Origin of the sequence: Ochrobactrum sp. P6BSIII (assembly GCF_014138065.1) — a bacterium.
Lineage (GTDB): Bacteria > Pseudomonadota > Alphaproteobacteria > Rhizobiales > Rhizobiaceae > Brucella.
On record NZ_JACGXB010000010.1, the window covers coordinates 1 to 57,671 of the forward strand.

The following is a 57,671-nucleotide window of genomic DNA, read 5'->3' on the forward strand; positions in this document are numbered from 1 at the left end:
CCTGCCAACACTAAGTCAACCGCTTTCACCAGAACTCAAGGACGAAGCAACCTGCCGCTAGCAGCGTCGCCGCCCTCGTTGTGGCGCTATATAGGCCCCCAGCTCTCAAACTGTCAACGCCTATATCAATAAAAATCCGGTTTTCTTTTCCACAGGGAGTAAGTCAGAAATTTACTCCTTATTCATCAATCTGAACAGGTGATTCTGACGCGGAAGCCCAGCCCATTCGCTCGGCGACATCATCTGCAAGCGCCCGCATCCGTCGACCGATCTCCTTAATCACTTCGGGACGAGCCTCTGCCGCCATCATAGAGAGGGCAATACCAGCGCTAGGGCGGTGCGGCTGTTCATAGATTGCAGCGCCGATACAGAACATGCCTTCGCGCAACTGGCCGTCATCAAGGGAGTACCCCTTCTCTTTTACACCAGCCATCTCGACTTCGAGTGCTTTCAGCGAAGCGACACTCGCCGGTGTGGCGAGATCCGGCCAATGTTCCGGAAGATGGCGCGCCCGCTCCTCATCCGGCATTGCCGCGAGCATCGCCTTGCCTGTCGCCGTAAAGACTGCGGGAACACGCATGCCGATGCGGAACGTAATCCCGAGCGGCGCTGTCGAATTGCGGCAAGACAGATAGATGACATCCGGACCGTCCAGATGTGAAAGCGTCAGCGTATAGGCGCCAAGCCCCTCTGCCTGCGCGACCGCCTCATGAAACACCTCGACAATATCGCTACCCGCCAGAAAGACATTGGCCCAGCGCACCGACTGCGGCCCCATGGAAAAGCTGCCGTCATTATTGAACTTGAGAAGCTTCAGATGAACCAGTGTCTGGCAAAGCCCATGCACGCTGCTTTTGGGTAGCCCGGCCTGACGCGCAATATCGGATAGTTTCAGTGCCCCGCCCATGCCGTCACCGGCCTTGGCGATAAGATCCAGTATCTGTGCCGCGCGCATGACGGCGGGAACCAGTTTGAGGGAACCTGCCTCGTCAGTCATCGTTTCATTCCTATGCTTGCCCGCCATCTGCCCGACAGATCATCGGCTGACCGGTTGACTTTGGTCGGCATGATCTGTTTAATTCAGTATATCGAAGAGTGTTCAATATACTGAACAATCAATCAATGCAAGACTGGGACGGAACATCAGACATGATCACCTTGAAAGACCCTTCGCTGCTTCAATCGAAATGCCTGGTCGACGGTCGCTGGATCGACGCGGCTGACGGCAAGACCATCAATGTGACCAACCCGGCTGATGGCTCGGTGGTCGGCACTGTCCCGTCGCTGTCGGTGGACACGATCAAGAACGCCATCGACGCTTCCGCCAAGGCGCTTCCCGTCTGGGCCGCGAAGACCGCCAAGGAACGCGCTGGCATTTTGCGCAAATGGTTCGACCTTATTGTCGCCAATGCCGATGATATTGCACTGATCATGACGTCGGAACAGGGTAAGCCTCTGGCCGAAGCCCGCGGTGAAGTGCTCTATGCCGCGTCTTTCATTGAATGGTTCGCGGAAGAAGCCAAGCGCGTCTATGGCGACACCATCCCTGCCCCGCAGGTTGGTCAGCGTCTGACGGTCATCCGCCAGCCGGTCGGCGTCACCGCTGCAATCACACCATGGAACTTCCCTGCGGCCATGATCACCCGCAAGGCTGCACCGGCGCTTGCCGCTGGCTGCACGATGATCGTGCGCCCCGCCGATCTGACCCCGCTGACGGCGCTGGCGCTTGGCGTTCTGGCTGAAAAGGCAGGCATTCCTGCTGGTGTCCTTCAAATCGTGACCGGCAAGGCGCGCGATATCGGCGCCGAACTGACCAGCAATGATATTGTGCGTAAGCTCTCCTTCACCGGCTCGACCGAAGTTGGCCGCCTGCTGATGGCGCAGTGCGCACCAACAATCAAAAGAGTATCGCTGGAACTCGGCGGCAATGCGCCGTTCATCGTCTTTGACGACGCCGATCTCGACGCCGCTGTGGAAGGCGCGATGATTTCCAAATATCGCAATGCCGGTCAGACCTGCGTTTGCGCCAACCGCATTTATGTTCAGCGCGGTGTTTATGACAAGTTCGCCGAAAAGCTCGCTGAAAAGGTCAAGGCGCTGAAGGTCGGCAACGGCACGGAACCGGGCGTGGCCATCGGCCCGATGATCGAGGAAAAGGCGATCACCAAGGTGAAGGCGCATATTGAAGATGCTGTTTCGAAGGGCGCAAAGCTCATCACCGGCGGCAAGGAGCTGGGCGGCCTGTTCTTCGAGCCGGGCGTTCTGACCGGCGTCACGTCGGACATGGCCGTCGCGCAGGAAGAAACATTCGGCCCGCTCGCGCCGCTCTTCGCCTTCGACACGGAAGAAGAAGTGCTGGCCATGGCCAATGATACGATCTTCGGTCTCGCCGCTTACTTCTATACAGAGAACTTCAGCCGTGCGATCCGTGTCGGCGAAGGCCTCGAATATGGCATGGTCGGCCACAATACCGGCCTGATCTCCAACGAGGTCGCTCCATTCGGCGGCGTCAAGCAATCGGGCCTCGGCCGCGAAGGCTCGAAATACGGCATCGAGGAATATCTCGAAACCAAATATATCTGCAGCGCCTACAAGCGCTGATTGTTGCAATGTAATGAATGAGACGGCGCGCATTGTTCGCGCCGTCTTTTTTATTTATAGACGGTGCAATCGCAACGACGGCTATCCGCCGCACATTATCCGGACAATCCATGCTGCGCCGCCTTTACGACTGGACGATCTCACTTGCCTCCCGAAAATCAGCCGAATGGTGGCTGGCCATCATCGCTTTCGTGGAAAGTTCGGTTTTCCTTGTCCCGGCAGATGTTCTGTTTCTGCCAATGGCACTGGCCCGTCCGGAGCGCGCCTGGCGCTATGCCTTTATCGCCACCGTTTCATCGGTGCTTGGCGGTATTGCGGGCTGGTATCTCGGCTATCACGCCTATGAACAGATCGCCAAGCCGGTACTCGAAATGTATGGCAAGCTCGACACGTTCGAGCAGCTGCGCGGCACGACCAGCGCCGACGCCATTTTGCTGATGCTCATCACATCGGGCCTTGCCCATCTGCCGCCGATCAAGGTGGTGACGATCCTGTCCGGCGCGGCGGGCGTCAATATCTGGCTGTTCATCGCATCGGCAATCGTTGCACGCGGCGCGCGCTTCTTTTTTCTGGCCTGGCTGCTGCGCCACTATGGCGAGCCGATCCGCCATTTCATCGAAAAGCGCCTTGGCCTGATCGCCAGCGCCGTTGCAGTCCTGCTCATAGCCCTGTTTTTTGCTGTGAAATATCTTCACGCCTGATCCGGCTGCCTCACGCCGGTCAAAATAAATTGCTTGGAAACAAGCCTCTATCTTAGTTTAGCTGCATATAAAGAGCTGCGTCAGGAAATTTCAGATGGCATTTGCACTCAATAATCCGGTTGGCAAGGTTCAGGCCTGGACCGCTGGCATCATGACGGTCGGTCTGGCCGCAACCGTCGGCACCGCCCTTGGCTTCGAGCACCTAGCGGGCTTCATGCCATGTAAGCTCTGCCTTGAAGAGCGCACACCTTATTATATCGGCGTCCCGGTTCTGGCTGCAGCCTGGCTTTCCTACGGATTGAAATGGCCGCCGATCCTGACGCGCGGCCTGATCCTGATCGGTGCGCTTTTGATGACCTATGGTCTGGCGCTGGCCGCCTATCACACGGGCGTTGAGCTGAAATACTGGCCCGGCCCGACCGATTGCAGCGCGGCGACCATGAAGGTCACGCTGGATGCGGGCAATCTCTTGGGTGATCTCAACACACATCCGCCTGCATGCGACAGCGCACCCGGCTTTTTCCTCGGTCTGTCCTTTGCCGGATGGAATGTTGTCGCAAGCCTGTTCTTTGCAGCCATCGGCTACTACGGCGCTTTTGCGAAGAGTGGGAAGTAAGGGAAGATTCTGAGGGGGCTTAGGTCTTCTTTTTTCGCATAATGTTGTCGCAAGATTGCTACGCGGTTTTGCGCAACATGCGTCAAGGCTCCAGTTCGACATCCCAATATAGAAAATCGAGCCAGCTATCGTGCAGATGGTTGGGCGGGAAAAGACGACCATTATTGTGCAGATCCTGCACGGTCGGCATGACCGGCTTCTGGCGCGGCCACATATGCGCAGCGGCAGGCATTAGACCGCCCTTGCGCAAATTGCATGGTGAGCATGCGGCGACCACATTTTCCCACGTCGTCTCGCCGCCATGGCAACGCGGGGTGACGTGATCGAAGGTCAGGTCATGCGGAGAACCGCAATACTGACACTCAAACCGATCACGCAAAAAGAGGTTGAAGCGCGTAAACGCCGGATAGCGCGGCGGCTTCACATAATCCTTCAGGCAGATCACACTCGGAACTCGCATGGAGAAAGACGGCGAGGAAACGATCTGATCGTATTCCGCGACGATATTCACGCGTTCGAGAAAGACCGCCTTGATCGCATCCTGCCATGACCAGAGCGATAAGGGATAATAACTGAGCGGACGATAATCCGCATTGAGGACCAGAGCGGGCAAGCCACTCGTCGAGACGGTCCGGGGTGAGACTGCAATGGTCAAGGACGCACCTCCTTCAGAGCAACTCCGAGAAAGGGCGAAACGACGACTTTCCAAGCGGAATTGCGCTCTTCATCGGAGCGCCGCGCGTCCATTGTGGGCGCAACAACGACGCTCCAAGACCGCGAAGGCGGAACTGCAATCAGCAGAAAATCAAGCTTCTGCGAATCGAAATACCGTCATCAGCTGATGCGGATAATGTAAGCCCGACGTGACAGGATTGTGAAGCGGAAACGCATTTATGCCACCGGAAACACGCAACATTTACAGAAGCATCTACAAAAGTGGGGTCGCCTCGCGCCCCTTGATCGCCGCGTAATAGGCCCAGAACAATCGCGCCGCCACGCCGCGCCAGGGTGCCCAGTCTTCCGCCAGTAGCCGCAACGCTTTAGCGTCCGGACGCGTTTCATGCGCGAAGGCATGACCAACAGCCGCTTGCAGCGCCACATCGCCCGCCGGAAACACGTCGGGATGACCGGCTGCAAACAGCAGATAGACTTCCGCCGTCCACGGCCCGATGCCCTTTATCGCGGTTAGCGCGGCAATGGCTTCCTCCGCAGGTAGGTCACAAAGCCCGTGCAAATCAAGCCCGTCATCCGCCAGCGCCTGCGAGACAGCCAGAAGCGTCCTTTGCTTGGGCCGCGACAGGCTGGCAAACCGCCATGCCTCCTCGCCGCCATCGATATAGGCCTGCGGCGTCAGTGGATCGATCGCCTGTTTCAACCGCGCCCAGATGGCCGCAGCGCTTGCGGTTGAAACCTGCTGTGCCACGATAATGGAAGCAAGACTTTCAAAGCCGGGCTGTGAGCGGCGCAGCGGCACGGCATGGGCGCGGCTGCGTATATCGGCCAGCCGCACATCGGCAAGCACCAGCGCTTCGAGGCCGGCCTCTATATCGTCCAATGTATCGATGCGCTGCATGCTGTGGCCTTTCATTTCAATCACCGACAAAGTACCAATGTGCATCAATGACAATCAATAAGAACCGGCAACTGCCACAATCATGACCAGACCCGTCTTTCGCTTCGCACCAAGCCCCAATGGCCAATTGCACCTCGGCCATGCCTATTCAGCCCTTCTCAATGCACACACGGCGAACGAAAACGACGGTCGCTTTCTGCTGCGCATGGAAGATATCGACACCGCGCGCTGCACGCCGGAGCTTGAACAGGGCATTTACGACGATCTGCACTGGCTTGGCCTTTCATGGGAAGAGCCCGTGCGCCGCCAGTCGGAACATTTTGGTGAATATCGCAATGCGCTGACAAAACTGGCCGACAAGGGCCTCGTTTATCCAGCCTTTCTCAGCCGTGGCGAAGTGCGCGAGCGGATCGGTGAAGCCCACGCCAAGGGCAAGGACTGGCCGTCCGATCCCGACGGGACGCCGCTTTATCCAAGCGGCGAGCGCAACCTCTCCGAAAAGGAGCGGCTGGAACGGATCGTCTCGGGCGTTGCCTATGCCTGGCGTCTTGATATGGAAAAAGCTCTGGCCGCTGCGGGCGGGCCACTGTTCTGGGAAGAAAGCGGCACCGGGCCGGATGGCGAAACGGGGCGCATTGCCGCCGACCCCGCCAAATGGGGTGACGTGATTATCGCGCGCAAGGACACGCCGACCAGCTACCATCTTTCCGTGGTGGTGGACGATGCCCTGCAAGGCGTTACCCACGTCGTGCGCGGCAGCGATCTTTTCCATGCGACCGCCGTGCATCGTCTCCTGCAAAAGCTCCTCGACCTGCCGGAACCGCTTTATCACCACCACCATCTGGTGTTGGGTGATGACGGGCTCAAACTGTCGAAAAGCCGCAAGGATACCGCTCTTGCATCCCTGCGCGAACAGGGTTCCACCCCGAACGATATTCGCGACATGTTGAAACTGGAGCGGTGATTTTCGCCCCAGCGTCACAAATGATGTGCCCGCGCACCGATTGACGAAAGCGCGCCAAAGCGGTTCAAAGGCAACAGGATAGCTGGTGTTAAAAGCGCTGGCGATAGTTGTGTTTATTCTGAAGGAGGCCAAGCCATGAGCAATTACGTCGAAATCGAAGGTTTGCGTGTTGCCCCGGAACTCGTGGAGTTTCTGGCCAAAGAGGCCGCTCCCGGCACCGGTGTGGATCCGGACACGTTCTGGAAAGGCTTTGCCGCCATCGTTCGCGATCTTGCCCCGAAGAACCGGGCGCTTCTGAAAAAGCGCGACGACATGCAGGCGAAGATCGACAGCTGGTACAAGGAAAACCGCGACAAAGGTTATAGCCAGGCGGATTACCAGCAGTTCCTCAAGGATATCGGTTACCTTCTGCCGGAAGGCGGCGAGTTCACTGTTTCGACCGCCAATGTCGATCCGGAAATCACCCATATTGCCGGTCCGCAGCTCGTCGTGCCGGTCATGAACGCACGCTATGCGCTTAACGCCGCCAATGCACGTTGGGGTTCGCTTTATGATGCGCTTTACGGCACCGATGCGATTTCCGATGCCGATGGCGCGGAAAAGGGCAAAGGCTACAATCCGAAGCGCGGCGAGAAGGTTATCGCTTGGGCGAAGAACTTCCTCGATGAAAGCGCGCCGCTTGCCTCCGGCAAATGGGCGGAAGTCGCTGGTCTTTCCATCAAGGATGGCAAGCTCGACATCAAGCGCACCGATGGCTCCGTCACAGCTCTCAAAGACCCAAGCCAGTTCAAGGGCTATAATGGCGACGCCGCCAACCCGACCAATGTGCTGCTGGCCAAGAACAACATGCATGTCGATATCGTCGTCAATGCCGATCATCCGATCGGCAAGACCGATCCGGCGCATATTGCCGACATGGTTCTGGAATCGGCCATCAGCACGATTCAGGATTGCGAAGATTCGATTGCCGCCGTCGATGCCGAAGACAAGGTTGCGGTCTATCGCAACTGGCTCGGCCTGATGAACGGCAAGCTGGAAGACACGTTCGAAAAGAACGGCAAGCAGATGACGCGCCGCCTCAATGGCGACCGCAGCTATCACGGGGCTGACGGTTCCGACCTGACGCTCAAGGGCCGCTCGCTGATGCTGGTTCGCAATGTCGGCCACCTCATGACCAATCCGGCCATTCTCGACACTGACGGCAATGAAGTGCCGGAAGGCATCATGGATGCGGCCTTTACCAGCCTGATCGCCCTGCACGATATCGGCCCCAATGGCCGTCACATGAATTCGCGCGAAGGCTCGGTCTATATCGTGAAGCCGAAGATGCACGGCCCGGAAGAAGTGGCTTTCGCCAATGAAATCTTCACCCGGACCGAAGAACTGCTCAGCATGCAGCCCAACACGCTCAAGATGGGCGTGATGGACGAGGAACGCCGCACGACCATCAATCTCAAGGAAGCCATTCGCGCCGCCAAGGATCGCGTTGTGTTCATCAATACCGGCTTCCTCGACCGCACCGGCGACGAGATCCATACCTCCATGGAAGCTGGCCCGATGATCCGCAAGGGCGACATGAAGCAGGCCGTGTGGATCGGCGCTTATGAGCAGTGGAATGTCGATATCGGTCTCGAATGCGGCCTTTCCGGCCACGCGCAGATCGGCAAGGGCATGTGGGCCATGCCTGACCTGATGGCGGCAATGCTGGAGCAGAAGATCGCTCATCCAAAGGCAGGTGCGAACACCGCATGGGTGCCGTCGCCAACCGCCGCAACGCTGCACGCCACCCACTATCATCAGGTGGACGTTGCCGCTGTTCAGGCAAAGCTCAAGAGCCGCCCGCGCGCCAAGCTCGACGATATTCTGTCGGTGCCGGTCGCCAGCCGTCCGAACTGGACGCCGGAAGATATCCAGAAGGAAATCGACAACAACGCACAGGGCATTCTGGGCTATGTCGTGCGCTGGGTTGATCAGGGCGTCGGCTGCTCGAAGGTGCCAGACATCAACAATGTCGGCCTGATGGAAGACCGTGCGACGCTGCGCATTTCCGCACAGCACCTCGCCAACTGGCTCTACCATGGCGTTGTCACCGAAGCGCAGGTCATGGAAACCATGAAGCGCATGGCCGCTGTCGTCGACAAGCAGAATGAAGGCGATGCGCTCTATCGCCCGATGGCTGCCAACTTCGACAAGTCCATTGCCTTCCAGGCTGCCTGCGACCTCGTCTTTAAGGGCCGCGAACAGCCGAACGGTTATACCGAGCCGGTCCTGCATCGCCGCCGTTTGGAGCTGAAGGCACAGGGCTGATTCCACTATCGTGGAAATAGAGTGACAGCGGCGGGAGAAATCCCGCCGTTTTCGTATGCGAAATCGCTTGACTCCACTATAATAGACATTATTTCTAACATAATGGAAAACGCAATCGAACAACTCGACAACGCCATTGGCGAGAACCTGCGCCGCCTGCGTCTGGCGCAAGGCATGACGCTGGATGCGCTGGGCGATGCTTCCGGTGTGAGCCGGGCCATGATCTCGCGGATCGAGCGTGGCGAGACAAGCCCGACGGCCCAGCTTCTGGCGCGCATTTGCGCCGCCCTGGGCACGTCGCTTTCAGCCTTTTTCGGTGATGCGGAAGCTCCGCCCTCGCCCTACCTTCCGCATGATCGCCAGCCCGTCTGGCGCGATCCCGACACCGGCTATGTGCGCCGGTCGGTTTCTCCCCCCGGCACCGGCTCGAATGTCGACATGATCGAGGTCGAGTTTCCAGCTGGCGGCAAGGTCACTTTCGCACCCCAGACCGCCAATGCTGGCATCACGCAGCATATGTGGCTCTTTGCCGGTGAGATGGAAATGACCGTTGGCGACACGCATTACAGCCTGAAGCCCGGCGACTGCCTTTATATGCCGATCATGGCTGGCATCACCTTTCACAATCCGGGCTCCATTCCCGCGCGCTACGCCATTGTGCTCGAACGCCGTGGCAGCCTTTGAAAGACCGACCAATGATTCACGTTCTCAACGCGGAAGAAGCGAAGCGAGCCATCCCCGCGCTCGCCGAAATCCTGGCGGATTGCGTTATGGGTGGCGCATCGGTCGGGTTCATGGCCCCGTGCGGGCCGCAGGATTTTACGCCTTACTGGACCCGTATCGCCCGCGAAGCCGAGAACGGCGATACGCTGCTCATCGTTGCTGAACATGAAGGCGAGATCGTCGGTACGGTTCAGCTTGGTCTCTCCCAAATGCCCAATCAGCCGCATCGCGCTGACCTGAAAAAGCTGCTCGTCCACCGCAAGGCGCGCGGCCTCGGCCTTGCCCGCAAACTGCTGGAACAGGCTGAACTGCAAGCTCGCAGCCGAGGCAAAACACTCATCTGCCTCGACACAGTCACCGGCAGCCCCGCCGAAGCGATCTATACGCATCTTGACTGGCAGCCTGTCGGCATCATTCCGAATTACGCGCTTTTCCCCGATGGTAGCCCCTGCGCCACCACGATCTTTTACAAAGGCATCTGAAATGACCCTCTCCATCCGCCATGCGACGGCAGCCGACCTTCCGACGCTCCTCGCCATCTATAATGATGCAGTCGAAAACACGCTCGCCATCTGGAATGAAACGCTCGTTGATCTGGAAAATCGGCGCCTATGGCTCGAAGGCCGTAATCGCGACGGGTTCCCGGTGCTGGTGGCCGAGCGCGACGGCAAAGTCGTCGGCTATGCCAGCTATGGTCCTTTCCGGCCTTTTGAAGGCTTCCGCCATTCATCCGAACTGTCGGTTTATGTAGCAAGCGATGCGCGGGGCGGCGGCATTGGTCGCGCCTTGCTGGCCGAGCTGGTGGAAGAAGCGCGCCGCCGCAAGGTGCATGTGCTGGTGGCTGGCATTGAAGCGGGCAATGCGGCGTCCATCGCGCTGCACAGATCGCAAGGTTTTGAGGATTGCGGCACCTTGAAACAAGTCGGCCAGAAATTCGGCCGCTGGCTCGATCTGACCTTCATGCAGAAGATTCTCTGATCTATTCAATATAGAACAATAGAAAACGCAGCGGGTTATTGCGCTGCTGCGTTCTTTTTGTTTATACAAGCGCATTCGCAAGGACCCGGTGAAAGCCCGGGTGGCTCTTCTGGCCGCCTATCCGCCAGACAACGCAACAACATCCCCCATTTTTACAATCGGCCATGTTGAATCGGACGGCTCTCAACGCCCGTCTTCTATTTGCGGAAAATTCAATGACACGTCTTGCTGCCTACCGCCGCGAGTGGTTCTCCAATATTCGCGGCGATATTCTTTCCGGCATCGTCGTAGCACTTGCCCTTATTCCGGAAGCCATCGGCTTTTCGGTCATCGCCGGGGTCGATCCGAAGATCGGCCTTTTCGCTTCCTTCGCCATTGCCTGCGTCTCCGCCTTTACCGGCGGTCGCCCCGGCATGATTTCAGCGGCCACGGCTGCAACTGCCGTGGTGATGGTCTCACTCGTCAAGGAATACGGGCTGCAATATCTCTTTGCCGCCACCATTCTGATGGGCTTCCTGCAAATCCTTGCAGGTTTCCTGAAACTCGGACGCCTGATGCGCTTCGTATCGCGGTCGGTCATCACCGGCTTCGTCAATGCCTTGGCGATCCTTATTTTCATGGCGCAGCTACCGGAACTGATCCATGTGCCGGTCCAGACCTATTGGATGATCGCGGGCGGCCTTGCCATCATCTATCTGTTCCCGCGCCTGACCAAGGCGATCCCTTCGCCGCTGGTTGCCATTGCCGTTCTCACCGCACTGGCCTGGTGGAGCGGGATGGATCTTCGCACCGTGGGCGATCTTGGTGAATTGCCATCCGCATTGCCGGTCTTTGCCCTGCCCCAAGTGCCGCTGACGCTCGAAACCTTGCAGATCATTTTGCCCTATTCGATCACGCTCGCAGCGGTCGGCTTGCTCGAATCGCTGATGACCGCCCAGATTGTCGACGACATGACCGACACGACCAGCAACAAAAGCCAGGAATGCATCGGTCAGGGCACGAGCAATATCGCCTCGGCGCTGATTGGCGGCATGGGCGGCTGCGCGATGATCGGGCAATCGGTGATCAATGTTTCGTCCGGTGGACGCGGCAGGCTTTCGACCTTCGTGGCAGGCGCCTTCCTGCTGTTCCTGATTCTCGTTCTCGACGATCTCGTGCGCATCATTCCGATGGCGGCACTGGTGGCCGTGATGATCATGGTATCCATCGGCACATTCTCGTGGCGGTCGATCCTCGATCTGCGCCGCAACCCGCCTTCCTCGTCCTTCGTCATGCTGGCAACGGTTGTGACCGTCGTTTCAACGCATGATCTGGCGAAAGGCGTGCTTGTCGGCGTTCTGCTATCCGGCGTGTTCTTCGCGGGCAAGGTCGCCAAGATGTTCCGCGTCACCGAGACCGAAAACAGCGACGGCAGCGAACGCATCTATACTGTTCAAGGCCAGATTTTCTTCGCTTCGGCGCAGAATTTCATCGCCGCGTTCGATTTCTCCAAGCCTGCCAAGAAGGTCACCATCGATGTCAGCCATGCGCATCTGTGGGACATCACTTCGGTTGGCGCACTGGACAAGGTTGTTCTGAAATATCGCGCCAGCGGCACCGATGTGTCGGTGATCGGCTTTAACGAAGCCAGCGCCGACATGGTGGACCGCTTTGCTGTCCACGACAAGGAACTGGGTGCCGCCAAACTGGCGACGCACTAAACATAAAAAGAAAGGGCCGCAACAGCGGCCCTTTCTTTAGCTCGTATGCGGTACGGCGTCTCCGACCGGCAAATCCTCGAGGCCAATGGCGCCTTCCACCCGATCGCTGCGCGCCATCAGATAAAGACCTAATCCGCAAGTCAGCACCGCGATGAACACCAGATACCAGGCATGCGCCATCGGGTTGACCGCCAGAAACGATGTTACGACCACAGGCGTCAGGCCGCCGAACACCGCATAGGAAACGTTGTAGGAAAAGGACAGGCCCGAGAACCGAACCGGAGCCGGGAAGGCGCGCACCATGACATAGGGCACCGCGCCAACCATACCGACGGAAAGCCCCATGACCGCATATAGCGCAAACAGCACCGGCAGAGACGTGCCAGCAAAGCTGTAGAAAACGAAGGTGGCGACGCCGAAGAACACACCGGCCACCGCAAAGAAGCGTCCACTGCCGATGCGGTCGACAATCGATCCGGCAGCCACCGTGCCAAACATCAGGAAAAGCGTGCCGAAGCTGGTCGCGGCAAGTGATTGCAATGGGCTATAGCCGTAAAGCTTTTGCAGGAAGGTTGCGGTCATCAGCGTGGTCACGACGATACCGGCTGACAGAATCCAGGTCAGAAGCACGGAAATGATGACGCCATGCATATGTTCGCGCAGCACCGTCTTGAGCGGCAGCTTGTCTTTCAGCAAATGGCTGTTCTTCATTTCGGTAAAGATCGGCGTTTCAGCCAACCAGCGCCGCAGATAAACCGCGAGCAGGCCAAAAATACCGCCGATGAAGAACGGAATGCGCCATGCGTAACCGGCAAGTTCCTCCGGGGTGAAAATCCAGTTGATGGCCGTTGCGATCAGCGAGCCGATCATGATGCCAAGCGTCAGGCCGGAACAGAGGAAGCCACAGGCCATCCCGACCCGATTGGCAGGCACATGCTCCGCCACAAAGGTCCACGCGCCGGGAACTTCGCCGCCAATGGCCGCGCCCTGCAACATGCGAAAAACGATCAGCAGGATCGGCGCGCCGACACCCAGCGTCGCATAGGTGGGCAGGCAGGCCATGGCCAATGTCGAGATCGACATCAGAAACACCGAAAAGGCGAAAACCCGCTTGCGACCGAACTTGTCGCCGAAATGCGCCAGCACGATACCGCCGACCGGACGCACCAGATAGCCGGCTGCGAAAATGCCGAAAGTCTGGATCATGACCAGCCAATCCGGCATATCCGGCGGAAAAAACAGATGGCCGATCACACTGGCGAAGAATACGAAGATGATGAAATCATAGAACTCCAGCGCGCCGCCGAGGGCCGAAAGGCCAAGGGTGCGGAAATCCTGTCCATTAAGCGGACGGGGGCTATTGCCTTGCGCGTGTGTGTTCATCGATGCCATCGATCCTGTTCTTTCTGGCTTTTTCGTCTTGCCGTTGCTTGCAATCCCCCGCTTTTACGGGGCCGAAATGTAATGCGCCAAACAGGACTGCATCGCAAGACTTGACTTTCAGCATGCTGATTATAAATTTAGAATAATTCTAAACTGATGGATTTGATTATGCTGAGTCGATTTTTCCGCAACGGTCGCCGCCCGTTCGATTCGCTTTCCGAACAGGAAATACTGGCGCTTGCCATCTCCTCGGAAGAGGATGATGCCCGCATCTATCTCGCCTATGCCGATGGCCTGCGCGAAGAATTCCCGCAATCGGCCAAGATTTTCGAACAGATGGCGGAAGAAGAGCACGGGCACCGCGATGCGCTGATCGAGCGGCACCGGGCGCGGTTTGGTGACCATATTCCGCTCATTCGCCGCGAACATGTCAGCGGCTATTACGACCGCAAGCCCGACTGGCTGGTGCGACCGCTGGGTATCGACAAGGTGCGCGACGCGGCGTCTGAAATGGAAGATCAGGCCTATCGTTTCTATGTCGAGGCGGCAAAGCACGTTACCGACGCGGGCACGCGCAAGCTTCTGGGCGATCTGGCGCTTCAGGAAAAGCAGCACGAGGTCAAAGCCGAATCGCTGGAACATGAACTCACGCCTGAAAGCGTGCAGGACGAGGAACGCGCACTTGAGCGCAAGCAGTTCATCCTCACCTATGTCCAGCCCGGTCTTGCGGGCCTGATGGACGGCTCGGTCTCGACCCTTGCGCCGATCTTCGCTGCCGCCTTTGCCACGCAGGATACCTGGCAGACGTTTCTCGTCGGCCTGTCAGCATCGGTTGGTGCGGGTATTTCGATGGGCTTCACCGAAGCCATTCATGACGATGGCAAGCTGTCGGGCCGCGGATCGCCGGTCAAACGCGGTCTGTCCTGCGGTATCATGACGGCACTCGGCGGCCTCGGCCACGCCTTGCCCTATCTGATCACAGATTTCTGGACAGCTACATCTCTGGCGGTCGTTATCGTGTTCTTTGAACTCTGGGCCATCGCCTTCATCCAGAACCGTTTCATGGAAACACCATTCTTCCGCTCGGTCCTGCAAGTTGTGCTGGGTGGCGCATTGGTTCTGGCAGCGGGTATTCTGATCGGCAACGCCTAGAGCGGTTCCAGTTAAAGCGGAATCGTGGAACCGCTCTATCTATTTGTTTCTACGCATTGTCCTACGCAAAACCGCTACGCACTTTTGCTGGAAATGCTTTAGACCGTAGCAACACCTTGCGGGGGCGACATCGCCCCCTCAAAGCGGTCAATGGCGATGCGGCCCTGCCGGGAGACAGTGACAAAGCTGTTTGCCGGCACAGCCATCCAGTTGCCGGCTTCGCCATCCAGCGGTTCCGACACCACACAAATGCCGGACGACGCGCCAAGCGTCGCGGTATAAAGCGTAGGCGCAAAGGCGTCAGTGGCATAGCGGATTGCATAAAGCTGATTGCCGTCTGAAAATGCAGCGGTCAGCCGCAGAAATGGCGGCACATCGGCCTTCCCGGCCTCGTCGACAATCGTGGTGACCATGCGCTTCATCGCCTGAACCGGATCACTGTCGAGACCGAATTCCAGCATCAGCAGAAAGATCAGTTCGGAATCGGTTGCGCCATGCTTCTGCGCATAGACATGATCGCTCAGATGCGCCTCCAGCCTGCGGCGCAGACGGTCGAAATTGCCGATCTGCCCGTTATGCATGAAGCTCCAGCGCCCGGAAACAAAGGGGTGGCAATTGGAGCGGCTGGTCAGCCCGCCTGTCGAGGCGCGCACATGCGCAAGAAAAAGGCGCGACCGGATTTGTCGCGCCAGGCTACCCAAATTCTGATCGGACCATGCGGGCAGAATATCCCGATACAGCCCCGGCTCGGTGCGATGCCCATACCAGGCGACACCGAAACCGTCGCCATTGGTGCGTGTTTTGGCTTCATGCGCATCGTGGCTTTGCGCCACGAGCGAATGACAGGGAGACGAAATAATGTCTTCCAGATAGGTCTCAGGTCCGAGATAGGCTGCCCAACGGCACATGTGCGATCCGATGCTTAAAAGCCAGTCTTAACGACCTCTGTTATGCGTCCGCTCATAGAGCTGACGAACAATGGTGCTTGCAGTCTTTTCGAACAAAAATGGCAAAAATGCATGGATCAGAGCAGCAAATGCTGCTCCGAACAGCTTGAATGAAAACCGCGATGCAAAAGCCATATGCTCGAAATAGGTCTCATCGACCGATGAGGGATGGTCGGTGAAAATGCGGGTAATACGCGTGGTCATTGCAAATGCTCCCGTTTGATTGAGAAATTCTTTCTCTTTTGCCCAGCGCTAAAGCGCCCTTCTGGAAAATCATTTTAGCAAGAATGAGAAAGATGAAATCTCAAAATATTCTTGAAATCCGCAATTAATTGGGACAATCATCCCACTATGATGGCTTCACTGGACGAGATAGACCGCAAAATATTGGGAGAACTGCAGATTGACGGCACGCTGTCTGTTGATTCTCTGTCGGAACGCGTCAACCTTTCGCGCAATGCCTGCTGGCGGAGGGTGAAGCGCATGGAGGAAGAGGGCATCATCAAGGCGCGTGTCGCGCTGGTGGATGCCGAGATGGTGGGCTGCGGCCTGTCCGTTTTCATTCTGGTGCGCACATCCAGCCACGATCCGCAATGGCTGTCGAAGTTCCGCAACGCCACGGCGCGTTTTCCGGAAATCGTCGGCGTCTATCGCATGACCGGCGATCTGGATTATGTGCTGAAGGCGCGTGTCGCCGACGTGAAGGCCTATGACCGGCTTTACCAGCAGCTGATCGCCAGCGTTCCACTGTCGGATGTTTCAGCGTCCTTCGTGATGGAGGAAATCAAGGAAACCACCGCCGTTCCGCTCGATATGCGCTAAAACCGTTGCTTCTCCCGTCAGCATGCCTACATGGCAAAATGCGCGCATTCTCGTTGACAGCGCATTGACGGAAGGAACCCTCATGAAAAGATTTGACGGAAAGCGGGTGCTCGTCACGGGCGGAACGAGTGGTATGGGGCTGGCTGGCGCCCGCCGCATCATTGCGGAAGGCGGCACGACCGTCATCACGGGACTGAATGACGAACGCCTCGCATCGGTCGCGCAGGAACTGGGCGACAAGGCGCAAGTGTTGAAAAACGATGCTGCCGATCCGGCCTCGGCAGAAGCGCTGGCTGCCGCCATTCGCTTGAAGGGCGGACTGGACGGTCTGTGGCTGAATGCAGCCTTCGCAACCATTGGCGCTCCGGAACAGATCACGGCAGCAGCCTTCGATGAAATGATGGCCGCCAATGTGCGAGGGCCAGTTCTCCAGCTTGCAAGCCTGTCCGATCTTCTCAATCCCGGTTGTTCGGTGGTTCTGACCTCCTCCAGCTCCACATATGAAGGCGCTGCGGCGACGAGCCTTTATGCAGCCACCAAGGGCGCAGTTGTCGCCATGGCGCGATCCTGGGCTTCGGCGCTGGCCCCGCGCGGCATCCGGGTCAATGTTCTGGTGCCCGGCCCCATCGAAACCAACTTCCGGCATTTTCTGCCCGAGGAAGCCCGCACCGGTTTCGAACGTTTCGTGCTGGATCAGGTGCCGCTCGGTCGCGCTGGCACCGCCGACGAGGCAGCGGCAGTGGCGCTGTTTTTGCTTTCCAACGACGCATCCTATGTGACGGGCAGTCAATATGCTGTGGATGGCGGCCTCATCATGCACTGACGGGAAGCACTCCATCCGGTAAAAACATGATCCTGTGCCGTACTATCATTGCAAAACGCCAAATAGGCGGTACACCTTTGATCTGTTTTCACGTATGAGCGTCGCCAATTTGAATCCCCGCAGGAAAGGCTCCCTCATGACCGCAGCATCCGCTCAAGCACCAACGCTCGGTATCATTCGCCTCGAACATGCGAATGGCCTTGATCTCCCCGCCTATGAAACCTCCGGTTCCGCAGGCATGGACTTGCGCGCGGCCGTTGCCGAAGACCGGCAGATCGTGCTGTTGCCCGGACGCCGGACGCTGGTGCCGACCGGCCTGATCTTCGAAATCCCGGAAGGCTATGAAGTGCAGATTCGCCCGCGCTCCGGCCTCGCCTTCAAAAACGGCATCACCTGCCTCAACACGCCGGGAACCATCGATTCCGATTATCGCGGCGAAGTGAAGGTGCTGCTGGTCAATCTGGGTGACGACGATTTCCGCATCGAACGCGGCATGCGCATCGCACAGGCGGTCTTTGCGCCGGTGGTGCAGCCGAAGATCGAGGAACGCGCCGAAGTGACCGAGACCGCACGCGGCGCTGGCGGCTTCGGCTCGACCGGCACGGCCTGATCGGGCAGAATCGCTTTAATGAAAAGCCGGGCTTCATGCCCGGCTTTTTTTGTCTGGGGTTTACTGTGTCAGCACTGCCTGTTGGCAGAGCACACCCGTAACCTGCACGTCGGCTTGGCCCAGCTTGACACCGAGGAGGTCCAGAAGACCAAAGAGCAGATTATCGAGAAGTGCTGAAACCGGCGATAGCAAGGTGCCAAGCAGGCTAACGATTGCAGTCGCATCAACGTTCAACACCAGAACATTGAGCTCTGCATGCATGTTGCTGATGAGCGCCGATGTGAGGGAGGACACCAGTTTTGATGAAGAAACCGTCTTTACTTTTTTGCTTGCGATATCGCTGGCGCTAAAGGTCAGAATCCGTTGCTGATCATCACCCAGTGGAATTTCGGCTGACGCCGTGACACCCGCAAGATAGACTTTCAGCCCCAACAAATTGAGACCAAGGACTTGCGCAATCTGTTTTTTGCTCACTGACGGCTTCTTACTAAAGTCGTTCATATCTATATTGAGATCACCAAGATAAATGCCGGCTATGCCAGTTTTAACGCCGATCCCAACAGTCGCGTTTTGAGGGCCTGCAGGGCAGCTCACACTTTTCAGTTCCCCTTCAGCCGAGGCAATATCAATGTAGATTGGCAGTTCTATATTGGCGAGCGTGTTCAACCCGAGGGCACCATCTCCAATCGCTACAACGAGCTTTATTCTTATCTGCGCCGTGCGCACGAGAGACCCCAAAGCACCGACCCGGAAAAATGGCGTTTTCTGAGCCGGTTCGCCTATGGCAATTTCGAGGGTCACTTTTACCAATCCCAGGAGATTGATAGGTGTGGAGATCGTTGCCTGGTGCTTCCCTCCCAACATCACGCCTGCTGAAATCATCTGCAACACATTGGCTGTGATGCTATAATTTCCCCCCGATCCGATACTCGCATTTGCAAGCGACCCTAGCCCCAGCAGTTTCCCTACCGGCAATTTGGTGGCAAGTGCGGCTGCGTCTTTTCCCAAAACGTTGAGTGCCGCCTTGGCCGTCGCATTGTTGGTCACGACATCCGCCATCACCTTTGCCAGCACGCCCACCGACACATTTGTATTCAACAGCTGATCGTAAGTCCCGGCGGTCAAACCGACCTGGGGAGCAAGCTTGTCGAGAAAGCCAAGCAGGTTGATATCGGTAGCGGCAAGCGCGTTATAATCCACCAGTTTGAGACTGAGAGACGTGCCCAACAAGCCGCCCAATAATCCATTCAACGCGCTTTCAGTCGTATTGAGGCTCGCCAATCGCGAGCCGATGGAAAAGGCCGCTTCCGCATGCGACGCGGCCATGCCGCTCGCACTCACCGCAGGACGATCCATTAGCGCCTGACCAAAATAGAGGTTGCCGGGCTTTGCCAGCATCACCCGCACGGCATCGGGGTTCGTGCCGCCCGCCACGAAACGCGACCCCACAGCCACCGATTTATCGGCGGTGTAGTTGCCGGTCTCCACCCAGACACGTGTGAGATTGTCCGTCTTGCCCTTGACCACAGACGGGTCATACGTCCCCGTCATCATCACCGGATTGAGCCCATTGGCCAGCAATTGCTTTTTGACGGCATCGCTGGCAGTTCCAATCGCGCTCGCACCACTGATCGCGGCCAGATCGGCCATGTTCTGCAATTGTCGCCGCTCCAGATAGAGCGAGCTTGAATCGATGGTAAGCGCGGCAATTGCCAGAAATATCGGCGTGACAAGGGCCGCCATGGTGGCCAGATTGCCGTTGCGCGCCTGAAGAAAACGTAAGGCCCCCGCCCACATATCATGTTCCCCCGAGCCGGATTGTCGAAGCACGCGTGATCGTTTTGCCGGGTAACGGCAATCCGGTCATCAGATTCCAGATCGGCAGATTGGCCGCGTTATAGCTGATCGTAACCGTGAACTGGCTTGGATCCGACGCCGCATTGTCAATCGTGGTCTGTATCTGCGCCGGATTGATCAGCGAATATTTGGCCGCGTTTTTCTGGATGTAAGTCGCAGCCAGCGTCTGCCGCTCCGTCGCGTCGATCCCCGCAAGTGCCGTGCGTGTTGCGTCCGCAGCAAGTTGCTGCACCGCGTTTGCCGCCCCCAGATAGATGCCGAAGGCGATGACGCCCATCAGCAGCAACAGAAAAACCGGTGCCAATATCGCAAACTCTACTGCCGCAGTTCCCGCTTTATTGCGGGAAAAAAGAACAGTCGTTTTTAAAATATCAGGAAGCCGTATTTTTCTTTTCAATAAGGGGAAAATAATCGTTCTAACTGTGCCCCCGCAGTCCATATGCCCTCCCGTCCAAGAGCAGATAAACTTAGTTGTATATACATGACGAATGAACGCGCTTCATGCACGCGCAATCAACTGTTCACCAGAAGAAATGCGTTCGATTTTATTATCGTAATTACTCATGATATCGCCGTCTACATCATATCAACATAAAATAATTTAATAAAAGCTAAATAGATAGAAGCAGAGAAACCTTATTCAACTCAAGGTAAATTATAACTACAGGTTGCATAAGAAAATAACTAAATAAGCGACAACCCTTGTCTTCCGGCTTCTGCTCCTAACGCCTCCCGCTTCCCGTTCCTGAGCGCGCGCAACGCCGACAATGGCTGGTTGCATGACAAATATTTAAGGTGAAATCTTGAGTGCGAAAGTTTAGACACCGCGAAGCAACAATTTGTTGGGAGGAACATTCGCGCGCACCAGTGATCAAGCGCTGCGGCTTTCATCCCTCAAGGGCGTTTTCAGGGACAAACGAGGACTTCCCGCGCGAGTGGGGATTCAGGGGGTTATCATTGCGCACATCTTCCGCTTCATCCGGTTCTGGCCAGAAGGCTGCATCGCTGCAAAAGCGTGCTTCCGTCAGGCGTCGCCGCTGGTGGCTGTGGCTGCCTGCTGCGGCAATTGCCGCAGGCGCTGGCTGGTATTTCTACGATGCGCGGGCCGCCGTGAACGAAAAGGGCAGCTACCTCGCCGAAACGGTTACGCGTGGTGATATCGAGAACGCAATCACCGCCGTCGGCACACTCAGCGCCCTGCGCAGCATCAATGTCGGCGCACAGGTCTCGGGCCAGCTCAAAGCCGTGAAGGTGGAAATCGGCGATCAGGTCAAGGAAGGCCAGTTCATCGCCGAAATCGATCCCTCTCCTTTCGAAAAGAAAGTCGAGATTGCCAGCGCGCAGCTCGACAATCTGAAAGCCCAGCTTCTCAGCAAGGAAGCCCAGCTTACGCTGAAAAAGCTCAGTGCCGCGCGGCAGAAATCCCTGCTTGCCACCCAGGGCGTGTCCCAATCGACGGTCGATCAGGCCGAAGCAGACCTTTCTATAGCTGATGCCGATGTGAAGGCGCTTGGCGCACAGATTCGCCAGCAGCAGTCGCAATTGGCAAGCGACACCGTTGATCTCGGCTATACCAAGATCAACAGCCCCATGGAGGGCACGGTCGTCGACCAGTCCGCCAAGGAAGGCGAAACGCTGAACGCGTCGCAGACGGCACCGACCGTCGTAACAGTCGCCGATCTCAAGGTCATGACGGTCGAAGCGCAGGTGTCCGAAGCCGATATTTCCAAGCTCAAGCCCGGTATGGAGGTTTATTTCACCCTGCTCGGCCAGCCGGAAAAGCGGTTCGCAGGCAAGCTGCGCCAGATCAAGCCGACACCGGCCACCGAAAACAATGTCGTGCTTTATTATGCACTGTTCGATGTGCCGAATCCGACCGGCGAACTTATGATCAACATGAGCGCGCAGGTCTATTTCGTGATCGATTCGGCCAGGGATGTGCTGCTCGTTCCCACCTCCGCTCTCAGCTTCAAGCGCCGCGATCCATCCGGCAGCCCGGAAGGCCAGCAAGCCGAACGCCAGCAGGGGCAGCGCAAGGGACCAGGCAATGGCGACCGCCCACGTGACGGGCAGCATCGCGGAAAGCCGCAAATCATCGTCAAGGTTGTCGACGCCAGCGGCACACTCACCGAGCGCACAGTTGAAATCGGCGTGCGGAACCGTGTGCAGGCCGAAGTGAAAAGCGGCTTGGAAGAAGGCGACAAGGTCGTCGTCACCAGCGCTTCCAGTGGCGGACCTGCCGGAAGTTCAAACGCACGTGGCGGTCGTCGCCCCGGCGGCATGTCCTTCTTCTGATGGCTGCGCCCATGCAAGACGCGCCCCTCATCCGGCTTGAAAACATCAGCAAGACCTACCACAACGGCGACCTCGCCGTTGAGGTCCTGCATGGTATCAGCCTCGATATCCATGCCGGCGAATTCGTCGCCATCATGGGTGCATCGGGCTCAGGCAAATCCACCCTCATGAATATTCTGGGCTGCCTCGACAGCCCGACCGGCGGGCAATATCTCCTCGACGGCGAGGATGTCTCGACACTCGATGCCGACGCACTGGCTGCCCTGCGCCGCCGCACATTCGGCTTCGTCTTCCAGAGCTACAATCTGATCTCGACATCAACCGCGCAGGAAAATGTCGAGGTTCCGGCGATCTATGCCGGAATGCCCGCTGCCGAACGCCACGAACGTGCAGCCGAATTGTTGAACTCGCTGAAGCTCGGTGATCGTATCGACCACCGCCCCAACCAGCTGTCGGGCGGCCAGCAACAGCGCGTTTCCATCGCGCGCGCCTTGATGAATGGCGGCCGCATCATTCTCGCAGATGAACCGACAGGCGCGCTCGACAGCCAGAGCGGCGAGGATGTGATGGAACTGTTGCGCTCCATGCATCAGCAAGGCCACACCATTATCGTCATCACTCATGCCCGCGAGGTGGCGGAGCGCGCAGACCGGCTGATCGAGATCAAGGACGGCGAAATCCTTTCCGATACGACCAAGCGCGATATTCCCGACCGGCAGGCTCCGCAGCGTTTACAGCAGGCGGGCGACGGACATGCCGCGCGCATAGCCGATATTTCGGAAGCCGTGAAAATGGCCATGCGTGCCTTGCGGGCCAATATTTTCCGCACAGTGCTGACGCTTCTCGGCATCATCATCGGCGTCAGTTCGGTGGTGACGATGCTGGCCATCGGCACCGGCGCGCAAAACTCGATTCTCGACCGCATCAATGCCATGGGCACCGATCTGGTGCTCGTGCGCCCCTCCATGCCAGGCTTTCGCGGGGGCAGTATTGCAACGCTTGTGCCTGCCGATGCGGATGCGATACTCGAACTGCCCAACATCAAATCGGCGGTGCCGGAAGTGACAGGCACGGTCACGCTCAGACGCGGCAATGTCGACTATCAGTCACAGGCCAACGGCACGGTTCCGGCTTTCTCGGAGGCCAAGTCCTGGAAGCTCGCGACGGGCGATTTCATCACCCAGAACGATATGACGTCCTATGCGCCGGTCGCCGTTCTCGGAGCCACAGTGGTCAAGACGCTGTTTCCGGATGGCGGCAACCCGATCGGGCAACATATTCTGATCCAGAAAATCCCGTTCCAGGTCATCGGCACGCTGGAGCCGAAAGGTGCGGGCTTTGGCGGCACCGATCAGGACGATGTGGTTGTCGTTCCGCTTTCGACTGGTAATCTGCGGCTGTTCGGCCAGAAATATGTGCGCACCATCACCGTGCAGGTGAAGGATTCGGATCTGATCAACACAACGCAGGAACAGATTCAGGAATTGCTCGACCAGCGCCATAAGCAGCGCGACACGATGATCACCAACATGTCGTCGGTGCGAGACGATGCGGCGGCCATGGGCAGCACCATGACGCTGTTTCTCGGATCAGTCGCCGCCATCTCGCTTCTGGTCGGCGGCATTGGCGTGATGAACATCATGCTGGTCAGCGTGACGGAGCGCACACGCGAAATCGGCGTGCGCATGGCGACCGGCGCGCGGCGGCGCGATATCCTCCTGCAATTCATCACGGAAGCGCTCACCGTCTCGGCCATTGGCGGCGCTTTCGGCGTGGTCATCGGCCTTGGAGCTGCCGCCATTGCCGGTTGGGCAGGCCTTTCGGTCGGTTACAGCATCGGCCCGGTTCTGCTGGCTTTCGCCTGCGCCTTCGCCACTGGGTTGGTCTTCGGCTTTCTGCCAGCCCGCAAGGCGTCGCGCCTGCTGCCAGCCGTAGCGCTTTCGTCGGAATAGGCCAAAACAAAAAAGCCGGTCTGGAAAAAGAACCAGACCGGCTTTTCACTATCGATAATCTGACTGCTTTACTTGAACAGCAGCGGCAACGTGATCGGCATCCTTGCCTTGGCCATCGCCGCTGGAGGCGCAGGCACAGGAGAAGCGCGACGTGCAGCTTCCAGCGCCAGCTGGTCAACCGCCGGATCACCTGACGAACCGGCCAGACGCGCCGAGAGAACATTGCCGGATGGATCAATCACGAATGTCACCTGCACCAGACCTTTCGCATGGCGGGCCTTGCGTTGCAGGAAGCGGACATTGCGCGCCATATGAGCCTGAAGTTTCGATGTCCACTTGGCCGAGCTTACGCCCGCCGACGCGTTGTTTTCACCACGACGGTTTGCAGCAGCCCGTTCGCCATTGTCGGCATCCATGCGCGGTGCACTTGCCTGCCGGGTTTCCTGAGCCTTTTCAGCCTTCTTGGGCTTCGGCTTCTCAACCTTTTGCGGCTTTGGCTTTTCAACCTTCGGCTTTTCGACCTTCTTGGGTTCCGGCTTCGGCTCGGGCTTTGGTTCCGGCTTTTCAACCGGCATAGGCACGGCCACTTCCGGCTTTTCCGCCTCGACCACATCCGGAATGATCTCTTCCGGCTTCTCCTGAACTTCCGGCTCAGGCTGCGGCTCGGGTTCCGGCGGCGTTACCTGTTCTGGCTCCGGCGGCGTCGGTTCTTCAGGCTGCGGTTCCGGCTGAACAACGGGTTCAGGTTCGACTTCTTTCGGAGCTTCTGCCGTTTCCGGCTGCGCTTCGTCGGCAACCTGCTCTTCCATCGGAGCCATAGGCTCCGGCGCAAGCTCAACCACCATGGCCGCAACTTGCCCGCCATCCGGCTGATCTTCTTCCTGCGCCAGATGAATGGCGTAGGCTCCAGCTGCATGCACTGTCAGGACAAGAATGCCCGCGCCGATCCAGCGTCCCGCATCATGCCAAAAGGAATGATGATGGGCGTCGGCAGAAGCCACCTTCACGGGAGGATGATCGGGCGGAAGTGCATTCATTGGGCAACTCCGGGGGCAGTTCCAGGTGCGGTCCCTGCCGGGGCTGGCGTCTGAGCTGGCGCTTGCGCAGGGGCTGCCGCTGGTGCCGATGCACCGACTGTTTCAAGGCCGACCAGCGCGATCTTCAGATAGCCCGCCTCACGCAGCAAATTCATGATGCGCATCAGTTCTTCATAAGGAACAGCTTTGTCGGCGCGCAGGAAAATGCGCGTTTCCTTGTTCTTCTCAGACAGGCCGTCCAGCGCAAGGCCGAGACGCTCACGTGCAACCACATCATTGCCGACGCTGATGCTCAGATCGTCCTTCAACGTCACATAAAGCGGCTTGTCGGGGCGCGGCGCAGCGGCAGCGGTCGAGGCAGGCAGGTCGACCTTCACATCCACGGTCGCAAGCGGCGCTGCCACCATGAAGATGATCAGCAGAACCAGCATGACGTCGATGAAGGGCGTTACGTTGATCTCGTGATTAAGCTCGAGATCGTCACCACCGCCTTCGCGAATTTTACTCGCCATGACGCCTACTCCGCTGCGTGCAGCGTGCCTTCACGCACGCCGGCTGCCCTGAAATCCAGATCGCGGCTGACCAGACGTTCGACACCAGCCGATGCATCGGCCAGAAGCGAACGATAGCCGGTGATCGCGCGGGCAAAGACGTTGTAGATCACAACCGCCGGAATGGCGGCGACAAGGCCAATAGCGGTGGCGAGCAGCGCTTCAGCAATACCCGGAGCCACAACGGCCAGATTGGTCGTCTGCGCTTCACTGATGTTGATGAACGAATTCATGATGCCCCAGACGGTGCCGAACAGACCCACAAATGGTCCGATGGAGCCGATGGTGGCCAGAATGCCCGTGCCCTTGGACAGGCGACGGCCAGCCTTGGCTTCGATACGCGACAGGCGCGACGAAACGCGCTCCTTGAGGCCCTCGCCTCCGGCACGTGCCAGCGCAGGGCTGGAGAGACGAACCTCATCTTCGGCAGCGCGCACCATGATGGCGCCCGGGCCCTTGACACCATCGAGCGCACGAACGGCATCGGAAAGCGTTGCGGAATGACCAATGGTCTTCAGCGCCTTGTTCGCGCGGCGGCGTGCACCCGCCAGTTCGAGCGACTTGGCGACCCAGATGGTCCATGTTGCGAGCGAGGCAAGACCGAGACCGATCATCACCGCCTTCACAATCCAGTCGGCAGCCATGAACATGCCCCATGGCGACAGGTCATGCGGAAGGCTGGCATCTCTTTCTTCGACTGCTGGCTGGCCAGCGATGACGGGCTGCGGCTCTGCCTGTGGGGCCGGAGTTGAAGCGGGAGCCTGCGACTGTTGCTCTACAGGCGCCGGCTGCGCTGCCGGAGCGGATGGCGCAGACGCTGCTGGCGCTGGCTGGGTGGTCGGCTGAGCGGCTGCGGGAGCCGCTGAAGGATTGGGCTGCGTCGCCTCTTGAGCCAATGCCGGACCAACGCCCAGCAAGACAATGCCCATCGCCGCAGCCATGAAGCCCTTCCGACAGAAACCAGTCATCTTGATCGCCTTTTGATTGTTCAACTCGGGCGCCAAGGACGACCCATCACGCAGGCCGTAGCGCTGCTTGTTGACCTCTTTTTAACCCCCAATAATATGATGATGCAAGTCATGTTTTGTTGTGGTTGCCTTTTTCTGCAACCTTTTGGGTAAGCGCGGCCTGTCAAACCCCTTATAAATAGCTGTTGCATAATGCGGGCAAATCAGACCTGATGATCGAGCCGGAAGCGTTCACCTCCCTCAAGAGGCGTATGGACCGGCAGGAGGAGCATGCACATGATGCACAAAGACATTCAGGCACTCGAACATGCGGCAAGAACCGCCATGGCGGGCAATGATGATCCGCTGCCGGCTCCGCAGCGCGCGCTGAAACCAGCCCATGTCGGCCTCGCCTTCCTGATGATCGCTGGCGCGGCCTATCTGTTTCTCGTCTGACACTGTCTGACTCGCCTCAATGAGCGCAAACGGACCTTGTTCTAAACAAGGCCTGTGGCGGACTTGCCCGTTTACCATGACGCATAAGAAGTGGCGCACGGCGTTGCCGCGATCCGCTATTGCGTGCAACCATTGGTGACGAAAAGCGTTGTTACAACGACAATCCGTTATGACAGGAGGCCAGATATGGCGCGTGCATCCGCGAAGACGAGCAAGATCGAAGAAAAGATCGAGGAAGCGTTGACCGATTCGACGACCGAAGACTTGCAGACGCAGGTTGAGCAGTTGAAGGAAGACATCGCAGCCATCGCCGCGACACTCGCCAACCTTGGCAACCAGACCGTCCGCGATGCCAAGCGCAGCGCGAAGGAAACCTATAAGAGCGCCTATCTGCAAGGCGGCGATGTCGTCGATGAACTGTGCGGAAAGGCGCAGGATCTGGAAGCGCAATTGACAGCAACCGTGCGTGAACGCCCGATCACGTCGCTCGCGACCGCGCTCGGCATTGGCTATCTGCTCGCCCTTCTTTCCCGCCGCTGAGGCGTCCCATGCTTAAAGCTTTGGCCCCCATTCTGACCGCTCTGGCTGGCGAAGAAGTGAAGTTTGCCGTCAGCCAGACGCGACGCGCAGCGATTTTCGGCGTGGCGATTGCCATTTTCGGCATTATCACGGTCACATTTCTCTGTGTTGCCGCGTTTCTGGCACTGGCGCAGGCCTATGGTGGCCCGCTTGCAGCGCTGATTCTCGCCGCGATTTCGTTGATTCTGGCGCTGCTTGTCCTCGCAGTTCTGAAAATTCAGGCCGCAGCCGAAGCCAAAAAGCGCAAGCAGCGGATCGAGGCTGACAAGTCGGCGATGATGGCGACAGCCGCACTGGCGACTATCCCTTCGATCCTGAAGCGGCCAATCCTGGCGGCAGCCTTGCCGCTTGCAGGTATAGCATTGGTATCGCTGCTTTCAGACAAGAAGAAGCGCCCACCCAAGGCCTGATAACAGAGCCATGAAAACGAAAACACCGGAACCTGTTCCGGTGTTTTCTGTTTTCGACAGGAGTTCTTTTTTACTGCGCAGCCGCGTCGGCGCTATCCACCAGCGAAGCGAGACGTACCGATACCCGTGAGCCGGGCCGACCTTCTGCCTCGCCATAGACCGGCTTTTCACCGAACTGCATGCAAAGCTGCTCGACCACCAGCGTGCCGAGACCGTTCTTGTCGCCGGGCTTCGCAGTCCCCTCCGCACCCCAGCCAACACCGTCATCTTCCACCGCCAGAACCGGCACACCATCCGCATCCGCCTGGAAACTGACGGCAATCTGCCCACCCGGACGACCCTTGAAAGCATGCTTGATGGCATTGGTGACCAGTTCGCCGACAATGATGCCGATGGTCGTCACATCGCGGGCTTTCAGATCAAGCTGCGCAAAATTCGTCACGATCTCGATCTGGCGATCCTGACCGATGGCGTTGCGGATATCGTTGATAACCGTGGTCAGAAACTCGTCGACCCGGGCGGTTTCCATGTCTTCGCCCAGTCGCAAACGCCGGTGAGCCGTTGAAACCGTCTGAACCCGGTCGCGCGCTGCCGAAAGTGCCGCGCGCGCATCCTCACTGCGCGCCTGTCGCATCTGCAAGCCCAGCAGGGACGAGACGGTCGCCAGCGAATTGCCGATACGGTGGTTGGTATCCTGAAGCAGAAGCTCGACGCGATAACGCTCGCGCTCCGCGATCCGGCGCTCCTCTTCCAGTTCGGCTGTACGTTCACGCACCCGCTGTTCGAGAATCTCATTTTCAGACCGAAGCGCTGTCTGGCCTTCGAACATGGTGCGCGCATAACGCTGCACACGGCTGAAAAGAAGCCAGCCCAGCACCGCTGCCGAAGCCAGTGCCACGATGGATGTCGCCGTCATCCAATAGCGCATCCGGTTGATACGATCATTGCGCTCGGCGAGCTGCTTTTCTTCCACATCGATGAAATCCGACACCGTGGTCGAAAGCTGGTCCATCAGGGCCTTGCCTTCGTCACTGCGCACCCGCTCCATCGCCGCCGCGACATTGCCGGACGACGCCAATTCCACCGTTTCACGAACATCCGCCTCTTCCCGCTCGATCAAAGCGCGGATCTGCTTGACCCGCGCATCCTGCAACGGATTGGGGCCCGACAAGGCCTCCAGATCGGTCAATGTCTGATCGACGGAAAGGATCGAATTGCGATAGAGATCAAGATGCGCCTCATCCAATGTAAGGAGATAGCCGCGACGGCTCATCTCGATATTGTTGGCCAGCCGCGCAACCTTGTCCACCTGCTGGCGCAGGGCATAGTTGCGCGAAATATCGACGACCTGATGCGTAACGCTCGATGAAAGAAACAGCGTCATCACAGCCGAGAGCAGCACAAGTCCGAGTGAGACGACAACCGCTATCGGTTTCGGCGAAGACTGAAGCAATCTCTGCAACACGGCTGATGGCAAAACGCGCCCCAATACAAATTGATGACCCACCTCTGATAGCAAATATCAGTGACGGCTAACCTTCAAGTGGCTGGAGCAAAAAACTATCATTGCGAGCGAAAATAAATGTCGCCGGACGGCGGCATCACGCTCTTTAGATCAAAACGGCACACAAACTGTGCTCTTTTGTCGAATTCTGGTCCCGTGAGCAGGAAGCAGAACGCTAACCTTTTGTTTGAACAGCACTTTATACCGCCGGATCAGAACGCCCGGCGGCAAAATAAATCAGGCAAAGCTTCTCAAGGTCACACGGGAAGAATCCGCATCCGGACCGTAATCGCCCTCACCCTCGATCTTGAGGATTTCCTGAAGACGGGTCCGCGCACGGCTGACACGGCTTTTGATCGTGCCGACGGCACAACCGCAAATCTCGGCCGCTTCTTCATAAGCAAAGCCGGACGCACCGATCAGGATGATCGCTTCGCGCTGATCGTCGGGCAGTTGTTCCAGAGCCGCACGAAAATCCTGAAGGTCGAGCGTGCCATATTGCGACGGATGCACGGCGAGCTGTTCGCTGAATACGCCATCCGTATCCTGCACTTCGCGTCCGCGCTTGCGCATCTGGGTGTAGAATTCATTGCGCAGGATGGTGAAGAGCCAGGCCTTCATATTGGTGCCCATCTCGAAGGTTTCCTGTTTGGCCCAGGCCTTCATGATGGTGTCCTGCACCAGATCGTCTGCCTTGTCGTGCTGACCGATCAGCGACACGGCAAACGCACGCAAGCTCGGCAACGAAGCCAGAAGCTCGCGCTTGAACTGCGCCCCCTGCGGGGCATTGCCATCAACCGACGGACCGGGTGCTCTGTCCACGCATACTCTCCTGTTCAGCCTGATCGAGTTTTTCGAGAAGATCGAGGAAACGGTCCGGGATCGTCTCATCTTGAATCGAGGCGTATAACGCCTTGAGTTTCAATCCGACTTCACAATTGGGTCCTAATATGTCCTTCGGGACGCGCCGCGATACTGTGGCGCCATTCGTATGAAGGTTATCTTTATCTGTCATATTGTATCGTTCTAGGCGGGGAGCCCTGTCCTGTTTGTTACAAAGCTTCTGTTGGACAGGGAATGCACCAGCCCCAAGAAAGTTCCCGAAATTATGCCGTCACTTCGGAACTTTTTTCAAGCCGCGTCGTTTTGATCCGTAATGCCGCGCCCGATTGCGTGATGATCGCGCTTGGCCAAAAGCTGGTTCAAGCCGGTGATTCCAACCGGATTCATACGAATGTAAAACAAGGCGGCAGATGAGGAGTTCCATTATCATGACGTTATCGACGCGTATCGCGCCGCACCTTCCCTATCTTCGTCGTTTCTCCCGTGCCCTCACCGGTTCTCAGGCGTCAGGTGATGCCTATGTGGCTGCGGCGCTCGAAGCCCTGATCGCGGATGTGAGCATTTTCCCGGATACATCGTCGGACCGCATCGGGCTCTACCGCCTGTTCAGCGACCTTTATAAGACCGCATCGATCCGCGTACCGGAGCAATCATCGGAGATCGGCTGGGAACAGCGGGCAAACCGCAATCTCGCACATATCGCACCTCTCCCGCGCCAGGCTTTCCTGCTGGTGGCCGTGGAAGGCTTCAATGACAAGGAAGCTGCCGAGGTGCTCAATGTCGACGACGCCGAACTCGGCCGTCTTCTTTCCTCCGCCTCGACGGAAATCTCGCGTCAGGTCGCAACGCGCCTGATGATCATCGAAGACGAACCGCTGATCGCCATGGATATCGAGCAGATGGTCGAGAGCCTCGGTCACGAGGTCGTCGGCATTGCCCGGACCAAGGATGAGGCGGTTGCGCTTTATGAAAAAGAAAAGCCGCGCATGGTTCTGGCCGATATCCAGCTTGCCGACGGCAGCTCGGGCATTGATGCCGTGAACGAGATCCTGAAAGACGACACGATCCCGGTCATCTTCATCACGGCCTTTCCGGAACGCCTGCTCACTGGCGAGCGTCCTGAGCCGACCTTCCTCGTTACCAAGCCATTCAATCCTGACATGGTGAAGGCACTGATCAGTCAGGCACTGTTTTTCGAAGAGGCTTCTCAAGTCGCGGCCTGATATCGGTCCGCAATCAACAAGTTTGGTGAATTTAACCGTCTCCGGGAGTAGGAAAATCCCTCTCCCCGGAGCGGATTTTATTTCCCCTCTTGCAACCTAAAGGCAAACCCGCCTTCAACCTGAGATTATTCCTTTTTACACGCGGGACAGGAACCGAATGCATAGCAAAGACGTTTATTCCTCACATACAAAAGAGGAGATTGAATATGCTTTACTACGCGCTCGTATTTCTCGTCGTGGCTCTGGTCGCAGGTGCGCTGGGCTTTGGCGGCATTGCCGGGGCATCGGCGGGTATCGCTCAGATTCTGTTCTTCGTGTTCCTCGCTTTGCTCGTGGTGTCGCTGATCGCTTCGGCAATCCGCAAGGCTTGATGAACCGACGAAAAGTCCAGCTCAAAACTGGTCTGTTTCTGGCCGCAAACCGGCCGCACCGATATGATCAACAGCATGCCGTCGCGCAAGAATGCGCGGCGGTTTGTTTTCTGAAGAGAAGTGAGACCCACCGCATAGACCTTCAGTCAAAGCACGCCTTCCGGGCCAATCGACATTCATCGAGACTATAATGAGCGCATCAGACCTGCCATTACGCGAAGCCGAACCGGATGCAGCCCGTCTGCGCGCGCTCCTTCGAGCTGTTCGTAACAGCAATGTCTGCGTGCTCTACCAGCGCCCCGATCTGGCCTATGCCTGGGGCGAAAATCTCCCCTCCTATTGGCAGAAGAGCTGGAAAGCCGGCGGCACGGATGATGATTTCATCGTTTCCACATCACTCGCCAAATTGAAGGCTGCGAAGCAAATCGCGCTTGAAACCATGACAGCGCAAAATGTCGAACTCTCCGTCATGGATGGCAACAAGCTCCACTGGATGGAACTGCATATCGATTGTGACCGCGATACGAACGGCAATCTGCTCGGTCTGGTGACGACAGCGCTGGAAATCAGCGAGCTGAAGCGCCGCGAACAGGTGTTGAAAACCTTATTGCGCGAAGTGAGCCATCGTTCCAAAAACATGTTGGCCATCGTGCAGAGCATTGCCAGCCAGACGGCGCGCTTTACCGATACGATCGATGACTTTCTGCTGAAATTTCGCGGGCGCATCCAATCGCTGTCCTATTCGCAGGATCTGGTGACCGATTCCAACTGGCGTGGCGCGCTCTTCCGCGATCTCGTCCATTCGCAGGTCGAAAAATATATCGATGTCACCGATGAGCGCCTGAGCCTTGAAGGCGACAATCCGTATCTGTTCCCCGGTGCGGCGCTCCATGTTGGCCTGGCGCTGCATGAACTGGTGGTCAATGCCACGTCGTTTGGCGGGCTCTCCATACCCTACGGTCGTGTGGCAATCTCGGCGCATGTCATCCGGGCTGAAAACGAAGAAGAAAAACTGGTTTTTCTCTGGGAAGAAACCAATCCGGCCATGCCCGAAGTTTACCAGCACGACCCACGATTCGGCAGCGCTGTCCTGCAACGGATTGTGCCCGCCTCGATCAACGGACAGGCGCAATATCGCATTGATGGCACCGGCGCAGTCTATTCACTGACCATCCCTGCCGAACAATTCGATTCCTGAGCTTCCAATCCGGCCAAATAAAAGCCGCCATGGGCGAACCATGACGGCTTATTAAAATGAGCGAAACGCCTGCTGGCACAACGGTTCACCGTTTGCGCGGCGTTCACGCCGTCCACCCTTTGGGGGAGTTCGGGCGAACTATGAAGACCGTGTTGGGGGGCGGGGTCACGGCCTTCATGGATCAAAAACGCGACCACCGAAAATTAGTTCCATCAGGATTTTATTTTTTTACAATAAAGTTCAAGACGGTGATGAACGATCTCATAGCCAAGCGATCGGGCAATCTCTTCCTGCAATTTTTCAATCTTGTCGGAGCGAAATTCGACCACATCGCCGGAATCCATATCGATGATATGGTCGTGATGCGCACCGCTTGCCTGTTCGAAGCGCGATGGACCGCCTGCAAAAGCATGACGATGAATGGCGCCGCGCTCTTCCAGAAGTTTCATGGTGCGATAAACGGTCGACAGGGAAATGCTGCTGTCGATCTCGACCGCCCTGCGGAAAATCTCCAGCGCATCCGGATGGTCTTCCGTTTCGGTCAAAATATTCAGGATGATCCGGCGCGGGCGCGTGATGCGCACACCGGCCTGTCGCAGTTCCTGTTCGTAATCGGGCTTTTTGTATCGTTCGCTCATGCGGTGATTATGCACCTTCACGCCGCCAGTTGCAAATTTTCGCAACTGGAATGGAGCCGATCTCCCCAACCCATTTTACCCCTACTCTTTGGCGCCCTACACAGAAACACCTTGTTGAGCACCTTGTAATTTAAACTTGAGTATGCAAGACAACTTTTCGCATTTTGGGCGCGAAGGGGCTACCATGTACTGGTTCAATGTTGGGCTGACGTCATTTTTCGTCATGGTCATTCTGCCGGCTGTCATATTGCTGGTCGTAGAGGAACTGCGCGGCAAGGAATAGCTCCGCCAGAGCGTTCGCATTCAGACGGACCTGCGTCGAACCGCTGCCGTTGACGCAGTGTGAACCTATCGGAAAAGTATGTCGGGGATGACTGGTACGCCCAAGGGGAATCGAACCCCTGTTTGCGCCGTGAGAGGGCGCCGTCCTAACCGCTAGACGATGGGCGCATAGGGTCTGTTGTTGGCTGATATAATCGCCCTTACAGAAAAGCGCAATCCGGGAATATAAAAAGGCGGCCATCGGCCGCCTGTTTAAGTGTGCAACGCACCCCGGTCTTACTCGACACTGCCGAGCTTGATGCGGCCAATCACGCGGGATTCGCGATAATCATAAATGATGAGTTCAGTGCCGCCGTCGGGCAGCAGCGTTTCCAGCGAAAGCTGATCGCCGGACAGGCTCTGCGACAGGAGGCGCGTGCCTGGAACGAGGTTAATCTGCGACTCGATCAGCTTCGGCGGTTCCGGCTTCACAGGCTGGGCTGCGGCCTGGCCTGGAATATCCGAGCGGGCTTCCTGCGTGGCGGGGGTTTCGGGCGCGCGATTGATCTTGTAGACAACGGCGGCGAGCACGGCCATAAGACCGATCAGCATGACGCCGATTGAAACGGCCAGAAGCCGGATCATCTTGCGGCGCACACGTTCCATAGCCGGATCAAGCACAGGCTCGGACGGTTGTTCGTCCTGATAATAGCCCTGCTGATAGTCCTGATATCCTGAATCCTGCTGATTCTGGTATCGCGGATAGTGTGGATCCTGCATTAAATGACTCCGGTTCATGCACCCGTGTGGCGCGTGATAACGAAGGGAAGAGACAATTGAAAGAACTAATTGCCGACACTGATGCTGCGGGCAAAAGATTGGACCAGTGGCTGGCCGCAGCATTAGGGCCGGAACTCTCCCGCAGTCGCGTTCAGTCCCTGATTGCCGACGGTCATGTGACCATCGACGGTGAACCTGCTCGTGAAACCAAGCAGAAGCTGCGCGAAGGCATGAAGATCGCCATCGTGCTGCCCGAGCCTGAACCTGCCGAACCCCAAGGCGAGAACATTCCCCTCGATATTCTTTACGAGGACGATGATCTCATCGTGATCAACAAGCCTGCTGGCCTTGTCGTTCACCCTGGCAACGGCAACTGGACGGGAACGCTTGTCAATGCCCTTATATATCATTGTGGCGATAGCTTGTCCGGCATAGGCGGAATCCGCCGTCCGGGCATTGTTCATCGTCTCGACAAGGATACGAGCGGCGTCATGGTCGTTGCCAAGAACGACCGTTCGCACCGGCATTTAAGCGAACAATTTGCGGACCATGGCCGCACCGGCGATCTGGAGCGCGCTTATCTTGCCCTCGTCTGGGGCATGACCGAGCGCCCGCAAGGCGTCATCGATGCACATCTCGGACGCTCGCATCGCGACCGCACAAAGCAGGCCGTGGTCAATGAAGAGCGCGAAGACGCCCGCCATGCCGTCACTCATTATGCGACAGTGGAAAAATTCGGCCCCCGTGAGGATGCCACGGCACTGGCTTCTCTGGTGGAGTGCCGCCTTGAAACCGGCCGCACGCACCAGATTCGCGTTCATATGGCCCATATCGGCCACCCGCTGGTCGGTGACATGGATTATGGCAGCGCTTATAAAACCAAGGCCAACAAACTGCCGGAACCGCTGAAGGAAGCTGTGCGCGGCTTTCACAGACAGGCGCTTCACGCCTGGCTTCTCGCCTTCACGCATCCCGCAACCGATGAATTGATGCGATTTGAAGCGCCGGTGCCCGAAGATATGGAGCACCTACTGGAAAATTTCCGCGCGCACTCCATATAATACTGTCAGGTCTTCCGGTTCTTCCTCGCATCGTTGTGCATGTAAACATGGGCTTTGAAGCGAATTGGAAAAACCGAGCCAACACCAATCCGGGTGCAGTTGATGTCAAAACTGCGCCTGGATCATCAGGAACAGTCAAATCCAGCGCGCTTTACAGAATGCTTCTGCAACTTTTCACGCAGACGAGCGTTCACATTGCAGTGACAGATTGTTTCATGAGTTAAAGGATCGTGTTTTCGCCAAAATCATGCCTATATATGGAGGCTCGCGTGAGGGAAGTGCAGGAGGCAGCCCCCGCGACAGGTTCGCCAAATGGGGACCTGAAATTATAAAGGAGGGTGCTCTATGGCCCAGATGAATCTTCCCAGCATTACGTCCGGCGACGGTGGCCTTACCCGTTACCTGGAAGAAATCCGCCGTTTTCCCATGCTTGAGCCGCAAGAAGAATATATGCTGGCCAAGCGTTATCATGAACATACCGATCCGAAAGCCGCCCACAAGCTGGTGACGAGCCATCTGCGTCTCGTGGCCAAGATTGCCATGGGCTATCGCGGTTATGGCCTGCCCATCGGCGAAGTTATTTCCGAGGGCAATGTCGGCCTGATGCAGGCCGTCAAGCGCTTCGAGCCGGAACGCGGCTTCCGTCTTGCCACCTATGCCATGTGGTGGATCAAGGCTTCGATCCAGGAATATATCCTGCGCTCGTGGAGCCTTGTGAAGATGGGCACGACTGCCAACCAGAAGCGCCTGTTCTTCAATCTGCGTAAGATGAAGAGCAAGATTCAGGCGCTCGACGATGGTGATCTCAGGCCGGATCAGGTCAAGCAGATCGCGACCAAGCTGAATGTCAGCGAAGACGAGGTGGTTTCCATGAACCGCCGTCTGTCGGGTGACGCCTCGCTCAATGCGCCCCTGCGTGCAAGCGAAGGTGAATCCGGAGAATGGCAGGACTGGCTGGTCGATGACAGCAACAGCCAGGAACAGGTTCTGATCGAACAGGACGAGCTGGAAAACCGCCGCTCGATGCTTGAACAGGCCATGGACACGCTGAATGATCGCGAGCGTCGTATCTTCGAAGCACGCCGCCTTTCGGACGATCCAATGACGCTGGAAGATCTGTCCAGTGAATTCGGCATCAGCCGCGAACGCGTGCGCCAGATCGAAGTGCGTGCCTTTGAAAAGGTGCAGGCTGCCGTCAAGGCTGCTGCATTCAAGCAGCAAAAGGCGCTGAACCACGTCGAACCCGCTCACGCATAAAAGCGCATCCCGAAAAGTGTGAAGCGGTTTTCGGGTAAGATGCGCTTTGATGCAAAAGAATAGAGTGATTGAACTGTTTTCTGCCGCAGGATGCGTGAAGCGCCCTGCGGCAGACTTGTTTCTGGACGCGGCTATTCCACCGCCTCCATCGTTGCGAGCGCAAATCCCTCATCGATCCAGCCGGTTATCCCACCAGCCATGATCTTGACCGGTCTACCAAGGTCGGCAAGCCGCAGAGCGCCACGCGCTGCGCCATTACAATGCGGCCCCGCGCAATAGGTGACAAACACCGTCTCTTGCGGCCAATCCGCCATTTTCGAACCGATGATCTTGCCATGCGGCAGATTGATCGCGCCCGGAATATGGCCTTTTGCAAACAGGCTCGGGCCGCGCACATCGAGAAGCACGAAATCGACACCCTTCGAAAGCGCATCGTGTACATCCCAGCAATCCGTCTCGAAGGCGAATTGTGCTGCAAAATGTTCCCGTGCCAAAGCACTTGGCGCGGCTTCTATGGCAGTCACAGCGGATTTGGCCGCAGTCTTCATAGCAATGGTCATGGCGATCTCCTGTTGTGTTCGCCATTCTTTTCGCTCGAACAACTGCCCGCTTGCAATTGGCGCGATTGACAATATACGTAAAGATCATGACAAGCCTGAAGCCACAACTCACCGGCCCGTTGGTCGTCGCCCTTCTCTATGATGGTCTCTGCACATTCGAATTCGGCATCGTCGCCGAAATCTTCGGCCTGCCGCGCCCGGAAATGGGGGCGGACTGGTATCGCTTTGCCAGTTGCCCGATTGAGGACGGCCCATTGCGCGCGCATGGCGGTTTCGTCATTACCCCGGACCATGGGCCGGAACTGATTGACGAGGCCGACATCATCATCGTGCCCGGTTGGAAAGGCGCAGATATTCCCGTGCCCGAGGCGATCTGCGAAAGACTGCGGAACGCACATCAACGGGGTGCGCGGCTGGCTTCAATCTGTTCCGGCGCATTTGTACTGGCGGCGACGGATCTGCTTGACGGCGGTGAAGCCACGACCCATTGGCGCTATGCGCAAGCCTTGCGCGACAGACACCCGAGTATTGCAGTCGATGATGCATCGCTCTATCGCGAGCACGACCGCATTTTGACCTCTGCCGGAAGTGCCGCCGGAATGGACCTACTGATCGAAATCGTGCGGCAGGACTTTGGGCCTGTGGCTGCCAATTCCGTCGCCCGCCGTCTGGTCATGCCAGCCCATCGCACAGGCGGACAGGCACAGTTTCTGGAAAGACCGGTCGCCAAACGCGAAGGCACCGAAATCAGCCCCCTCCTCGACCGGATCAGGAGCAATCTCGCCTCGGAATGGACCATCGAACGGATGGCCAGCGAATGCCGTATGAGCGCCCGCACTTTTCTGCGGCGCTTTGCAGAGGCGACCGCCACCACACCCGGCGACTGGCTGGTTGCCGAACGGGTGACGACCGCCAAGCAACTGCTCTGCCAGAGTCCGGCCAGCATCGACGATATCGCCGCTTCCGTGGGCTTTGGGAGCGCCTACACGCTGCGTCACCATTTCCGGCAGAAGATCGGGATCAGCCCTGCGGAATATCGCAGACGCTTCCTCGCGGAACCGTCATCCAACCGCAATAAAAGCTTCAAATAACTGCAATGGAAGGCCTTTAGGCACAAAGCGTGTTTCACCGATGCCTAAAGGACATCCCATGAAAAAGCTCCTGCTTGCCGCAGCCCTCGCCTTGACCGCTGCCACTGCCGCATCTGCTTCCGACTATGTTTCCTATCTCGACTATCCGCAGAAGGAACAGGACGGGAAGGAATTCTTCACGGCCATCGAAATCCCACAGGGCAGCTTCACCAAATACGAAATCGACGACAAGACCGGCCATATCGTTGTCGACCGCTATCAGTCGATGCCGGTCATCTACCCGGCCAATTACGGTTCGATCACCAGCACAGTGGCTGGCGACGGCGACCCGCTCGACGCGCTTGTTTACACGCGCGAGCCGATCGTACCGGGCGCCATCATCAAGGTTCGCCCGATTGGCGTTCTCAAGATGATCGACGGCGGTGAAAAGGACGACAAGATCGTGGCCGTTCCGACCTCGAAGATCGATCCGACCTACGACGATATCAAGGAAATCACCGACCTGCCGAAGATCGAGCAGCAGCGTCTGGAAGCTTTCTTCCGCGTTTACAAGCAACTGCCGGAAGGCCGCAAGGCCGTGGAACTCGGTGGCTTCGATACGGCTGAAGCCGCACAGAATGAAGTTGCCGGAGCCATCAAGGCTTTCGCGGAAAAGAACAAGAAATAAGCAGATATTTTCTAGAGCGGTTCCGGTTAAAACGGAATCCTGGAACCGCTCTATCTACTTGTTTTTACGCATTGTCCTACGCAAAACAGCTACGCACTTTTGCTGGAAATGCTCCAGGCGCATCGCAAGAGCTTCAGGATGCGTTTCATCTGCAAACAAAAAGGCCGCTCAACGCGGCCTTTTTCATTCTGCTGTAGGGCGCTTTAGTTGGCGCCCAGAACGTCGGTGAAGGCCTTCTCGCCCGGCACACCCTTTTCAAGGCTGATCAGCGCGCGGCGACCGTTGCGATAGGATACCGGAATATCAATCCATTGCAGACGGCGCATCAGCGACAGGTTGGTGTCCTGCGCAGTGCGGGCGTCGTTGAGCCAGATGATGAAGAAATTATCCGCGATCTTGGACGGAACCGCGATCAGCGGGTTGCCCGCCGCCTGTTCCGTATCCTTGAAGGTGATGCGCTGGACATTGTCGATTGCGCCGCCGGAGAAACCATCCGGAACGGTGAACACCATTTCAATCAAATGGCTGGCCGGAATAGACTGATCCGTATTCTTCCGGATGGTCATTTTCAGCTGAACATTGCTCGTCGGCATTGTCACCGTGCCACGCACCGCCGGTTCTTCCGGCTGTCCGTCACCCGGGCTTTCCTGAATAACCGACCAGACGACATTGCCCTTTTCCACGGAACCGGATTCGGTGCTGCCGCGCTCTTCATAGAGCAGCGCCTGCTGACCGACAGCCACAGCCTGCTGCGCAGCTGGCGTCTGTTCGCTTGGCGTCGCCGGAGTGCCAGCTTGCGAACCAGCCGGAGAACCGGATGGCGTTGAAGCTGCCGTGGACTTGCCTTCGCCGAGGCCAGCCGCACCGCCAGCCGGGCCTTCATCGGTCTCGCTGCCATCCGGCATCAAACGTTGGGTGAGCTTCTGCTCGCCAGCTGGTTGCTGCGGCTGCTGTTCAGGTGTCGGCGTGGTTTCATTATCTGCCGTATGGCTGTCAGCAGGAGGTGGCGTCGCAGTGCTGTCACCACCGCTGGCAGCCGGGGTCGACGGCGCATCATTGCGCCCGAGGCTCGATGCGAGTTCCTGAATCTTGTCCTTGTTGGCCCACACGCCATAACCAGCACCGCCCAGAACGAGTACGGCGATGAGACCGGCAATCAGGCCCTTATAGGAGCGCTTTTCCTTGACGGCACTGCGCTCGATATATTCGCTGCGGCGTGCTTGGGCCTTTTCCTTGGCGCGGTCGATTTTCCAGTCGCCGCTGCGTTCCGCGCTGAAAGACGCATCTTCATCATGCTCGGACGCCCGCGTTTGGCGCTCTGCAGCCGGCGCAGCGGAAAAAGCGCTGTCGTCATCGTCTTCATGATGCGCACGCGACGCGCTTACACCCTGATTCGCTTCCTGCAGGAAATCCTCAAGCGCATCATTGACCGGATCTGGGGCTGCTGCGGCTGCTGCGGCAGGAGGCGCATAAAAAGCTTCGACTTCGGCAATCGCATCTTCAAGAATGTTGCGCTGGCGTACCGCCACAGCCTGCGAGGCGTTTGCCGTCACAAGCTTCTGCTCGATCGTTGCGCGCGCCTTCGCGTAAACGCGCTGGCGCAATTCAGGCGATTTGTCCGCCTGCGCATCGATCGTCTTTTTCAGTACAGCTACAAAATCCGCCATTCCGTCTTACCCGGTTTATTGCCCGTTCAGATACCACAAGCACTGGATGCAATTAAATGTCCCAATAATCACAATAATCAAGGGAAAGCAAAGTGTCTGGCAGTAATTAAGCGAAGCTTTTCAAAACGATGAGGCGAAATAGCGGCAGATTTGACAAAGCTTCGAGCATTTTCTGGCCAATCTGAACCACCGGACACCGCTACAACGCTTAAAAACTGAAAACCCGAAGCAGTTTATGCAAAACTGCTTCGGGTTGATCAATAGCGCAACCTTGAAAAGATCAATCCTGGAACGGATCGGTGACCAGGATGGTATCCTCGCGTTCCGGGCTGGTGGACAGCATAGCCACCGGAGCGCCGATCAGTTCTTCGATGTGGCGAACATATTTGACAGCCTGCGCTGGCAGATCGTTCCACGAACGGGCACCTGCCGTCGTTTCCGACCAGCCCGGCAGCGTTTCATAGATCGGCTTTACGCGAGCCTGCGCGCCCATGGAGGACGGCAGATAGTCGATGCGCTTGCCATCGAGTTCATAGGCAACACAGATCTTGATTTCGTCCAGACCGTCGAGAACATCGAGCTTGGTCAGCGCGATGCCGGTGATGCCGGAAGTGCGAACCGTCTGACGCACGATCACGGCATCGAACCAGCCGCAGCGGCGCTTTCGGCCCGTCACCACGCCGAATTCATGGCCCTTGGTGCCGAGGAATTCGCCGATTTCATCATGGAGTTCCGTCGGGAACGGACCTTCGCCAACGCGGGTCGTGTAAGCCTTGGTGATGCCCAGCACATAGCCGATCGCCGTCGGGCCGAGACCCGAACCGGCAGCAGCCTGACCGGCGACGGTGTTGGACGAGGTCACGAACGGATAGGTGCCGTGGTCGTTGTCGAGCAGTGCGCCCTGTGCGCCTTCGAACAGGATGCGGTCGCCAGCCTTGCGGCGCTCGTCGAGCACGCGCCAGACCTGATCGATATAAGGCAGGATTTCATGGGCAACCGAGGTCAGTTCCTTGAGGATCGTCTCAACGGCGATTTCTTCAAGACCCATGCCGCGGCGCAGCAGATTGTGGTGCGACAGCAGGCGCTCAACCTTTGGCTCCAGCGTTTCTGGCTCGGCCAGATCGATGACGCGGATGGCGCGACGGCCGACCTTGTCTTCGTAAGCAGGGCCGATACCGCGCTTGGTGGTGCCGATCTTGAGGCCCGAATTGGAGCCTTCGCGCATGGCGTCGAGATCGCGGTGGATCGACAGAATGAGCGGTGCATTTTCGGCAATGCGCAGCACGTCCGGAGAAATCTCAATGCCCTGCGCGCGAAGCTTAGCGACTTCAGAGACGAAATGATGCGGATCGACCACGACGCCATTACCGATGACGCTGAGCTTGCCGCGCACCAGACCGGAAGGCAGCAGCGAAAGCTTGTAGCTGACGCCATCGATAACAAGCGTATGACCGGCATTATGACCGCCCTGATAGCGCACGATGACATCGGCGCGTTCGGACAGCCAGTCCACGATCTTACCCTTGCCCTCGTCGCCCCATTGCGACCCGACGACAACCACATTTGCCATTTAAGAAAACTCCTCGGTCGGCATTACAGCCGTTGATAGCCCAAGGATCGCAAGCTTCCCCGAAAGGTTCACGGGGTGCTGATCCCTCGTCTCTATACAGACTGAATCCCGCTTACGCGACTCTTTCGTGCAAAAAAATCACGATTTTTGAGAACACGGTGGACAGAAGAGGCGCTTAGGTCGCTTGAGATTCCGTTTATGACGAGGCGAAAATGGTGGGATTTGAGAACCGGAGCGGAATGTACTTCCATGCATAGTCCCGAAAAGTTGCAGACTTTTCGGATAAGACTATGCGTAAAAGAGAACGACATGAGCACCGGAAGCGAAAAAGTCACGCCATTTGCAGACCGTCAGAAGCGGAATATCTGCGAGTTTTTTTCCCACGCACATCCAATCCGAAAACCGGTTCCCACTTTTCGGGATGTGCTCTATCCCGCGCGAACCATATAGATGGCATCATCCGAATAGCTTTTCAGCTTTTCTTCCAGTGCGGGCAGGTCGCGGGAGACGAAGCCCTTCTTTTCCCAAAAACCTTCGGAATTATTCACGGCCACCAGTGACATGGTGAAAAAGCCGTCGGTCTCGGCCTGGGCAGCCATCAGTTCCAGTACGCGCGTGGCTGCACCTGCGGAGCGGGCAGCGGGCAAAAGCGCAATGTCGTGGATGTAATAGGTGCTGGTATCTTCCGGCAACTCGCCGAGAACGGAATTCAGCGCGGGAACTGTATCGAGTTTCCAGGGATGGCTGATACCATAGCCCAGAATGTCATTGTCACGGGCATAAACGAAACATCCCGCCGGGTAGAGCTTGAAGCGGTCCCGGAAGACCGCCTCATCCTCGAAAAAGTCGAGATGGACCACATTGGCTACCACAGTCACGCGCTCGATATCCTGCTCGTGCATGCGCCGCCATTCCGGCTGTGCCATCTCTTCAGTCATGTTTTCAAACTTCTCCGACGTTAAACTCAAGCGGTGTTGCCGCCTTGATTGCCTCCTGAGCTATCAGTTCGTCAAGTGCTGCATGCGGAATCTGTTCATCCACATAGAGCATGGCAATGGCGTCACCACCGGGATGGTCGCGTCCGAGCGAGAAATTTGCGATGTTGATATTGTGCTTGCCGCAGATCGTGCCGAGCAGGCCGATCATGCCCGGAACGTCCTTGTTGGTGACGTAGAGCATGTGCGGACCGACCTCGGCATCGAGGTTGATTCCCTTGATCTGGATGAAACGCGGCTTGCCATCCGAGAAGCAGGTTCCGGCAATCGAGCGCTCGCGCAGCGTCGTGCGGACGGTCAGCTTGATATAGCCGTCAAAAATGCCGGACTTGTCGCGCCTTACTTCCGAAACGATGATGCCGCGTTCCTTCACCATGATCGGTGCCGAAACCATGTTGACGTCGGCAACCTGCGGGCGAATGAGACCAGCCAGAGCAGCACTCAAAAGCGCGCGCGTGTTCATGCCGGAGGTGGAGCCGTCGAACAGCACTTCCACTTCCTCGATCGGCTCATCGGTCACCTGACCGACAAAGGCACCGAGAACTTCCGCAAGCTTCACAAACGGGCGCAAACGCGGCGCTTCTTCAGCCGTGATCGACGGCATATTGATGGCGTTGGAAACCGCACCCTTGACCAGATAGTCCGACATTTGTTCGGCCACCTGAAGCGCAACATTTTCCTGCGCTTCCGAGGTCGACGCACCCAGATGCGGCGTGCAAACGACATTCGGCAGGGAGAAAAGTTCATTCTCCGTCGCTGGCTCGACTTCGTAGACGTCGATACCGGCACCGGCCACATGGCCTGATTTCAGCGCGGCAATGAGGTCCTTTTCGACGATCAAACCGCCGCGGGCGCAATTGACGATGCGAACACCCGGCTTGGTCTTGGCGAGGCTTTCCGCATTGATGAGGTTGCGGGTCTTGTCGGTCAGCGGCGTGTGCAGCGTGATGAAGTCGGCGCGGGCGAGCAGCTCGTCCAGCTCCACTTTCTCCACGCCCAGTTCCTGTGCACGCGCTTCGGACAGGAACGGATCGAAAGCAACAACATGCATCTTGAGGCCGATGCCACGCGTGGCGACAATCGAACCGATATTGCCGCAGCCCACGACGCCGAGCGTCTTGCCGGTGATTTCCACACCCATGAAGCGGTTCTTTTCCCACTTGCCTGCGCGGGTGGAAGCGTCTGCTTCCGGCAACTGACGCGCCACGGCGAACATCAGCGCAATGGCATGTTCTGCCGTGGTGATCGAATTGCCGAACGGCGTGTTCATCACGATGATACCGCGACGCGATGCAGCCGGAATATCGACATTGTCCACACCGATACCGGCGCGACCGACAACCTTGAGATTTTTGGCAGCAGCGATCAGCTTTTCCGTGACCTTGGTGGCCGAACGAATTGCCAGACCATCATACTGACCGATGACTTCGAGAAGCTTTTCCTTATCCTTGCCGAGATCGGGCAAGTAATCGACTTCAACACCGCGATCCTTGAAAATCTGGACGGCAGTGGGTGAAAGCTTATCGGATACGAGAACGCGAGGTGCCATTTGGGCCTCCTTTTGTTTTGAGCACGTCTTGTCCGAAAGCCGTTTCACACTTTTCGGGATGTGCTCGAACATGTCCTGACCAAGCATTTCAAGCAATGAGCTTGCAGATGCGCAACGCATTTGGCTCATTCTGGCTCATGCGAAATGCTGCAAATATTGGGGAATGCGAGCCGTGGCCTAACCGGTGGCCAGCCACGGCCTAAGCAGGAGCGCGCCTCAGGCAGCAGCCTTGAGTGCGGCTTTCTGTGCTTCAAAAGCCCAGTCGAGCCAATGGGTCAGTGCTTCCAGATCGGATGTTTCGACCGTGGCGCCAGCCCAGATACGCAGGCCCGAAGGCGCATCGCGATAAGCGCCGATGTCATAGGCGACGCCTTCTTTTTCCAGCGCCGTGACGATGCCCTTGGCAAAAGCCGCCTGAGCTTCGGCAGAAAGCGCCGTCACTTCAGGATCAACGATGGTGAGGCACACGGAGGTGTTGGAGCGATTTTCCGGCTTGGCGGCCAGATTGGCGATCCATGGCGTCTTGGCCACGAAGGCGTCCAGAACGGCAAAATTGCTGTCGGCACGTCCGACAAGCCCGTCAAGACCGCCAATCGACTTTGCCCAGTTGAGCGCATCGAGATAGTCTTCCACGCAGAGCATGGAGGGCGTGTTGATGGTTTCGCCAACGAAGATGCCTTCAATCAGCTTGCCGCCGGAAGTCATGCGGAAAATTTTGGGCAGCGGCCATGCCGGCTTGTAGCTTTCCAGACGCTCGACCGCACGCGGGCTGAGGATCAGCATGCCATGTGCGCCTTCGCCGCCCAGAACCTTCTGCCAGGAGAAGGTGACGACATCGAGCTTCGTGAAATCCAGACGCTGCGCGAAAGCCGCAGAGGTTGCATCGCAGAAGGTCAGGCCCTTGCGATCAGCCGGGATGAAATCGCCGTTCGGAACGCGCGCGCCAGACGTGGTGCCATTCCAGGTGAAGACGACATCGCGGTCGAAATCGACCTGCGAAAAATCGACAATCTCACCGTAAGGCGCTGTGAAGGTGCGCACATCTTCGAGCTTGAGCTGCTTGGTCACATCCGTCACCCAGCCCGCACCGAAGCTTTCCCACGCGACCATATCGACGCCACGCGCGCCGAGCATGGACCACAGCGCCATTTCCACAGCGCCGGTATCGGATGCCGGAACAATGCCGATACGGTAATCGGCAGGCACCTGCAGGGTTTCGCGGGTAAGGTCGATGGCGTCCTTCAGCTTGGTCTTGCCGATTTTCGCGCGATGCGAACGGCCAAGAGCGGCATCGACCAGCGCATTGAGCGACCAGCCGGGACGTTTTGCACAGGGACCGGATGAAAAATTAGGGTTAGCCGGGCGAACTACCGGCTTCGCAATCGTCGTCATGTTGTTTCTATCCTCTCAGATAGCACGCGTCTCGGTGGGGAGACGTGGCCCACTGAAGGGAATAGCGGAAAGCGCATTTTTCCACAACATGGCTTTTCGGGAATATTTTACCCTGAAATTCGACAGGAAGCCGCCAGCCGTAGAACGGTCTTGCAAGAATGGAAAAAGGGCCCGGAGGGACCCTGTCTTCAGTCAGCTTCTGACAACATGAATTACCAGGTCGTGAAGCGAATACCGGCGCGCAGCTGATGCGACTTGATATCCTTGTCGCTGATCGTGATGCCGTTGCCGCTGATCACATCGCCACTGCTGATGACACCGTAACGATAGCCGAGATCGAGCTTGATGTTGGAAGCAACGTCGATGCCGACACCTGCCATCAGTGCCCAGGCAAAGCGATAATCATCGTCGGACTTGAAGTCGCCAGCGCCCGTGTCAAAGCTATAGCGCACATTGGCAAAGCCGAGACCACCACCGAGATAAGGCGTGAAGCCGGAGAAATTGCCAAGATCCACATAGGCATTGGCCATCATGTCCCAGATGCGGGCTTCGGCTGGGAAGCCGTCCATATCCTGCTTGGAATAGCTACCGGTCACGTCGGCGCGCAGATAATCGGTGAACTGATAACCGATACCGACCGAAGGCACGAAGTTCTTGTCCAGATCGAAGCTTTCGGAAACGCTGTTTCCAAACTGGTCTCGGGCCGTAAGTCCGGTTTTCGAAGAAATGTTATAACCAAGATCGCCGCGCAGATACCAGCCAGAGCCGACTTCCACAGGCTGTGCTTCGACGACAGGTTCGTAACCAACGGCATCGAGATCGGCCGCCGAGGCAACGGATGCAACACTGAGACCCGCCAGAGCAACCGCCGACAGGTTGAGAGCACGCCACTTCGCAAACATGATGAGATCCCCGCTCATAAGAATAGTCTCAATTATGAACGCCTATGGTTAATGCCTGATAAAAATCGGGAGATATTTAAGGAATGCCGCAAAGAAAAAGGCCTGGAGAACCGGGCCTTTGACGATCAGATAACAGAGGTGTCTTACTTGTAGACGGGGCCATCCACAATGGTCGAAACCTGCTGCGGCGCGTAAGGCGCGCTCGATCCGCCGAACATATAACGCAGGCCGACGCGGACGTCGTGGATGTCCATGCCCTTGTCATAACCGTCGCCGAGATACTGACCGCCCTCGAACATCTTGCCGCCGTTGATATGGCGATAGCGATAACCCGCATCCAGCTTGAGGTTCTGGGTCAGATCGACGGAAGCACCAGCCATGAGGGCATAAGTGAAACGCCAGTTGGCCGCACCATCCACAGAACCGCCGTAACGTGCGTCCTCAATGTCGTTCCAGCGTACGCGGGTTCCACCGATACCGGCGCCGACATAAGGCGTGAAGCCAGCAAAGTTGCCGAGATCGACATAAGCATTGGCCAGGATGGACAGCGCCGAGAAATGGCTGCGTTCGTCGGAGGCGCAGGAAGCGTCGCCGTTACAGGCCGAACCGTAGGTATGGCCCTCGAATTTCGAACGGGTCATATAGTCGACCGTCAGATCGGTACGGAAGTAATCCGTCAGCTGATAGCCGACACCGCCGCCGATCAGGAACGAACCTTTCAGATCACCTGACAGCGTGTTGCTGCCGAATGTCGAAGGACCGCATTCGCAATTGTCGATGGTTGCATAATCCGCGTCCTTGAATTTCGGCTTCGAATAGCCGAGATCGCCACGCAGATACCAGCCGCCAACAGCAGGCGGCGCTACAACCACTTCCGGAACCACTGGCGGTTCAATCAGATCCGCTGCCAGTGCGCCCGTGGCCATCATGGCGACAGATGCAGCCAAGCCGCCGAAAAAAGTTTTCACAAGACCGTTCATCGTCTGCCCCATAGAAATATCATAACGCCGGAGCGTTATCCTCGCTTTCAATAGGGACAATAGATTTTAAAAGTTAATTACAACTTAACCTTGTTTTTTAACGATACTTTTTAATAAATCTTAGAGATAGCTAAAATAAAAATGGCGCGTCAGAGGCGCGCCATTTTAACTATTAAGGTTATTATCAAATCACGCGGCGTTACCCACCGACGAAATAACATCAACGATATCGTTAACCACCTTTTCAACCAGAACGCGATCATCGCCTTCCGCCATAACGCGGATGAGCGGCTCGGTTCCCGATGGGCGGATCACGAGGCGACCTTGCACGCCAAGGCGCTCACGCGCTTCATCGATGGCATGCTTTACATTCTTGTTTTCCAACGGTTTGCCGCCAGCGGTGCGCACATTCTTGAGCAATTGCGGCACCGGCTCGAACTTGCGGCAAATGTCGCTGAGCGGCTTTTGGGCTTCCTGCATGACAGCAAGAATCTGCAAGGCAGAAATCAGGCCGTCGCCCGTCGTCGCGAAATCCGACAGGACGATATGGCCGGACTGTTCGCCACCCACATTGAAGCCGTGTTCGCGCATATGCTCGACGACATAGCGGTCGCCAACCTTGGTGCGAGCAAGCGTCAGGTTGTGATCTGTCAGAAAGCGCTCCAGTCCGAGATTGGACATGATGGTCGCAACAATGCCGCCACCGGTCAGGCGGTCGGTATTGGCCCATGATTCGGCAATCACCGCCATCAGCTGGTCGCCGTCGATCACCGACCCGGTTTCATCGACCAGAAGTACGCGATCCGCGTCGCCATCGAGCGCGATGCCGACATCGGCGCGCAGTTCCTGAACCTTCTTCATCAGGCCAATCGGATGCGTCGAACCGCAATCCTCATTGATGTTGATGCCGTTCGGCTCGTTATTGATGGTGATGACTTCAGCGCCTAGCTCCCAAAGCGCAGCCGGAGCCACCTTATAGCCAGCGCCATTGGCGCAATCGATCACCACACGCAGACCGTTGAGCGCGATGTTGCGCGGCATGGTACGCTTGGCAAACTCGATATAGCGGTAAATATCGCCGTCAACGCGCTTGGCCTTGCCGATTGCGCCATGGCTTGCCAGCAGCGACGACAGATCGCCCTCAATCAGCTTTTCAATCTGAATTTCGATCTCATCCGAAAGCTTGAAGCCATCAGGGCCGAACAGCTTGATACCATTATCGTAATACGGGTTGTGCGAGGCCGAAATCATAACGCCGATATCGGCGCGCAGCGAGCGGCAGAGCATGGCCACAGCGGGCGTCGGAATCGGTCCGAGCAGGAACACGTCCATGCCCGCCGCTGTGAAACCGGCAACCAGCGCGTTTTCCAGCATATAACCCGAACGGCGCGTATCCTTGCCGATCACCACCCGCGAAACCTGACCCGAACGACGGAAAATATGCCCCACCGCCATGCCAACTTTCATGGCAATATCCGGCGTCATGGGGAAGCTGTTCGCCTGTCCGCGAATGCCATCAGTTCCGAAGTATTTCCGTGTCATATGTTTAGCCTTGCGTTGAGCCACGTCGCTATCCCGGTGCCGTCGATATATGCCGCTCATTTCAACCAGAGCGCAATAGTCGCGCAGGCCCGCAACTTTGACAGCTATTTGACGGGTTAATACCCTAAAATGCCTGTTCTATGCAATTTCGTCTTTGGCAGGGTCAAAAGCGATCCCGGCTTCTAAAGTTGTATCCTTCAAAAGATCATGCGCCGAAATTGTTAACCGAGCCTTTGCGGCGGTTTGAAGTCGTCAGGACATAGACAAAAAGAAAGCCGGGCGAAACCCGGCTTTCGTCGTCTGTTTGGAATGAGCGCTTATTGCGGCTGCGGTTCCATGCCGGGCTCGTTGCCCGGTTCGCCACTGCTCTTGCGCTTGCGCGGGCTACCGGCCTTCGGAACACCCGAACCGCGCGACGGCGTATCATTGCCCTGATCGCGTGAAGGCTTGTTGCCTGCGATCAGTTCCTTGATCTCGTCGCCGCTCAGTGTTTCGTATTCCAGAAGACCTTCAGCGAGCGCAATCCAGTCCTTCTTCTTCTTGGTCAGGATACGGGTCGCTTCGGCATAAGCCTCGTCGATCAGGCGACGCACTTCTGCATCGATGATCTGCGCGGTTTCTTCCGAAATATTCTGCGTGCGCGACACCGAATGACCGAGGAAGACTTCTTCCTGATTGTCACCGTAAGCCACACGACCGAGCTTGTCGGAATAACCCCACTGGGTGACCATGGACCGGGCAAGCTTGGTTGCCTGCTGGATGTCCGAGGATGCACCGGAAGTGATGTTCTCCTTGCCGAATTTCAGCTCTTCAGCCACACGACCGCCCATCATGATGGCAAGACGCGACACCATCCAGGTATAGGTGGCCGAATAACGGTCGCCTTCCGGAAGCTGCATCACCATGCCGAGCGCGCGACCGCGCGGAATGATCGTCGCCTTATGGACCGGATCGGATGCAGGCACATTGAGCGCAACAATGGCATGGCCTGCTTCGTGATAGGCCGTATTGGCCTTTTCTTCCGGCGTCATGGCGGAGCGGCGTTCCGCACCCATCATGATCTTGTCCTTGGCGTCCTCGAATTCCTGCATGGTCACCAGGCGCTTGTTACGGCGCGCTGCCATGAGAGCGGCTTCGTTGACGAGGTTGGCGAGATCGGCACCGGAGAAGCCCGGCGTGCCGCGTGCGACAACCTTGAGATCGACATTCGGTGCGAGCGGCACATTGCGCACATGCACTTTCAGGATCTGTTCGCGACCGACGATATCCGGGTTCGGCACAACGACCTGACGGTCGAAACGACCCGGACGCAGCAATGCCGGATCAAGAACGTCCGGACGGTTGGTCGCGGCGATCAGAATGATCGATTCGTTGGCTTCGAAACCATCCATCTCGACCAGAAGCTGGTTGAGGGTCTGTTCGCGTTCGTCATTGCCACCGCCGAGACCGGCGCCACGATGACGACCGACAGCGTCAATTTCGTCGATGAAGATGATGCAAGGTGCATTCTTCTTCGCCTGCTCGAACATGTCGCGGACGCGGCTTGCGCCGACACCAACAAACATTTCAACGAAGTCCGAACCGGAAATGGTGAAGAACGGCACATTGGCTTCACCCGCAACCGAGCGCGCCAGAAGGGTCTTACCGGTACCGGGAGGGCCAACGAGCAGCACGCCGCGCGGAATCTTGCCGCCGAGACGCTGGAACTTCTGCGGATCGCGCAGGAATTCAACGATTTCTTCGAGATCCTGCTTGGCTTCGTCAACGCCTGCAACGTCCTGGAAAGTGACGCGGCCATGCGCTTCGGTCAAAAGCTTCGCCTTTGACTTGCCGAAGCCCATCGCACCACGCGAACCACCCTGCATCTGGCGCATGAAGAAAATCCACACGCCAAGGATCAGGATCATCGGCAGCCACGACAGAAGAATGCCGATCAGCGAACTGGAGCCGTCGCTTTCAGGACGGGCAGTGATCGCGACATCCTTGCTTTCAAGCCGCGCAACGAGGCCCGTATCGCCAGGCGAATAGGTCTGGAACGTCGAGCCATTGTCGGCAAAGGTGCCGGTGATGCGCTCGCCGGTAATCGTGACCGATTTCACGCGACCATTGGATACGTCGTCAATAAATTGCGAATAGGAAACTTCACGGGAATTCGTGCGCTGACCAGGGCTCTGGAACAGGTTGAACAGCGCGATCAAAAGAAGAGCAATGATCGCCCAGAGGGCGAAGTTGCGATAGTTCGGATTCATATCGGGTCCAATCGATACCACGGCCATTCCGCAACCGCGGAACGATGTTTCGATCTAACATAGGATCGAAGGAAGGCGTTGCCAAGGCGCGTAACACGCCGCATGGGAGATTCTTCCCACTCTGGTTTATAAAAATTAGGAGTTTGGTGAAGATTGGCGACCAATTCGCTTCTCGATCGCCTCGGCCAGCGCGAAATCATATCCCGGCAGAACATGATCAAACAGCGCGAAATGCCGTTCCATACGGATATGCGCCGGAAGATTCTGTCCGGGAAGGAATGGCAAAGAGACAATCTTTCCATCCGCATAGACAGCGGGCAGCACCAGAAGCGTTTCGCGCCAGCGCGCATTTGTTTCAGAAGCGTTTTCTGGAAGAGACGTGGGAGAATCGGCCAGAAAGTCGATCAACGCCTGTCGTCCGGGCGCCGCGATTTCAAAATTACGGTCGCCTGAATTGAAGAAGCGAAAGCGCCCATCCCAGATGCAGCTGCCACCAGCCGGCAACAATACGGACGGCAAATTGCGCCGCTCCCGCCGGAAACGATGCGGCAAGCCCTTCGCTCCGCGCTCGATCAGCGCGCCGAAAATGGTCAATCTTTCGTGTTTCTGGCTTTCGTGTTTTGGGCTTTCGTGCCTCTGGCTTTCGTGTTCTGCCTCGCCCGACAGAATGCGCTCGATGCGCAAACGCTCGGCATCGCCCGGCAGGAATCGACGCCCGCCTGCCAGAGAAGCCACGAGGCCGGAAAAAAGCCGCCGAACTGTTTCCGGTAAAGCGGCATAAATGGCCGGATCGATTTCCATCCGGTCGCAATCATCAACCTGCAGACTTGCAGGATCGGCCAGTGCCGCAACGAGAGCAGCATTGTCGCGCTTGCGTGCCGCGCTCGCCAGAGCCACCTGCGCCAGAACGATCTGCGGATCGGCATCGGCAGCAGCGCCTTGCCGGACACGCGGGCGTTCATAGTCGGTATTGGCGTTGCTCGGATCGTCAACCCAGCGAATATCTTTCGCTGTCAGCTCATCCCGCAGGGCCTGCCGCGAAACCGAAAGCAGCGGGCGGATCAGCTGCACAGACCCTTCCAGCCATGACTGGGGCGCCATGGCGGCAAGCCCCCTCGCCTCGGCGTGGTGACTGCGCTCCTTGCGCATCAGGAAAGTCTCAATCTGGTCATCCTGCGTGTGGCCGGTCACGATCACGCTGGCACCCGCTTCATGCGCAGCCTGAACCAGAAGCCGGTAGCGTGCGCTACGCGCCGCTGCGGCCAGCCCCTGTGACGGCTTGGGATCGTCCCATGCCAGAATACGGTGCGCGATGCCGTGCTCACGGCACAGCGCGCCGACATATTCAGCCTCCTCGGCTGATTCGGCGCGCAAGCGATGATCGATGGTCACTGCGAGAAGTGCAGGACGAGGATCGAGCGTCGCCAAATGATCCTTTAGCAGGAAGAGCATTGCCAGCGAATCGCTGCCGCCGGAAACGGCCGCAATGACGGCCTTTGCTTGATCCAGTTGAAAAGGTTTAAAAATATCAGCCGGGGAAAGCCCCACGAAATAACTCCGCAATCAGCACTTTACACGTGTGCGTTCTTCGGCAACGCGCTTCAGAATGGCGGGAGCCGCTTTGGGATAACGTTGCGGGATCTGCTCGAAAGTCGCGCAGGCAACGTCGTGATTGTCCATCTTCTCAAGCGTCATGCCGAGCTTGAACATGTTTTCCGGCGCGCGGCGCGAATCGGGATAGTCGCGTTGCGTGTCGATGAACACGGTTGCAGCTTCCGGATAGCGACCCTGACCGTAAAGCGATTCGCCCAGCCAGAAGCGGGCTTCCGCGGTCTGCGGATCAGCCGGATAGCGCTTCACATGCTGGCGGAAACCGGATTCGGCCGCCTTGTAGTCGCCCGACATCAGATACTGATACGAGGCCTGATAGAGCGTGTTCGGATTATCGCCCGATGGCAGCGAGGCCACAGCCGTGCCGTTCTGCGCATTGCCCTGCCCAGCGGAACCTTGACTACCGGGCAAGCCGCCCTGTTCGACCGGGCGCGGAGCGGCATTGAGCGAATCGCCGATTACATTGCCACTGGAATCAAACCGGATGGAGCCCAGTGTCTGCGGCGGCTCGCCGCGCTGGGGGCCACCCTGCGTCAAGACGCCGGAACCAGTGGCAAGAGAATCGGCGCCAATTGCGCCCGATTGTGCAGTCTGCGGTGCTTCCTGTGCCGGCGTCCGGTCCGAGATGGAGCCGTCCTGACCGGCATCTGCGGAAACCCCGGCATCGGGATTACCAGTGGTGCCGCCATCATAGGTGTTCTGGCCCATATTGCCGGTTGAACCGGCGCTGGCGAGAGCGCTGCCATCGCCTGCACCACCGCCGTTGCGGTCGCCCGTGTCGGCGCGCTTGCCGGTCTCCAGGAACTGGAAACGCTGCTCATATTCTTCCTGCATTTTCTGCATCTGATCCTGCATTTCGAGGATCTGGAAGTTCATGGCCTCAGCACGCATGCCCAGCGTATCGGCCATGCTGGCAGGATCGCCTGCGCCCTGTGCGCAAAGATCAGCGCCCGGAGCCGGGGCAACAGCAGGCTGGCCTGCCTTATTTGCAGCCGGTGACGCGACACCATTCTTCTTTTCGAGTTCCTCGAAGCGGAATTCGTTGTCTTCCTGCGATTTTTGCAGCTGATTGTCGGTGAATGCGATCTGGGCGTCCACATCCTCGATCTTGCCAGTGAGGTTGCGTACCAGCTCCTGCATCATGCCGGGGCTCTGGTAGCCGCCATTCTGCGCCGAAGCGCCGCCGCCACGCATGGCGTCATCGAGAATTGCGGTCGAGCCGACGCTGACGCGATTCTGACCGCCGCCCTTGCCCTTTTCGAGAGCCTGAAAACGACCTTCATTATCGCGATGGATTTTCACCATCTTGTCGCGGAGCTGCAAGATCTTGCTGTAAGACTGCGCGTTCTGATGTGCGAGATTGCACACCTGCTGCGAATACTGGTTTGCACCCGGATCGCCAGTCTGCGCCAAAACCGGAGCACTCGCCAAAAGCGGCAGCATGGCAATTGCCAGTGTCACTTTCCTCATTGTTGTCCTCATTCCCTATTGCCCCTGCGAGTTTACAATGAACAGGATGATCGAGTGCCGCGCCTGAATGCTTGCTGAACATGCCATACCGCACGGCCAGTTCCGCTTTTAGAGCAAATCCGTGAAAAGCAAAGATGCTTTCCCTTAATCGTTCCCACTATGACAGGGGCGACTTCGGCCAAAGTTTGTCGAAATGCCTGATCAACAGACATGAAAACGAAAAAAGCGGCCCGAAGGCCGCTTTTCTCTGAACGCTGTTGTGCGTTTACAATTATTAGCTGCCAGCGCCGTTGAGAACGGTAACTGCGCGGCGGTTCTGAGACCAGCACGAGTCGGCATCGCAAACTGCGACCGGACGTTCGTTACCATACGAGATGGTGCGCATACGGTTGGTCGGCACGCCACGCGAAGCGAGGAAGTCGCGGGTGGCGGCAGCGCGACGCTGGCCGAGAGCGAGGTTGTATTCGCGGGTACCGCGTTCGTCAGCATGACCTTCGACGGTGATCGAATACTGCGGGTAACGCTGCAGCCACTGGGCCTGCTTCGAAAGCGTCTGCTGTGCGTCTCCGCGGATCAGCGACGAGTCGAGATCGAAGAAGATGCGGTCGCCGACATTGACCGTGAAGTCCTGCGCCGAGCCGGGCGTTGCCGCGCCTGCACCGCCGAGGCCGAGATCACCGGCATTGTTCGGGAGATTCTTCTTGGATGCGCAACCGGCGACGGCGAGCGACATGAAAAGGGCAATAGCGATCGGGCTACGTGCAATCGACTGGATGCGGCGCATGGGCCGAGGCTCCTTAAGATTTGATGTTCCTGCGTAACCAACCAATAATCATATCGAGGTTAATGCAGGCTCAAGAAGTATGGTTAATATTGTCTTGAGACCAAATGCAACCGGCGTTTTCCGGTTGCCATTCTGTTTTTAGGCCTTGATGGCAAAATGCGGCAGAAACACGGCTTTTGAGGTCGATTGTGGCAATCGCCGCAAAGACAGGCCAAAAACATCGCATAACGCGCTCTAGACCGCTGCCAGCGGGCATGGAAAAGGCGCGGGACCAAAAATCCCGCGCCTTAATCTTTTTTATGATTCTCCGAAGCTCAGCCTATTCGAGCAGCGGCGACCAGGCCGGATCGGATGCGAAATTCGGTGTCTGGATCTGGCGTTCGTTACGACCCGTCAGGTCGATGGTGAACAGCTTCGGGCCACCTGCGCCTGCCGCCTTGCGGAAGAACATCAGCACGCGACCGTTTGGAGCCCAGGTCGGACCTTCATTGTGGAAGCCCGACGTCAGAAGGCGTTCGCCCGAACCGTCGGTCTTCATCACGCCAATCGAGAACTGGCCCTGCGACTGCTTGGTGAAGGCGATGAGATCGCCGCGCGGAGACCAGACCGGCGTTGAGTAGCTGCCGTCGCCCATCGACAGGCGGCGAGGATTGGAACCGTCGGCACCGGCGATATAGAGCTGCGGACGACCGCCGCGGTCGGACGAGAACACAATCTGCGAACCATCCGGCGAATAGGAAGCGCTGGTATCGATAGCCTGGCTGTTGGTCAGGCGGGTCGTGGTGCGCGAACGCAGATCCATTGCGTAGACATTGGCGCTGCCGTCGTCCTGAAGCAAGCTCATGACGACCTTCTGCCCGTCCGGCGAGAAGCGCGGCGCGATGGTCATGCCGGGGAAGTTGCCGACCAGTTCACGCTGACCCGTTTCGAGCTGCAGCAGGTAAACCTTCGGCTGGCCGCCGGCAAACGACATATAGGTCACTTCCTGGCGGTTCGGCGAGAAGCGCGGGGTCAGCGCCATGTCGCGACCGTCGGAGAGATAACGAATATTCGCACCGTCCTGATCCATGATGGCGAGGCGCTTGATGCGCTTCTGGGCCGGGCCGGATTCATCGACGAAAACGATGCGGGTATCGAAGTAACCCTTTTCACCGGTCAGGCGCTCATAAATGGCGTCGGCGATGATATGGGCAACACGACGCCAGTTATCCGGCGAGGTGAAGAACTGCTGGCCGATCATCTGCTGACCGCCAAACGTGTCCCAGAGGCGGAATTCAGCTTTCAGCCTGCCGTCCGGTTGCTTGGTGATGCGGCCGGTGACCAGAGCCTGTGCATTGATGACCTTCCAGTCCTCGAAGCGCGGTGCGGCATCGGGATTGGAGATCTTTTCAATGAAAGCGCCCTTGTCGATGGGCGCAAACAGACCCGACCGCTCAAGATCGGCAGCGATGACCGACGTGATGTTGGGTCCAAGCTGGTCTGCGGACAGGAAATCGGTGATGGCGATCGGCAGAGGCTCGAC

General features: G+C 57.5%; 55 protein-coding genes, 1 tRNA gene and 1 other annotated feature (1 of these 57 running past the window's edge). Of the genes, 25 read left to right on the plus strand and 31 right to left on the minus strand.

All coding sequences use genetic code 11. The annotated features are described in order from the left end of the window. Positions 1–178 precede the first annotated feature (178 nt). Positions 179–997, minus strand: coding sequence for an IclR family transcriptional regulator (locus FHW00_RS14800; RefSeq protein WP_176168335.1), 819 nt, complete (start codon positions 995–997; stop codon positions 179–181). Between the two features lie 152 nt (positions 998–1,149). Between FHW00_RS14800 and FHW00_RS14805 the strand changes: the two genes are divergently transcribed. The 3 genes from FHW00_RS14805 (at position 1,150) to FHW00_RS14815 (ending at position 3,918) form a co-directional block, all read left to right on the plus strand. Then, a complete protein-coding gene (locus FHW00_RS14805; protein WP_078339431.1) occupies positions 1,150–2,601 on the plus strand; it encodes an NAD-dependent succinate-semialdehyde dehydrogenase in 1,452 nt (483 codons plus the stop codon). A 110-nt stretch (positions 2,602–2,711) separates the two neighbouring features. Beyond that, entirely contained in the window at positions 2,712–3,302 is a 591-nt protein-coding gene (locus FHW00_RS14810) for a YqaA family protein (protein WP_078339432.1), read from the plus strand. A 94-nt stretch (positions 3,303–3,396) separates the two neighbouring features. After that, a complete protein-coding gene (locus FHW00_RS14815; RefSeq protein WP_078339433.1) occupies positions 3,397–3,918 on the plus strand; it encodes a disulfide bond formation protein B in 522 nt (173 codons plus the stop codon). Between the two features lie 82 nt (positions 3,919–4,000). Here FHW00_RS14815 and FHW00_RS14820 read toward each other — a convergent pair whose 3' ends face one another. Then, on the minus strand, positions 4,001–4,573 hold the full coding sequence (locus FHW00_RS14820) for an HNH endonuclease (protein WP_078339434.1): 573 nt from the start codon (positions 4,571–4,573) through the stop codon (positions 4,001–4,003). Between the two features lie 273 nt (positions 4,574–4,846). Then, positions 4,847–5,491: a DNA-3-methyladenine glycosylase family protein gene (locus FHW00_RS14825; protein ID WP_078339578.1), complete on the minus strand. Its 645-nt coding sequence runs from the start codon at positions 5,489–5,491 to the stop codon at positions 4,847–4,849. 82 nt (positions 5,492–5,573) lie between these two features. On the opposite strand from FHW00_RS14825, the gene gluQRS reads away from it, so the two are divergent. The 6 genes from gluQRS (at position 5,574) to FHW00_RS14855 (ending at position 12,163) form a co-directional block, all read left to right on the plus strand. Continuing rightward, positions 5,574–6,455 (plus strand): tRNA glutamyl-Q(34) synthetase GluQRS, encoded by an 882-nt coding sequence (gluQRS, locus tag FHW00_RS14830; protein WP_078339435.1) that lies wholly within the window; start codon positions 5,574–5,576, stop codon positions 6,453–6,455. 135 nt (positions 6,456–6,590) lie between these two features. Continuing rightward, entirely contained in the window at positions 6,591–8,762 is a 2,172-nt protein-coding gene (locus FHW00_RS14835; RefSeq protein WP_078339436.1) for a malate synthase G, read from the plus strand. Positions 8,763–8,864: 102 nt separating this feature from the next. Continuing rightward, on the plus strand, positions 8,865–9,446 hold the full coding sequence (locus tag FHW00_RS14840; protein ID WP_078339437.1) for a helix-turn-helix domain-containing protein: 582 nt from the start codon (positions 8,865–8,867) through the stop codon (positions 9,444–9,446). 11 nt (positions 9,447–9,457) lie between these two features. Further along, a complete protein-coding gene (locus FHW00_RS14845; RefSeq protein ID WP_078339438.1) occupies positions 9,458–9,967 on the plus strand; it encodes a GNAT family N-acetyltransferase in 510 nt (169 codons plus the stop codon). 1 nt (position 9,968) lies between these two features. Next, positions 9,969–10,463, plus strand: coding sequence for a GNAT family N-acetyltransferase (locus FHW00_RS14850; protein ID WP_078339439.1), 495 nt, complete (start codon positions 9,969–9,971; stop codon positions 10,461–10,463). Between the two features lie 78 nt (positions 10,464–10,541). After that, positions 10,542–10,597: a sequence feature (sul1 is cis-regulatory element that is thought to sense ions involved in sulfur or methionine metabolism; They are found in Alphaproteobacteria), on the plus strand. 81 nt (positions 10,598–10,678) lie between these two features. After that, a complete protein-coding gene (locus FHW00_RS14855) occupies positions 10,679–12,163 on the plus strand; it encodes a SulP family inorganic anion transporter (RefSeq protein ID WP_078339440.1) in 1,485 nt (494 codons plus the stop codon). A 36-nt stretch (positions 12,164–12,199) separates the two neighbouring features. Here FHW00_RS14855 and FHW00_RS14860 read toward each other — a convergent pair whose 3' ends face one another. Beyond that, entirely contained in the window at positions 12,200–13,555 is a 1,356-nt protein-coding gene (locus FHW00_RS14860) for an MFS transporter (RefSeq protein ID WP_078339441.1), read from the minus strand. 159 nt (positions 13,556–13,714) lie between these two features. On the opposite strand from FHW00_RS14860, the gene mbfA reads away from it, so the two are divergent. Further along, complete coding sequence (mbfA, locus tag FHW00_RS14865) at positions 13,715–14,698, plus strand: iron exporter MbfA (RefSeq protein ID WP_078339579.1); 984 nt, start codon at positions 13,715–13,717, stop codon at positions 14,696–14,698. 98 nt (positions 14,699–14,796) lie between these two features. Here mbfA and FHW00_RS14870 read toward each other — a convergent pair whose 3' ends face one another. Then, positions 14,797–15,606: a class II glutamine amidotransferase gene (locus FHW00_RS14870; protein WP_078339442.1), complete on the minus strand. Its 810-nt coding sequence runs from the start codon at positions 15,604–15,606 to the stop codon at positions 14,797–14,799. A gap of 27 nt (positions 15,607–15,633) precedes the next feature. Next, entirely contained in the window at positions 15,634–15,849 is a 216-nt protein-coding gene (locus tag FHW00_RS14875; protein ID WP_078339443.1) for a DUF6356 family protein, read from the minus strand. A 147-nt stretch (positions 15,850–15,996) separates the two neighbouring features. Here FHW00_RS14875 and FHW00_RS14880 point away from each other — a divergent pair, with 147 nt between their 5' ends. The 3 genes from FHW00_RS14880 to dut all read left to right on the plus strand — a co-directional run bounded on the left by FHW00_RS14880 (position 15,997) and on the right by dut (position 17,900). Further along, positions 15,997–16,467 carry an Lrp/AsnC family transcriptional regulator gene (locus tag FHW00_RS14880; RefSeq protein WP_078339444.1) on the plus strand — a complete coding sequence of 157 codons (471 nt, stop codon included), beginning with the start codon at positions 15,997–15,999 and terminating at the stop codon, positions 16,465–16,467. A gap of 82 nt (positions 16,468–16,549) precedes the next feature. Continuing rightward, positions 16,550–17,290, plus strand: coding sequence for an SDR family oxidoreductase (locus FHW00_RS14885; RefSeq protein WP_078339445.1), 741 nt, complete (start codon positions 16,550–16,552; stop codon positions 17,288–17,290). Between the two features lie 136 nt (positions 17,291–17,426). After that, entirely contained in the window at positions 17,427–17,900 is a 474-nt protein-coding gene (gene dut, locus FHW00_RS14890) for a dUTP diphosphatase (RefSeq protein WP_078339446.1), read from the plus strand. Between the two features lie 60 nt (positions 17,901–17,960). Here the strand turns inward: dut and FHW00_RS14895 are convergent, their stop codons facing one another. Both FHW00_RS14895 and FHW00_RS14900 read right to left on the minus strand, forming a co-directional pair. Further along, positions 17,961–19,697, minus strand: coding sequence for a pilus assembly protein TadG-related protein (locus FHW00_RS14895; RefSeq protein ID WP_078339447.1), 1,737 nt, complete (start codon positions 19,695–19,697; stop codon positions 17,961–17,963). A 1-nt stretch (position 19,698) separates the two neighbouring features. Next, entirely contained in the window at positions 19,699–20,142 is a 444-nt protein-coding gene (locus tag FHW00_RS14900; protein WP_445557950.1) for a TadE/TadG family type IV pilus assembly protein, read from the minus strand. A gap of 572 nt (positions 20,143–20,714) precedes the next feature. On the opposite strand from FHW00_RS14900, the gene FHW00_RS14905 reads away from it, so the two are divergent. Next, positions 20,715–22,052, plus strand: coding sequence for an efflux RND transporter periplasmic adaptor subunit (locus tag FHW00_RS14905; protein WP_078339449.1), 1,338 nt, complete (start codon positions 20,715–20,717; stop codon positions 22,050–22,052). A gap of 11 nt (positions 22,053–22,063) precedes the next feature. Next, a complete protein-coding gene (locus FHW00_RS14910; protein ID WP_113534760.1) occupies positions 22,064–24,004 on the plus strand; it encodes a MacB family efflux pump subunit in 1,941 nt (646 codons plus the stop codon). Between the two features lie 68 nt (positions 24,005–24,072). Here FHW00_RS14910 and FHW00_RS14915 read toward each other — a convergent pair whose 3' ends face one another. From FHW00_RS14915 to exbB, 3 genes are read right to left on the minus strand one after another with little or no spacing between them, the layout of a single operon-like run. Further along, positions 24,073–25,041: an energy transducer TonB family protein gene (locus tag FHW00_RS14915; protein ID WP_078339451.1), complete on the minus strand. Its 969-nt coding sequence runs from the start codon at positions 25,039–25,041 to the stop codon at positions 24,073–24,075. Then, positions 25,038–25,553 (minus strand): TonB system transport protein ExbD, encoded by a 516-nt coding sequence (exbD, locus tag FHW00_RS14920; protein WP_078339452.1) that lies wholly within the window; start codon positions 25,551–25,553, stop codon positions 25,038–25,040. The genes FHW00_RS14915 and exbD overlap by 4 nt, the downstream gene beginning before the upstream one ends. Positions 25,554–25,558: 5 nt before the next feature. Next, positions 25,559–26,596, minus strand: a complete 1,038-nt coding sequence (gene exbB, locus FHW00_RS14925; protein WP_078339453.1) for a tonB-system energizer ExbB — start codon at positions 26,594–26,596, stop codon at positions 25,559–25,561. A 240-nt stretch (positions 26,597–26,836) separates the two neighbouring features. Here exbB and FHW00_RS14930 point away from each other — a divergent pair, with 240 nt between their 5' ends. From FHW00_RS14930 to FHW00_RS14940, 3 genes are all read left to right on the plus strand, one after another. Then, positions 26,837–26,995 (plus strand): hypothetical protein, encoded by a 159-nt coding sequence (locus FHW00_RS14930; RefSeq protein WP_167836095.1) that lies wholly within the window; start codon positions 26,837–26,839, stop codon positions 26,993–26,995. Positions 26,996–27,181: 186 nt separating this feature from the next. After that, complete coding sequence (locus FHW00_RS14935) at positions 27,182–27,535, plus strand: DUF883 family protein (RefSeq protein ID WP_078339454.1); 354 nt, start codon at positions 27,182–27,184, stop codon at positions 27,533–27,535. Positions 27,536–27,543: 8 nt separating this feature from the next. After that, complete coding sequence (locus tag FHW00_RS14940; protein ID WP_078339455.1) at positions 27,544–27,984, plus strand: phage holin family protein; 441 nt, start codon at positions 27,544–27,546, stop codon at positions 27,982–27,984. A 70-nt stretch (positions 27,985–28,054) separates the two neighbouring features. On the opposite strand, the gene FHW00_RS14945 is transcribed toward FHW00_RS14940, so the two are convergent. The 3 genes from FHW00_RS14945 to FHW00_RS14955 form a co-directional block, all read right to left on the minus strand. Beyond that, positions 28,055–29,461, minus strand: coding sequence for a sensor histidine kinase (locus FHW00_RS14945; protein ID WP_078339580.1), 1,407 nt, complete (start codon positions 29,459–29,461; stop codon positions 28,055–28,057). A 264-nt stretch (positions 29,462–29,725) separates the two neighbouring features. Beyond that, on the minus strand, positions 29,726–30,310 hold the full coding sequence (locus FHW00_RS14950; RefSeq protein ID WP_078339456.1) for an RNA polymerase sigma factor: 585 nt from the start codon (positions 30,308–30,310) through the stop codon (positions 29,726–29,728). Then, entirely contained in the window at positions 30,282–30,503 is a 222-nt protein-coding gene (locus FHW00_RS14955; protein ID WP_078339457.1) for a NepR family anti-sigma factor, read from the minus strand. Before FHW00_RS14955 ends, FHW00_RS14950 begins: the two co-directional genes overlap by 29 nt. A gap of 256 nt (positions 30,504–30,759) precedes the next feature. Here FHW00_RS14955 and FHW00_RS14960 point away from each other — a divergent pair, with 256 nt between their 5' ends. From FHW00_RS14960 to FHW00_RS14970, 3 genes are all read left to right on the plus strand, one after another. Then, the gene (locus FHW00_RS14960; RefSeq protein ID WP_078339458.1) at positions 30,760–31,554 is read left to right on the plus strand and encodes a response regulator; all 795 of its coding nucleotides are present in this window, start codon (positions 30,760–30,762) and stop codon (positions 31,552–31,554) included. Positions 31,555–31,760: 206 nt separating this feature from the next. Then, positions 31,761–31,925, plus strand: coding sequence for a DUF1328 domain-containing protein (locus FHW00_RS14965; RefSeq protein WP_007876538.1), 165 nt, complete (start codon positions 31,761–31,763; stop codon positions 31,923–31,925). 190 nt (positions 31,926–32,115) lie between these two features. Then, positions 32,116–33,123 (plus strand): sensor histidine kinase, encoded by a 1,008-nt coding sequence (locus FHW00_RS14970; RefSeq protein ID WP_078339459.1) that lies wholly within the window; start codon positions 32,116–32,118, stop codon positions 33,121–33,123. Positions 33,124–33,335: 212 nt separating this feature from the next. On the opposite strand, the gene FHW00_RS14975 is transcribed toward FHW00_RS14970, so the two are convergent. From FHW00_RS14975 to FHW00_RS14985, 3 genes are all read right to left on the minus strand, one after another. Continuing rightward, positions 33,336–33,761 (minus strand): transcriptional repressor, encoded by a 426-nt coding sequence (locus tag FHW00_RS14975; RefSeq protein ID WP_078339581.1) that lies wholly within the window; start codon positions 33,759–33,761, stop codon positions 33,336–33,338. A gap of 375 nt (positions 33,762–34,136) precedes the next feature. Further along, positions 34,137–34,211: transfer RNA gene (locus FHW00_RS14980), tRNA-Glu, on the minus strand. 108 nt (positions 34,212–34,319) lie between these two features. Then, positions 34,320–34,802: a hypothetical protein gene (locus FHW00_RS14985; RefSeq protein WP_078339460.1), complete on the minus strand. Its 483-nt coding sequence runs from the start codon at positions 34,800–34,802 to the stop codon at positions 34,320–34,322. Between the two features lie 26 nt (positions 34,803–34,828). Between FHW00_RS14985 and FHW00_RS14990 the strand changes: the two genes are divergently transcribed. Together FHW00_RS14990 and rpoH are read left to right on the plus strand one after the other, a co-directional pair. After that, entirely contained in the window at positions 34,829–35,863 is a 1,035-nt protein-coding gene (locus FHW00_RS14990; RefSeq protein WP_440630078.1) for an RluA family pseudouridine synthase, read from the plus strand. A 345-nt stretch (positions 35,864–36,208) separates the two neighbouring features. Continuing rightward, positions 36,209–37,120 carry an RNA polymerase sigma factor RpoH gene (gene rpoH, locus FHW00_RS14995; RefSeq protein ID WP_078339462.1) on the plus strand — a complete coding sequence of 304 codons (912 nt, stop codon included), beginning with the start codon at positions 36,209–36,211 and terminating at the stop codon, positions 37,118–37,120. Positions 37,121–37,251: 131 nt separating this feature from the next. Here the strand turns inward: rpoH and FHW00_RS15000 are convergent, their stop codons facing one another. After that, entirely contained in the window at positions 37,252–37,680 is a 429-nt protein-coding gene (locus tag FHW00_RS15000) for a rhodanese-like domain-containing protein (protein WP_078339463.1), read from the minus strand. Between the two features lie 86 nt (positions 37,681–37,766). On the opposite strand from FHW00_RS15000, the gene ftrA reads away from it, so the two are divergent. Then, positions 37,767–38,771 (plus strand): transcriptional regulator FtrA, encoded by a 1,005-nt coding sequence (gene ftrA, locus FHW00_RS15005; RefSeq protein WP_078339464.1) that lies wholly within the window; start codon positions 37,767–37,769, stop codon positions 38,769–38,771. Positions 38,772–38,829: 58 nt separating this feature from the next. Continuing rightward, positions 38,830–39,438: an inorganic diphosphatase gene (locus FHW00_RS15010; protein ID WP_078339465.1), complete on the plus strand. Its 609-nt coding sequence runs from the start codon at positions 38,830–38,832 to the stop codon at positions 39,436–39,438. Positions 39,439–39,641: 203 nt separating this feature from the next. On the opposite strand, the gene FHW00_RS15015 is transcribed toward FHW00_RS15010, so the two are convergent. The 13 genes from FHW00_RS15015 to tolB form a co-directional block, all read right to left on the minus strand. Further along, the gene (locus FHW00_RS15015; RefSeq protein WP_078339466.1) at positions 39,642–41,105 is read right to left on the minus strand and encodes a transcriptional regulator; all 1,464 of its coding nucleotides are present in this window, start codon (positions 41,103–41,105) and stop codon (positions 39,642–39,644) included. 280 nt (positions 41,106–41,385) lie between these two features. Continuing rightward, a complete protein-coding gene (locus tag FHW00_RS15020) occupies positions 41,386–42,675 on the minus strand; it encodes an adenylosuccinate synthase (RefSeq protein WP_078339467.1) in 1,290 nt (429 codons plus the stop codon). A 428-nt stretch (positions 42,676–43,103) separates the two neighbouring features. Continuing rightward, positions 43,104–43,613 (minus strand): GNAT family N-acetyltransferase, encoded by a 510-nt coding sequence (locus tag FHW00_RS15025; RefSeq protein WP_078339468.1) that lies wholly within the window; start codon positions 43,611–43,613, stop codon positions 43,104–43,106. 4 nt (positions 43,614–43,617) lie between these two features. After that, the gene (gene serA, locus FHW00_RS15030) at positions 43,618–45,219 is read right to left on the minus strand and encodes a phosphoglycerate dehydrogenase (protein WP_078339469.1); all 1,602 of its coding nucleotides are present in this window, start codon (positions 45,217–45,219) and stop codon (positions 43,618–43,620) included. 216 nt (positions 45,220–45,435) lie between these two features. Next, positions 45,436–46,611, minus strand: a complete 1,176-nt coding sequence (locus FHW00_RS15035) for a phosphoserine transaminase (protein WP_078339470.1) — start codon at positions 46,609–46,611, stop codon at positions 45,436–45,438. Positions 46,612–46,823: 212 nt separating this feature from the next. After that, complete coding sequence (locus FHW00_RS15040) at positions 46,824–47,513, minus strand: outer membrane protein (RefSeq protein ID WP_078339582.1); 690 nt, start codon at positions 47,511–47,513, stop codon at positions 46,824–46,826. Positions 47,514–47,656: 143 nt separating this feature from the next. Further along, the gene (locus FHW00_RS15045) at positions 47,657–48,493 is read right to left on the minus strand and encodes an outer membrane protein (protein ID WP_078339583.1); all 837 of its coding nucleotides are present in this window, start codon (positions 48,491–48,493) and stop codon (positions 47,657–47,659) included. Positions 48,494–48,682: 189 nt separating this feature from the next. Then, on the minus strand, positions 48,683–50,035 hold the full coding sequence (glmM, locus tag FHW00_RS15050) for a phosphoglucosamine mutase (protein ID WP_078339472.1): 1,353 nt from the start codon (positions 50,033–50,035) through the stop codon (positions 48,683–48,685). 317 nt (positions 50,036–50,352) lie between these two features. Next, a complete protein-coding gene (ftsH, locus tag FHW00_RS15055) occupies positions 50,353–52,284 on the minus strand; it encodes an ATP-dependent zinc metalloprotease FtsH (RefSeq protein WP_078339584.1) in 1,932 nt (643 codons plus the stop codon). Positions 52,285–52,419: 135 nt separating this feature from the next. Then, positions 52,420–53,832 (minus strand): tRNA lysidine(34) synthetase TilS, encoded by a 1,413-nt coding sequence (gene tilS, locus FHW00_RS15060; RefSeq protein WP_078339473.1) that lies wholly within the window; start codon positions 53,830–53,832, stop codon positions 52,420–52,422. A gap of 15 nt (positions 53,833–53,847) precedes the next feature. Then, positions 53,848–55,377 carry a tol-pal system protein YbgF gene (gene ybgF / locus FHW00_RS15065; RefSeq protein WP_078339474.1) on the minus strand — a complete coding sequence of 510 codons (1,530 nt, stop codon included), beginning with the start codon at positions 55,375–55,377 and terminating at the stop codon, positions 53,848–53,850. A gap of 262 nt (positions 55,378–55,639) precedes the next feature. Beyond that, positions 55,640–56,149 (minus strand): peptidoglycan-associated lipoprotein Pal, encoded by a 510-nt coding sequence (pal, locus tag FHW00_RS15070; RefSeq protein ID WP_078339475.1) that lies wholly within the window; start codon positions 56,147–56,149, stop codon positions 55,640–55,642. Between the two features lie 319 nt (positions 56,150–56,468). Then, positions 56,469–57,671, minus strand: partial view of a Tol-Pal system beta propeller repeat protein TolB gene (gene tolB, locus FHW00_RS15075; protein ID WP_078339477.1) — the 3' portion only. The gene runs 129 nt beyond the window's last position; only the last 1,203 of its 1,332 coding nucleotides appear in the window; the start codon falls outside the window, past its right edge; it ends in the stop codon at positions 56,469–56,471.

Coding starts and splice junctions, on each gene's coding strand:
- FHW00_RS14955 (WP_078339457.1), bottom strand. CDS start 30,503: ATGACAGATAAAGATAACCTTCATACGAATGGCGCCACAGTATCGCGG.
- FHW00_RS14935 (WP_078339454.1), top strand. CDS start 27,182: ATGGCGCGTGCATCCGCGAAGACGAGCAAGATCGAAGAAAAGATCGAG.
- glmM (WP_078339472.1), bottom strand. CDS start 50,035: ATGACACGGAAATACTTCGGAACTGATGGCATTCGCGGACAGGCGAAC.
- FHW00_RS14880 (WP_078339444.1), top strand. CDS start 15,997: ATGATGGCTTCACTGGACGAGATAGACCGCAAAATATTGGGAGAACTG.
- exbD (WP_078339452.1), bottom strand. CDS start 25,553: ATGGCGAGTAAAATTCGCGAAGGCGGTGGTGACGATCTCGAGCTTAAT.
- ybgF (WP_078339474.1), bottom strand. CDS start 55,377: ATGAGGACAACAATGAGGAAAGTGACACTGGCAATTGCCATGCTGCCG.
- FHW00_RS15035 (WP_078339470.1), bottom strand. CDS start 46,611: ATGACGACGATTGCGAAGCCGGTAGTTCGCCCGGCTAACCCTAATTTT.
- FHW00_RS14910 (WP_113534760.1), top strand. CDS start 22,064: ATGCAAGACGCGCCCCTCATCCGGCTTGAAAACATCAGCAAGACCTAC.
- FHW00_RS14810 (WP_078339432.1), top strand. CDS start 2,712: ATGCTGCGCCGCCTTTACGACTGGACGATCTCACTTGCCTCCCGAAAA.
- FHW00_RS14985 (WP_078339460.1), bottom strand. CDS start 34,802: ATGCAGGATCCACACTATCCGCGATACCAGAATCAGCAGGATTCAGGA.
- FHW00_RS14940 (WP_078339455.1), top strand. CDS start 27,544: ATGCTTAAAGCTTTGGCCCCCATTCTGACCGCTCTGGCTGGCGAAGAA.
- gluQRS (WP_078339435.1), top strand. CDS start 5,574: ATGACCAGACCCGTCTTTCGCTTCGCACCAAGCCCCAATGGCCAATTG.
- FHW00_RS14815 (WP_078339433.1), top strand. CDS start 3,397: ATGGCATTTGCACTCAATAATCCGGTTGGCAAGGTTCAGGCCTGGACC.
- FHW00_RS15045 (WP_078339583.1), bottom strand. CDS start 48,493: ATGAACGGTCTTGTGAAAACTTTTTTCGGCGGCTTGGCTGCATCTGTC.
- FHW00_RS14965 (WP_007876538.1), top strand. CDS start 31,761: ATGCTTTACTACGCGCTCGTATTTCTCGTCGTGGCTCTGGTCGCAGGT.
- ftsH (WP_078339584.1), bottom strand. CDS start 52,284: ATGAATCCGAACTATCGCAACTTCGCCCTCTGGGCGATCATTGCTCTT.
- FHW00_RS15040 (WP_078339582.1), bottom strand. CDS start 47,513: ATGTTTGCGAAGTGGCGTGCTCTCAACCTGTCGGCGGTTGCTCTGGCG.
- FHW00_RS14870 (WP_078339442.1), bottom strand. CDS start 15,606: ATGTGCCGTTGGGCAGCCTATCTCGGACCTGAGACCTATCTGGAAGAC.
- FHW00_RS14800 (WP_176168335.1), bottom strand. CDS start 997: ATGACTGACGAGGCAGGTTCCCTCAAACTGGTTCCCGCCGTCATGCGC.
- FHW00_RS14825 (WP_078339578.1), bottom strand. CDS start 5,491: ATGCAGCGCATCGATACATTGGACGATATAGAGGCCGGCCTCGAAGCG.
- FHW00_RS14860 (WP_078339441.1), bottom strand. CDS start 13,555: ATGGCATCGATGAACACACACGCGCAAGGCAATAGCCCCCGTCCGCTT.
- FHW00_RS15010 (WP_078339465.1), top strand. CDS start 38,830: ATGAAAAAGCTCCTGCTTGCCGCAGCCCTCGCCTTGACCGCTGCCACT.
- FHW00_RS14975 (WP_078339581.1), bottom strand. CDS start 33,761: ATGAGCGAACGATACAAAAAGCCCGATTACGAACAGGAACTGCGACAG.
- FHW00_RS14885 (WP_078339445.1), top strand. CDS start 16,550: ATGAAAAGATTTGACGGAAAGCGGGTGCTCGTCACGGGCGGAACGAGT.
- ftrA (WP_078339464.1), top strand. CDS start 37,767: ATGACAAGCCTGAAGCCACAACTCACCGGCCCGTTGGTCGTCGCCCTT.
- FHW00_RS14970 (WP_078339459.1), top strand. CDS start 32,116: ATGAGCGCATCAGACCTGCCATTACGCGAAGCCGAACCGGATGCAGCC.
- FHW00_RS14960 (WP_078339458.1), top strand. CDS start 30,760: ATGACGTTATCGACGCGTATCGCGCCGCACCTTCCCTATCTTCGTCGT.
- FHW00_RS15015 (WP_078339466.1), bottom strand. CDS start 41,105: ATGGCGGATTTTGTAGCTGTACTGAAAAAGACGATCGATGCGCAGGCG.
- FHW00_RS14850 (WP_078339439.1), top strand. CDS start 9,969: ATGACCCTCTCCATCCGCCATGCGACGGCAGCCGACCTTCCGACGCTC.
- pal (WP_078339475.1), bottom strand. CDS start 56,149: ATGCGCCGCATCCAGTCGATTGCACGTAGCCCGATCGCTATTGCCCTT.
- mbfA (WP_078339579.1), top strand. CDS start 13,715: ATGCTGAGTCGATTTTTCCGCAACGGTCGCCGCCCGTTCGATTCGCTT.
- FHW00_RS14835 (WP_078339436.1), top strand. CDS start 6,591: ATGAGCAATTACGTCGAAATCGAAGGTTTGCGTGTTGCCCCGGAACTC.
- FHW00_RS14840 (WP_078339437.1), top strand. CDS start 8,865: ATGGAAAACGCAATCGAACAACTCGACAACGCCATTGGCGAGAACCTG.
- FHW00_RS14845 (WP_078339438.1), top strand. CDS start 9,458: ATGATTCACGTTCTCAACGCGGAAGAAGCGAAGCGAGCCATCCCCGCG.
- FHW00_RS14875 (WP_078339443.1), bottom strand. CDS start 15,849: ATGACCACGCGTATTACCCGCATTTTCACCGACCATCCCTCATCGGTC.
- FHW00_RS14805 (WP_078339431.1), top strand. CDS start 1,150: ATGATCACCTTGAAAGACCCTTCGCTGCTTCAATCGAAATGCCTGGTC.
- FHW00_RS15025 (WP_078339468.1), bottom strand. CDS start 43,613: ATGACTGAAGAGATGGCACAGCCGGAATGGCGGCGCATGCACGAGCAG.
- FHW00_RS15000 (WP_078339463.1), bottom strand. CDS start 37,680: ATGACCATTGCTATGAAGACTGCGGCCAAATCCGCTGTGACTGCCATA.
- serA (WP_078339469.1), bottom strand. CDS start 45,219: ATGGCACCTCGCGTTCTCGTATCCGATAAGCTTTCACCCACTGCCGTC.
- FHW00_RS15020 (WP_078339467.1), bottom strand. CDS start 42,675: ATGGCAAATGTGGTTGTCGTCGGGTCGCAATGGGGCGACGAGGGCAAG.
- rpoH (WP_078339462.1), top strand. CDS start 36,209: ATGGCCCAGATGAATCTTCCCAGCATTACGTCCGGCGACGGTGGCCTT.
- FHW00_RS14895 (WP_078339447.1), bottom strand. CDS start 19,697: ATGTGGGCGGGGGCCTTACGTTTTCTTCAGGCGCGCAACGGCAATCTG.
- dut (WP_078339446.1), top strand. CDS start 17,427: ATGACCGCAGCATCCGCTCAAGCACCAACGCTCGGTATCATTCGCCTC.
- FHW00_RS14930 (WP_167836095.1), top strand. CDS start 26,837: ATGATGCACAAAGACATTCAGGCACTCGAACATGCGGCAAGAACCGCC.
- FHW00_RS14915 (WP_078339451.1), bottom strand. CDS start 25,041: ATGAATGCACTTCCGCCCGATCATCCTCCCGTGAAGGTGGCTTCTGCC.
- FHW00_RS14855 (WP_078339440.1), top strand. CDS start 10,679: ATGACACGTCTTGCTGCCTACCGCCGCGAGTGGTTCTCCAATATTCGC.